Raw genomic sequence first — 57,671 nt, forward strand, 5'->3', positions numbered from 1 at the left:
CAATCGGCTTTAACAATTTAGGCAATGTGATGGCTCCAGTGCTAGGAGGGTTACTGCTCGATCAATATGGAAATCAAGGTCTTGCTGTGTTTATCCCACTTATGCTAACCACTATGTTGGGTTTACCTTTTCTGATCACTGCCCACAAAAGGCTTAAAAGTAGGCAATCCTCTAGCTAGGCATAATTTTATTTATAAAAAATTATAAACAAAAACAAGACTCATTTAAGCGATATCAAGCTTAATGAGTCTTATTTTATAGTTAAAACTTAGCGTGTGCCGTTTTGATATCCTGAAGGATTTCTATCCATCATATCCATGTTGTTCATATTCATGTTGTTATTCATACGGTTGTTCATTCGATTATTACGATAATTATTCACGCCCATATCATTATCACCATTGCCGAATGGGAAAATGCGATTCACGAGACGTTCAAATCCTGTCATTGTATCTTGAATCACATTACCACCACGCGAATTTGTTGAATAACCTTCAACTTCATTCATGAAGCTTTCATCACTTGAAATATACACGTTTTGTACGACCTTATTGGATCTTTTGATCAAACGAGTAATTTCATCACGCACATTTTGAGGCACTTGATCTTGGTTCATTCCCATCCCAGTCCCCGTACCCGTACCGTTATAGCTATTCATACGAGTATTTCCAGAATTCCCTCTTCCAGTCATATCATTCATCATGTTACGACCTGTATTACCTATGTCATTTACAACATTTCGTCCTGTGTTTGCCACTCCGCCTACAATATCACGGCCAGTATCAACTACACCTCTGCCAACATCACGACCTGCTCGGCCAATATCCCCCGCAATGCTGTTTCCTCCACGATTTCCATACATATTGTTCATATCTGTCGTACCGTTTAAGCCATAGCTATTCGTGTTACTACGATTGTAGCTATTCGTGCGGCTAGTGTTGTTATTTTCCATTAACCGAACAGCGACATATGCATCACGATCTGTTAACACGACATGTGCAGCTCTAACCCCTGGAAGCTTAGCAACTTGAGTGCTTAATGCACTGCTAAAGCGCATTGAGCCAATATGGTGATACCCAGCATTATAACGTCCAGCTTCATTTGTAGAATAAGGACGCATATGGTTTTGATCATTTCTTACATTTTGCGAACGAATGTTACTCTTTGCATTCATCCCGCACCCTGTCATCCCCACAACACTTGTTAACAAAGCAGCAGATAAAGATAAACGAAGAAATTTACTTACGTTCATTGTCTCATCAGCCTTTCCTATTGGTTTATGAAATCATTATTTCGTCCTTAGGATGTCTGATTTTCAATGAACACATACAGGAAAACATCACCGCATCCTCCAAATGCCCAATCAACACGGGTTGTGTTAAACATACGATATTTCATATGAAAATTAATCCGCCAAACTTCATTTCTACGGCTTTTTCTTGGGCTTAAAATTTACGAAGTTTAGCTAAATCGAGGGGAGGAATACAGAAAATGAAACGAATCCTCGTTACAGGAGGGGCTGGGTTTATTGGATCACATCTTGTTTCAAGCCTAGTTCAGTTAGGCTATGAGGTTCATGTTATTGATAATTTAAGTACAAGTGCATCTCTGATGGTCCATCCAAAGGCTATACTCCATGTTCATAATATTGCGCAATTAGATACGATTCAACGAATTAAAACGATACAACCTGAAATTATTTATCATTTAGCCGCACAAGCCGATGTACAAACCTCAATATTATCCCCAACTCATGATGCAGATACGAACATTCGTGGAACTTTGCATATTTTAGAGTATTGTCGGGAACATTGTAATACAACAAAAGTTATTTTTGCTTCAACCTCTGCTGTTTATGGACAATTACAAAAAGAGTACATTACAGAGACTGATCCTACAGATCCCATTTCTTTTTATGGCTTATCAAAACTAACCGCTGAAGCATACATTAAAATGTATCATGATTTTTATAATATCCCATATACAATTTTGCGCTTTGCCAACGTATATGGTCCTGGACAAACTGCAAAGGGAGAAGGTGGTGTCGTTGCCATCTTTATGGAGCGCTTAGCAAAATCACTCCCACTACTCATTCATGGTGATGGAGAGCAAACTCGCGATTTTATTTACGTGGGGGATGTAGTGCAAGCACTATTGGCTGCGCACAAAGGGGATACCGCCCAAACCCTACATGTCAGTACCGCCAAAAAAACTTCTATTAATACACTTGCTAAATTAGCCAACGATATTCACCAAAATTACAGTGACATTGTTCCTATATATCATCGTCCAGCAAGGGAAGGCGATATCAGGCATAGCTGCTTAAGTAATACTGCGATTTGTAAGCACCTTAAGTGGCAGGTACGATATCCAATTGAAAAGGGTCTTGAATTAACATACGAAGCAAAGAGGCTGGGACATAATCCTGCCTAAAGACAAAAAAACCGATGGACGTTTACAATAGTAAATGTTCATCGGTTTTCGTTATTTTTAACAAAGAAAGGACACCTTCTAATAAAATTGAGTTACCACACCAAATCCAATCAGCTATATAACGAGTTACTTGAGACCAAGATTATCCCAGAAATTGAAAAGGAAAGTGTAGAGCAACTTTCAGTCAAAGAATTAACTCAAATGACTGAGAAACTGGAAGAATTTGTGCAGGCGTTTACGAAGGAAATTGAACAAACTGACCAGGTAAGTGAGCGTAAAAAGCTACGTAGCAAACGAAAGCTTCCCAGACAAAGCGTGAAGAAAATTTGGAATGGATTTCACGTAAACGCAAATATGAAAAAGATTTTAAAACTTTTGGTGAACGCAATAGTTATTCAAAGACAGATCCAGACGCGACCTATATAGGTATGAAAGATGATTATATGAAAAACGCTCAGCTCAAAGCAGGGTAACAATATTCAGATCGGAACCGAAGGGCAATATACGCTTGCTTACAGCATTTTTCCTAATCCCACGGACACAAAAACACTCATTCCGTTTCTGGATCAGATGGAAAAGGAGTTTGTTACTTTACCGAAACATATCTTTGCAGATGCGGGTTATGGAAGTGAATAGAATTACGAAGATATTTTGTTGAAACGCGAACGTATTCCATTGATTTCGTATTACCAATTCCGAATGGAGCGAAAGAAAAAGTACAAAAAAGATCCTTTCCAAACTGCAAATTGGGAATATGATACCCAGGAAGATACATACACGTGCCCCAATGGTAAAAAGCTGCACTTTCGCAACGATTCAAATCGAACAGATAAGCGTGGCTTTGGGCGTCAATTCAAAGTGTATGAGTGTGAAGACTGTAGCCATTGCCCCCTACGTTCCCTGTGCACGAAGGCAAAGGAAGGAACGAATCGAACACTGAGTGTGAATGTGAGATAGGGTTTGCACTCATGGCAGTAAATTTAAGAAAAAATCTAGCAAAAGGGTAATCTCTCTTGTGAATTTTAAAAAATAACGTAAAAAAAGTGAAATCAAAATTGCGATTTCACTTTTTTTCTCTAGAAGCCTAGGTTATGTCCCAGCCTCTATTAAAATAAGTTAACTTTTTATATGCTAAAAATTATGTTTGACTAGGTAATGAAATTTTAACATCCCTGCTCCAAGAACCATTTACTTTGGCCCCAAGTTCATAACCTTCAATTGTTAGTCCAAGCAAATAATATCCATTGACTTTAAGTTTAAGAGTATCACCGCTACCATAAGAGTTATCTAATGTTTGTTTCCAATCGATGCCTGTGTTTACACCCGTTAGGTAAGAATCTGTTGCAGTCACGGTATTAATTGAACCGTTTCCCTTACTGTCATACCTAAATGTAGCTTTCCAAACAATGTTTTTCCAGGAAAATACATTACCTATAGCTGGAGACCACCATGATTCTGTACCAGAATCAAAAATAGAAAATAGCGAAATAGGGGAGTCTTTTGAAAGTGAATTGTTCAAGCTTTCCTCAGTTTCAGATGATTGTAGTTGAATAATAAAAGCTTCAAATTCCTTCACTGAATCAAATTTTAATTTTTCTTCAGTGTTTGATGAATTTTCGGGATGTGTAATTTCAATGTTGTACTTTTTACTTAGCTGTTCCAGTTCTGAAACTAGGGTAGAATTATCTGTAACTCCTGAAGCAAAGATAGGTGTAACAAGCGTAAGTGACATTGTTGCAGCCATAATTAAAGATAAAATTTTTCTTTTCATAATAATTGCCTCCCATGAAATTTATTAATTACAAAATATTGTAATTTTATGAATAGTTGATTAAAATAGAATTGAGGTGATGATGTTGAGAAAAAAGAAATTCATAATCGTTATGGGCAGTATACTATTGTCCCTTATGACTGCACTTGTCGGACAAAACCTAAACAAGTTCGGATTTCCATTCCCTTTTATGTTTTATAAAGGAGGACACATGGAAACTTTAGGCCAGTCCTATGAAATTATTATGTGGGATAATTTAAAACATGTACTTTTTCGAGTTGATTATTTTACATTAAATTTTCTTTTGTTTTATGTAGTTCTAATGTTGCTAATCAAAGGTATTGAGAAGATTAAGCGTTAATACGGAAATCACCACCATCCTAATAATATTCTTTAAAATAAATATATTACCATTTAATCCTATCATTTAATCTTGAGGTATTAAATAGATTTATATATAATTATTTACACTTTTGTAAACGGATAGCAAATCTAATCAGCTTATGTAAAATAAAAAACGGCGCGAAACTACTAGCACCTAGGGGGTTCGTGTCGTTTTAAAGTCCGTAAAGGTATATCTTTTCAAGCTGCCAAATAAAGATCCGAAACAACTCCTTAAAGGTGTTGATAAATTATTATAAACAGATTTTTTATACCTTTATAAACATTTTTGGGGGCTTTATGAGGACATATTCAAGAGAATACGGTTATGCTAGGGTGTCCACGAAAGACCAGAATGAGGATCATCAGATTTCAGCGCTCTTGAACAGGGGATTCCAGATGAGTATATGTTTATTGATAAGGCAAGCGGAAAGGATTTTCAACGTCCAGAGTATCAGCTTCTCAAGCGTGTGTTGAGAGAAAGTGACACTCTATTTGTGAAGTCTATTAATCGTTTTGGACGGAACAAGCAGGAGATTTTAAAAGAGTGGCAATGGCTGATCAATGCGAAAATACATATCGTGGTGATCGACATTGCCATACTTGATACGCGTAAGTACCAGGAACTCGAGGGTATTGGCAGCTTATTATGGATTTAGTCCTTCAGATATTGAGCTGGTTAACTGAAGAAGAACGCAAGGGAATTAAACAGGCGCAAGATGAAGGAATTGCTGAAGCTAAGAAAAAAGGGAAGCACCTGGGGCGGCCGCAGATATATTTGAATACGTTAACGGTTAGCCAACGAGCTTTACTCAATAAAGGGTATGCTGAGTGGAAGGACGGGCTGCTAACGGATATTTTAGGCTCAATTTTCTTTGCAATCCCCGTTATTGTTACTATCTGGATTTTAGACTTAAACGAACCACAACCAATTACCTTTCTTCCTAACATTATTTTTTTATTTTCGAGCTGTTATGGAATCGAAATACATTAGGGAAACAAGGCGCTATTTAGTTTCAAATACTGTGACTGTTATATCATTATTATTTACTATTTTTTTACTATTACTTCGCATTTTGTAGATCTATCTTTGAATTAACTTGTTTAGCCTAGCCTGATCGAATAGCCGGTACTTGGTTAGCTCCATGCTGGTAGAACTAAAATAGAGGCTTAGGTTATGTCCCAGCCTCCTTTTACTATAGCTTTATTTTATTTTAGGCTAGATTAACTCCACCACTTCATTACTCAATAGTTCCTGTTAGGAAGTAATCTCCATTAATGATGGCGCGTCCCTCCGCAGAGCGTACTGTTAAATAGTACTGCTCCACTCCTATGCTACTATCCGTATCTGTTATAACTTCTTTATGTTTTGCTTGACCAAAACAAGTTTCTAACGTCCAATATATAATAGGTCCTTCCACAGAACCACGTCTAATCATAATTTCCATTTCTCCTGTATCCCATTCATCAGGTCTAGTCCATTCAATAATATATTGCAGCTTAATTTTATCGCCTTGGCTGATTGGGCTTAAAGTTACAGAGGTTAATATTAGCTCATTTTCTCCAATCGAGATGTTGCCATGTTCATATTTCCCTGCCCCTGTACGGTGTTGATATTTCATTTAGAATTCCCCCAATTAAATTAAATTTGGTTAAAGCGTATTAAGCATATGAATAAATTGCTTACAATACCTATCTATACTAAATGCATGGCACACGTGTTGATGTCCATTTACCCTAATATGGTTTCTATATACATGATCGCCTATCAACTGACTTGCCTCTTGCACAGCTACTGAGATCTGACCTAACGGATATACTTTACCAGTTACATTGTGAATAACGGAGGAAGAAATCCCATCAGAACTTGAGGTCATAACAGGACAAAGACAACTCATTGCCTCTAACACAGACAACGGTGCCCCCTCAACCTTAGATGTCAGACATACTAATCCACCTGAGTCCCCAATCATAGAATAATAGTATTGCATTTCCATATTAGGAACATTGGAGAAAATATGAAGAGAAGGATGTAGATTAAGACTATAGACCATGTTCATTAGTGCATCTCTTTCTCCTGGCATCGCTAGATTTGCATCTTCATACATCCATAAAACTAAGTCTGGAAAATGATCTTTTTTTAGCATATAAGCAATCAATATAAACTCTCTCCAATTTTTATTGTCTTCCAATCTACCTACCCAAGCCAAAATGGGACTGCTAGGCTTCTCTAATACATGATGGGTAAATGACGTGCTGTCAAAGCAATTGTTAAAGGAAAACTTAGGAATGTTCGGATAAACTTCATTGAAAATTTCGGTGATATGTGGCGTATTGGGATTAAGTAGTGCAGCTGCATGCGTATTAATAGTTGAGCTCGCTTTCCTTAACTGTTCTCGTGCGATTTCCTTAGAACCATAACCTTGGATCTCAAGAATAAATTTGCCCTTATATCCTAATCTACGGAAGCGTTCAAAGCAGTAATGATCTGTTGTTGCTACAATAAAATCATATTTTCCTTTTTCAAGAATTTTTTTAATTTCATTATCATCGTTAGAAATATAGACAGGGATGTCTCCATAATTTTGAATTCCCGCGCCCCAACTGTAATACAAACAATCTGCCTTAATTCCAAACCTGCGTAACCCAAGGCAACGATTTCGATTTAATGTATCTACACCTCCACTTGGAACAAAAAAAACGAATAGTACGTTCACACCTGCACCCCCAGGTCTCAATAGTCTCTTTGCATCTGCTCCTGTGTATACACAGCTAACAATTGTCCTTGATCACGGCACCTTAAATTGATTACAGTTTCATAATAATTATTTGTATTTGTAATCACCATTAATTTGAAAAACAAATATCCTGTTCTAATTCCTTCTATATTAATGGGTACTCCTGATGGTAAACTGTACAATCCCTGATAAAACACCCCTTGAGGTCCTACAACTATAATTAGAACTTCATACGGTGACATTCCTATATTCATTAGCTCTACATCTATACTTTCGATATAGGGTGCATACAAGCAGCTAGGATCATCTACCGTTTCGATCTGAAAAATAGACATGTCGTACCTCCTTCATCAAATTCTGACATACAACATAATATGCATATAGGCGTGTAGTGTAAGGGCACATCCAACCATTATACCTGCCCATTTTTAAGAAGGATGAGACCAACTATCCATACCAAATCTTAAAAACTAGCATTTACTATAGTATGGAATGAGAAAGGAGTTGATTGTATGCAATGGTCTGAGCTTAAAGGTAACTATGATGCAATATTTAGCTTAGGTGAACTTTGTCTTACTTCCATTCAATTAGAGAAAAATGGTTTACGTCCTTATGCTGGACCTATAGATTGGATGGCTTCTTATGACTTAAAGGATGTCAATCGGTTAATCCAAAGCCGCTTTAAAGGATTTATGGATCTGGAGCATCTTAGTGTCGTAAATAAGGCGAGTGATAAATTATATTTAGTAAAAGAAAACTATTACAACATTTTTTCCAATCATGATTTTTATACGCATAAAAACTCATATACTGATTTAGCTGCTTATCCTGAAGTTAAAGTAAAATATGATCGAAGAATCCATCGTTTTCTTGAAAAGATGATGACCAGCCGTAAAATATTGTTTGTTCGTGTTGGCGGTTCTATGGAGGATGTTGCTGCTTTACAGGAAACGCTCTCTAATATAGTTGTACATGACTTTAGTATTTTGTTAATCAACCATACTCCTGTAAATCAACCAACAGAAGTGCCTTGTGAATTAAATAAAGTTTGTCATTTTCATTTCCCAGAATTCGACATTTGGCGGAGTAACGATCATTGGTGGTCTCAGTTATTCAGTGAAATTTATTTTTTGGATGAATAAAACTAAAATAGAGTGATGAAGGGACTGCCTCCAAAAGTTATCTTTTTCGAGAGCAGTCCCTTGCTTTATTGCTTTGCTATATTTAAAACTTCATGATCTGGTAACTGATAATGATCTGGTAATGAGGCAAAAATTTGATTCCATACAATGTAATCTACCTGTAATTCTGGTGTAGAAATTTGTGAGCTAAAAATTCGATTATACAAATCACAAATAACGAAAGGCCCCTCCATATTCTTATCTCCTCTACTATACATTTATGAGACTAGAATAAACGTTTAATAACCGATGAATCATATTCTCCATTGACCAATGCTCTTGTGCCCATATCTTCGCATTGTTGCCTAACGTATTCCTAAGCTCATCTTGTGCTAATAGTAGATGCAAGTGTTGGGATAGTGTAACAAAATCCTGTACTGGTGATACTAAGCCAGTTACGCCATGCTCCACCATCTCTGGCAGTCCACCTGCTGAGGATACGCAAACTGCCACCCCTGCCATCTGCGCTTCCATAACAGAAAAAGGTTGATTATCCTGTAAACAAGAATGTACAAATATATCACACTGCATTAGCATTGCAGGTACATCCTGCCGTTCACCCAAAAATAACACGTCATTTTGCAAACCTAAGTTAACAACCTGCTGCTCTAGCTCCCCTCTTTTATTTCCATCCCCCACAATCCAGCAGACCCAATCCTGACGTTGTGCTTTTAATAAACCTAATGCTGAAATTAATACATCAATTCCTTTCACAAACACAAGACGTGCAGGACAGATGATTACCTTTTTGCCAACCGGCTTTTGTACCTCACAAGGAAGTGAGGCTTCATTCCAAAATTTTTGTTGATCTAACCCATACTGAAATACTTGAACTCTTTCTTCTGGGACATGAAGCTCATGAACAAGCTTATTTTTTTGCCATTGATTAGCGGTAATGACCGGATAGGCAGATAACGAAGCATGATACTCAAGGCTAGGGAAATACTTCCACGCATCACTTTGCTGGTTGATCCCTAACTGAGGATTTAGATTAAAATGATTATGGAATTCTTGGGTAACTGAGCCGTGAAAATGAGATAGTAATGGTTTGTTTTTAGGCTTCACTCTTGCAAGTGCTCTAGCTGAAAAGATATCCTGCGTATGAATAACGTCATACTCATCAAGTCCAAAATAAGCAGCAGAAAGCTCCAACATATAGCGATCACGTTCATAAAAATCTATAAAAGGATCTACACTAATTTTTGAGCTTACATTTGCTCCTAACTTCGCTTCTAACATGGGCTTTAAATGCGCTTTGGATAACTCTTTTTTATTGTAGATAATAAATTTTGAGTAATCTGAACTATTTCCTAATATATCTACCTCATGCCCCATCGCCTCGAGATAGTGCTTAATATCATTCATGAATTTCCATACTCCACCAACGTGAGGAATCAACCAATAGGTCGCCATTAAAATCTTAATAATGATTCCCCTCCCATTCTTTGGTACTGGTTAATAGTTTGTTGAGTTAATCAACCTTACTAACGCTTCCCGGTTACTTTGCTGTAAAAAATTCAATTCGGTTAGAACCTCTGCATTATGCACTAGCGTTCCCATTTCATTATGCCAGCGGTACCCCGTAAGTGGTTCATTTAAAAATGGCATATGAAAACCAGCTAATAAGACCCGATACCAAAAATCTAAGTCTTGCGTATACTTTAAGCCTTCATTAAATAAACCAATATGATTAAAGACATCCCTAGTAAACATCACCGTACAACCATTCACTGGATTCGCATGTAAGAAAATAGAGTAAAATTGTGCCGAGGCAGTATAGTTTGGTGAAACGTTGTATTGTGTAATGTGGCCTTCAGAATTTAAATAATGAAAATTAGTATGGGAGATATGAGCATGTTGCTCCATCATAAACCGAACTTGATGCTCTATTTTATTCGGGTAAAATAAATCATCGGAACTTAGCCAAGCGATATATTGCCCTGAAGAAAATTGAATACCATGATTAAGGGCTGAGGCAGTACCTCCATTCGCTTTCCCAAGATAATGAATATACGGCAAATAGGGCTGGATTAAATGCTGATTTCTCGTGGATCCATCATCTACAACAATAATTTCAACGGGGCTATAGGATTGATTTAATACACTTTCAATCGCTATATTCACATAGGCGCAATTATAAAACGGAATAACCACACTTACTGTTGGATTCATTTTACCCCTCCTCGTGTTCTGAAATCGTCCATAATATCCTGTAAAGACTGTACTAAAGGGATATGTGGCTTCCAGCCTAAGTTACGAATAAAGGAAGGCTGTGGGAAATTTTGAACCGCTTTAGTTCCCTCTTTATTTCCCCACAATATAGGAATCTGATGATTGGTCATCCCAAGCATTAACTTGGCGATTTCCTCCAAGGTTCGTATTTTTCCTGAGCTGACCCCATATTCCTCTCCACTTTTTCCATGTAATAGCAGAAGTGCATATCCAGCCACCGCATCACGTACGTCTAAAAAATCACGTTCATCCTCACGGGAGGAAATTTGAAAGGGCGAGATCTCCATGCCTTGTTCATAAGACACAATATATTTTCCAAGTAAGGAGCAAAACCCTGTTGAGGGTCCAGGCCCAATTAAATTGCTTGGCTCTACCACAACTACATCTTGCCCAAACCATCGATGCCAACACAATACTGCCATCTTTTGCAAGCCTTTACTAAGTCCATACGGATGAGCAGATTGATGAATCCGACTTAAATCTCCCGAAAGAGACGAGCCAACAACGAGTACTCTACTTTCAGGAACCGATCTTAATGCATCAAGCAGATGGAACGTATATTGCACATTTGTTTGCATATAAATAAGCGGATTATCCCATGACTCTGGTACTGAATTTTTACCACCTAAATGTAATACATACCCAGGCTTTATCTCTTTGATTAAAGCACGTAGACCCTCAAGGTCTCCAAGATCACAACAAAGGTAATGAATATTGGATTGTATATTTGGGGGTAGGATTGTATTCATTGGCTTGCGAACTAGTGCAAATACCTGCATACCTAACTCACCCGCAAAATAGTTACACGCATGACCTCCGGTAAAACCGGAGGCCCCTGTAATTAATATCGTTTTGTTGCTAAGGAAGTTTTGCGCATCCATGCTTCCAACTCCTTTAGCATTTCGAAATAGGATGGTGTGTCATGGCTCCAATCTGTGCGTGTTGAGACGAGTGTGCGGTCAAGTATAGGTGTATCACTTGGTGTAATCGTAACATTGTTTCGTTGCCATATTTTTTGAAACAGGACTAACAAATCATGCTTACTGATAGGGATTGGATGACAAAGATGAATAAGTCCGGACAAGGAGGAGCTTAGCAATTGATCGATGACTTTCGCTAGCTCTAGCGTTGTAACGCCATTCCATAATACGTTGCGATAGCCAGACACCTCACCTGTAGCATTCATAAACCAATGCATTAATCCTATGCCATTATTTTTAAGCTCAGGCCCTATAATTGAGGTACGAATGGTGAGATGCCCTCGTTGCTTCACTTCTCCTAAAGCCTTAGTTTTAGCATAGACACTTATGCCATCAGGTTCATCCACCTCTGTATAGCTTCCTTTTGTTCCTTCAAATACACAATCAGAGCTAATATGGATAAGGCGTGCCCGAATCCGATCCGCAAGCTTCTCTACATAGTGTGGAAATAGACCATTAATATAATAAGCTTGATGAATATCCATAGCCGCAAACTGGTTCAGAATCCCAATTGCATTGATGATAACATCAGGTCGAACAGCATCAATTACTTTTTCCATCGCTACAGCATCAGCTACATCTAAAAACAATCCATGCGAATCATCTTCATTCCGGGTTGTATAATAACAAGTATGACGGCCTTGCTGCTGAAAATATTGCACCAGCATATGGCCTGCCATACCTCCCCCACCCAGAATTAAAAGTTTCATAATAAGAACCCCCCACGTCGGAGAATATCTTTGATTTCTTCCTTATTCATTAAGTTCTGATGGGAGCTAAAGCTAGTAAATGTTACTTTTTGATGGTTTTTATAATGCTCTTTAAGATTAGGAATATCAATTGTTGGTAAAATGACTAAATATTGATCATCATAAACAACGGTTGTAATACTTTCATAATCGCTCATCAGTATTTCATGGATTTTTTCCCCTGGACGAATGCCACGCTCCACGATATTTACGTTTTCTACAGCTGCATCCTCAATTAATACCTCTGCCAAATCTACGATTTTGCAGGTTGGCATCATCATGACAAAGATTTCTCCCCCTATACTTTCAATCGCTGCCTTAAATAATAAGGAGATTGCATCGTGTAAAGTAAGGAAGAAGCGTGTCATGTTGTAATCCGTAATGGAAACCTCCCCTTTTTTACGGATCTGATCGCGGAATAAGTGAACAACACTTCCATTGGTTCCAAGCACATTCCCCCCACGAACGGTCACAAAGGAAGTTTGACTGCCTAACAAATTAGCATATACAATGAGTTTTTCGCCAATCGCTTTTGTCATGCCATAAAAATTGGATGGATTTGCCGCTTTATCAGTGGAAATATAAATGACCTTTTTAACGTTATTTTCAATTGCTGCCTCAATGACGTGCTGCGTACCAATTACGTTTGTTTTTAACGCTTCATAGGGCTGATCCTCGCACACAGGCACATGCTTAAGTGCAGCTAAATGAAATACATAGTCCACGCCTTGGCAGGCTACTGTTAATGCCTCTTTATCACGAATGTCACCAATGCAGAAGCTTAATCTAGCATCCTCAAACTGACGACTCATCGCCACTTGTGTTGATTCATTACGTGAATAAATAATGACCTTCTTCGGGTTGAAAGGAAGTAATTGCGTTACTAATTCATGTCCCCACGAACCTGTTCCCCCGGTTACTAATATCACTTTATTTTCAAACATGCCGTTTCCCTCCAAGCAAAAATTTGACAACCGTCTCTGATACATTTGCAGTAAGATATCCTGTTGGCACTTCCCAATTTTTGTCCATTTTGCTCATCACTAAGCAAGCTCTTGCAATACTAGCTGCATCAATACCAGACACGATATTACTGCCACAATCTACCGTCTCCGGTCGTTCTGTTGTATTACGAATTGTCACTGTAGGCACATGCATAATGCAGCATTCTTCCTGAACAGTACCGCTATCGCTTAATGTCATTTCGGCATGACGTTCTAGCTTCACAAAGTCAAAAAAGCCAAATGGTTCATAAAATTCAACAAGTGGATGCATCTGAAGCTGATCATGGTCAGCAAGTTTGGAGCGAGTGCGAGGATGAATGCTGCAAATGAGTCTACGACCACTTTGCTCTGCTACAAGGTTAAGTCCTTTCATGATTTCTGCTAAGGAATGTGGATGATCTACATTTTCTGAGCGATGCACAGTAACGAGATAATAAGACCGATCCTCTAACCCAAGCTGCTCTAAAATAGCCCGGCTTGAAATTTGCTCCTCATAAAACTGCATGACCTCATAAATTGGATTTCCTGTTAGTACAATGCGTGAAGAATGAATTCCCTCCGCCTCTAAATGTTTTTTACTTTGCGATGTATATGGCATATTTATAGAAGAAATCGCATCAATAATTTTCCGGTTTTTTTCCTCAGGTACATTTAAGTCAAAGCAACGATTCCCTGCTTCCATATGAACAACCTCAATCCCCATCCGTTCAGCCAAAATGGCACAAAGCGCACTGTTGGTATCGCCCAACAGAAGAATACGATCAGGCTGCTCCTTCCACAAAATTTGTTCCATTTGGGTAAACATCGCTGCAATCTGCCCCCCAAATGAAGCTTGCTTATCTTGCAACACATAATCAGGTGATCTTACCCCAAGCTCCTTGAAAAAAATATCGCTTAAGCTCGCCGTAAAATTCTGACCTGTATGCACAAGCACATGCCCATCCGCGTATTGATCCAGCAAAGGAATAATACGGCTTAATCGGATGATTTCAGGGCGTGTGCCCAGTATTGTCATGATTTTCACGTTCTCACTCCCCATTTCTAACCGCGATGTCTCATCTATCTTTTTCGTTTTTTGGAGCGATGCTTCGGTTTAGCCTTCTTACTTCTTTTGATGTTTGGCTTTATTTTTTTAATCTTGCGACTGCTTCGTTTTATGCTTCGGTTTATGCCTTGTGTTCCTTTTTTCTTAATTTTCCTTCCTTTTTTCGAGATTTTTCTACGGGTTATTTTTGACTTTTTAGTTCGAACTGAGCTAGGTGAGGATCTTCGACGAGTTATAGATTTAGTTGCTTCTGTTACAGCGGAGGTAGATGGAGATATCGGTGTCCCTATATTGTCAATTTTTTCTTGATTTAAGTTAATCACTTCTCCACTTAAATTTGAGATCATCGTAACTAAAGCTTGTAATTGATGTTCATAATTTTGTGGGCCAAAAACAAGATTTACCTTTTGTTGGTTACTTTTTCCGATTTGCTTTGCCATATTAGGTGCTTCAACTAAGCCTGATATTTTAGCCTGTAGCTGCTTTTTATCTCCAACCCCAACCAAGTATTCACTAGAGCTGGTATTTTCCAAAATTTCACGTAATCCCCCTGCTGCATAGCTAACGACAGGTTTACCTACAATCATTGCTTCCATTGCTGTCATCCCAAAGCCTTCACTTAACAAGCTAGGTACGACGACAATATCCATGGCGCAATAGGCTGTTTCGATGGCATCCTCATAATCAATAAAAATAAATTTCCCGACACATTCTGCTTCTCTAATTTTTCGTTTTAGTTGACGATAAAATTTCCGATCTAGTTCGCCACCAATAACTATAAATTTTAGGTTTTTATACTTTCTGTTCAATTCTATTGCAGCTTCAATAAAATGCTCTGGACCTTTCTGTACAATTAAAAAGGAAGAAACATAACCAACGACGATCTGACCCTCTTTAATTCCCCATTCTTTGCGTTTGGTAATTCGAGCAGCGTCCCATCGTTCAGGATGATATTCGTATTGCTCCCAAGACGGGTATAACAAACTTACTTTGGATGGTGCTGTCCCCACTCGATATGGAGACAACACCGCTTCGGAAATACCCACAATATGATCGCTATATTTTTGTACTAAGCCTACTGTTAAATGACGAAATGCTTGCTCTGGTACTGTCTCCGTAATATGCCATATGACAGGGATACCAAGGTGCTTCGCCATCATAGCAGGCACAACATTAACACACGTATTCACAAATACATAATCACAGTTCTCCTCTTGCAAAAACGATAAAATTGCTTTTCCATCAAAACTATAAGCAAGCATATCCGCCTTCGCCTGTAAGCCTTCAAACGGCGCACACATTTCGTATAACAATGGGTTATAGAGCTGTTTTGTTCGTATTCCAGAGGCTCTCGCCATCTGTGCAAGCTTTCCCTCCAGCGGAACAACCAGCACACACTCAAAGTAGGCATTTAGTTTTCTAGCAAGAAACAATAGCAGTTTTTCCGCACCTGTCATATTTCTTGCGTTACATACATGGGAGAACAAGATCATCTTTTTCCTATCCGACATGAACATTCACCTGCACTCTCATTTAGCCAAATATAGTGCGAAGCATTTCATCTATGCGATGTGCATACGTATGCTCGTTATAAGTTCTTTCCAATGCACGAAGTGCAATTTCTCTTCGCTCATTTTCGTGTGTCAAATAAAAATTAACCTTATCCATCAGTTCTTCTGGAGAACTAAAGGTTTCAATCTCTTTCCCTGGTGTATAAAATTGTGCTAAATCGTCTCTTGCATCTACAAGCTGCAGTGTACCGCAAGCCGCGATCTCAAATGTTCTCGGGTTAGGCGATACGCCAACAATGCCGAGTCCATTTTGGTTAACAGACTCATCAAAAGGAGAACGGTGTAAATTAAGCACAATTTTACTTCCACTATAGGCTTCAGATGTCTCTTCTGGTCCCATCCATTTGCCGATTTCAATTTGATTTGGATATTGAGAAAACTCAGGCAGACGATCCCACCAAATTCCGTTAATGTGAGTTCCCTTTTCCATCAGACTACCAATGACAGGTTGTAAAAAGCTGATACGATTCCAATAGGCAGAACCAATAAAGCTAACGTTGCGACGGATCGCAGACTGTGAAATGGTAGGGTGGAAATGAGCATTGTAGGCGGCAAAGGGTAGGTAATGAACTTGACTGGCGCCTTGTGAGCGATAGAGCTCAACGCAATTGCGTTCTAATGTAAAGATGTGGTCAAAATGAACGGCCATGCCTAAGGTGACATCTGTATAATAAGGATCGTCTGTTAACCAAACTGCTGTACGAATTCCTAAGGCCCGAATTCCATCTACTTGATCAAGTGGAAGCCCCATGCCATCTAAAGCAATGACTACATCAGGACGTGTGGAACTTGCTAATTCTAAGAGCGGAGCACTAGGATCAACGACAGTCACCTCAGCTACCATAGAATGAAGTGTAGCTACGATCGCCTCATCAATTGGGGAATATGGAAATCCCTTGCCCGAATTGATGTAAAGCACTTTAACTGGACGTACAGGAAACACTTCTCTTGGTCTGCTTATAATTTCATTAGCACGCCCTCTTAAATATCCCTCTTCAAAACCATCCTGCAATCCTTTATCAAATCCAGTACGTCTGGGATCATTAATCCCATAACTTACATAAGGATTCATTATAGGATTCGCTTGTTGATTCAACATATTGTCACTCCTCATCCTGTTGTTATTTCTCATAGTGCAATACTCAGCAGAGAAGAAACTCTGCTCACATATGTGTGGTTCTGATATGTCGTCCATAAAGAACGCCATGCCATTTCTACTCGTTCATTCTCATGCTCCAAATAATAGGCGATTTTGCTTTGCAGCTCTTCTACACTTCCAAAAGTGCCAATATCGTATTCTGGTGTATAATACTTACTTAGATCACCACGTACATCTGTAAGTTGACATGTGCCACAAGCATTAATTTCGTAAGTCCTAGGATTAATTGAACCGCCTTGCCATTCCATTAAGTTATGATTGTCTTGCCCAAAGGCAGTGGGGCGATGAAGGTTAATGACAATTTTAGCTCCGTTATAGTAACGAACAGTTTCCTCCACTGGAATCCAGCCATGTGAAACAAATTTAGCTAATTCACTCCCCTCCTGAAGTCGATCCCAATGTCCTCCTGCAATGAACACCTTTTTATCCTGCAAAAAAGGAGCTAAGGACTGGAACAGCTCAACACGATTCCAAAACGCATTGCCAATAAAACAAACGTCATACTGATAACCCGAAGCAACTTCAACAGGTTTAAACATGTTAGGATTTACGCCAAGCGGCAAGTAGTGAACCCTTTTACAACCAAGCCGCTTATATTGCTCCACACATTGCTCTTCATGTGTGAATACAAGATCATAGTGTAAGCTTAGGCCTGAGGTGTACTCAGAGAAATAAGGATCATCCACAAACCAAACTGCGGTTAATATCCCCATCGCCCTAAGCTGGTCGATTTGAGCAGTATGATCCGCCGGGAAAACGTGTAAGGCGTTCATAACTAGCACTAAATCAGGTCGATGATTTATTGCGTCCATAAGCATAGATTCAGGTGAGGTTACAATACATTCACTTACGATCGTGTGTAGTGCTTGATGAATACCTCCATCAATGGCTTCAAAGCCTTGAGTAACATATAAGATGCGAGCTTTACGTTTCGTAAATGACGGCCTAGAAATACGTTGCAGTATTGCCTGACATCCTCCAATACGATATCCCTGCTGATATCCCCCCAGATAATCACGATCAGAATGAAGCTCCAGCTCCGTTACATTGTCCAAGGTCATTCATCCTTTTCTTCTGTGAATTTTCTAGGTCTATCCATTCCAAATGGATTTCTATATAAATATATGCTTGCGGTACACGTGCATCATGGACGACTACCCTATAGGTTCATAAATTGGCTAATGCCTGTGGTGGATGGAATGAGGGGCTCCGAAGGAATGTATTTGATTTTTGAGGCATCGTTCCGTTTTGCAGGAAGTTCCCATCGCTCTTAGTGGATGGAATGATCGCGCTCCGAAGGGAATGTATTTGACTTTTGAAGCATCGTTCCGTTTTGCAGGAAGTTCCCATCGCTTTTAAAAGTGGATTTCATCGAATGTATGTAATGGGAGAAATCCTCTTTTTAAATGCGACCGCTCCGCTTGTCCACTTTCCTCCAAAACTCTCACTGTAGTGTTTCAATGTTGGCCCAAATACATTAAATTCGGAGTGCTTCATTCGACATTTCGCATAAAAAAAGAAGGGGCTTGTAGGTGTATTTTCCCACAAGCATGATTGGCTATGAAGCGGTGTTCCGTTTTTGAAGGAAGTCTCCATCGCTCTTAAAAGCGGATTCCATTTAATGTATCTAATGGGGGGAATCCTCTTTTAAATGTGACCGCTCCGCTTGTCCACTTCCTTCTACACTCACTTGAGTGATTCTGGTAGCTGTAAATCCACTAAAAATTTGCGTGCTCTATCTGCACTGAATTTTTATATTGAAGGAAGTCCCATCGCTCCGCTTGTCCACTTCCTTCTAAACTTCACTTGGGTGATTCTGGTAGCTGTAAATCCACTAAAAATTTGCGTGCTCTATCTGCACTCAATTTTTATATTGGAGGGAGTTCCCATCACTCCGCTTGTCCACTTCCTTCTAAACTTCACTTGAGTGATTCTGGTGGCTAAAAATCCACTAAAAATTTACGTGCTCTATCTGCACTGAATTTTTGTAAAACAGCAGGGTACTAAGTATAATAAAAAAATCTCTTGTTTTTCAGACTGAAACATCTAAAAAACTTGAGATTTTTTTATTTCCGTGTGCTCTTTACACTAGTTTCTTATACTCGTTTTTTACACCTATCTGTTATACGCGTTCTTTATATGTGAGCTTATGCCCATCCTCAAAGCCCTGATTAAAGCCAGAGTTAAAGCCCTGCTGGTATGCTTCATTATAGGCTTGTTGGTAAGCGTCAGAAGGATCACCGTCAAACGGAGGTAATACTTCTTCCACCGGCACAATTGGCTTTCTACCAAGCTTACGTTTTCTTAAACGTTTTGTTTTAGGGTGTAAACGACGTTTTAATCCTGTTTTGCGTTTCAGTGTGGACTTACGTCGTTTAAGTGTAAGCTTCTTTTTCTTTAATTGAGTAGCCTTACTCTTTTTTTTGCTTCTTGTTGGACGGCTGGACCGAGCCTTTTTTGTTATCATCGATTATCCTCCTGTGCTCTCCTCGGGTTATATCGTTTGCTTGATAACATTTCTTCGTAATCCATGGCGTTGTAGGAGTTCCAAAATATACACGATGTAGGGAAACGCCACAGACTGACTGTGCCATCGTGCGTTGATATTCAGTTAGGGTTGCGATATTCTGAGCAAGATGTGCCCTTGTTTCCCTCGATTCTGTGGACACATCTGCCAAGCTCTCTAAAATACGAGCCATTGCGGTTTGACTGCGGGCGATAGCACGAATGAGGTCTTGTTTGGCGGCCTCCATAGCTACAAGGCTGTAACTCACTTGTCTAACCCCTCATAATCCATTCCACCAAACATATCACCAAAGCCGCCGCCATCCTCCCCATCGTCTTCCTCAGGAAGGATTGTTTTAAGATTGCTGCTAAACCCGCTTTGTAGCTTGGTTAAGCCTTCAATCACTTCAATTAATTGATCATGGACATCCAGTGGATGGGATAATTGCTTTTCATGATCGGCAAAGCTTTCTTCTACAACATGATTAAGTACCCAATTACGAAGCTTCTCTGCCTCAACCGCTTTAGCCTCTAGGATCATAGAGATATTCCACTGAATATTAGCTGTTGCTTCCAACATTTTTAAAAACGACTGTTCTCTACTCATCGTATCATCCCCGAACCTAACAAGTTACTCTTCATTGGAATCCCTTAATTCCTTGATGACATAACCTAAGTTTTCTGCCATCGCTTCCTCAAGATCGGCAATTGCATTCAAATAGGAAACGACACTTTTATTCACACGACTAGCGTTTTCCATGACCCCCTCTGTTCCATCAAAGGAAGGCATATCGTCAGGAATAGCATGGAGTAATTGCGACATACGGACAGCAACCTGTCTCTCGGCCTGAATGACTCTAGCCATTTGCGTGTGTGAATGAGACATATGCGTAATGATTTCGGTTACCTTTTGCTCCACCCTTCTCACTCCTTTTCCCTCTTAGTAGCATATGCACCTAAGGAGTGTCATGTTACCTCAAAGCTACTTATTACACAGGTATGCAAGACTGGTGTTTATGTGGTTAAGTGGTGACAATATAGTGAGTGCTTATAGGGTTGCGTAGGATGGGTTAAAGATCTTGCGATTGCAGCCGAAGTGGAGGTAAAATAGGTAATCCTTGTGGTAAATCGGGAATGTTCATTTCTATACATTGCTTCAATATTCCCCATTGCTGACAAGCATACGAGGATGTAAATTCTCTTAAACGAGAACTTTCAATTTGATAGTAATGACCATCAGCGGTGAAGATAAATCTGCCCTCTAAGTGTTGTTGATTTGGCTGGTGAATAGCTGGATCATATGGGGGTCCTGTTGGGATGTTTAAAAGTTCAATGACGGATAGACGTGTTGCATCTGCATGTTCTACTTGTATTGAATCAGGCACAGGGTGTTTGATCCCATTAGCTAACCAATATATACGGCCCGACCAGCTTTTAATAAAAACATGCGTTGGGAAAAAATCGATGGAGCGTAAGGGATGGGAATTGGATCTCATATTCAAATTCATATTGGCTAACAATTCAAAGCCCCGCCCCCACTTTTGGGTAAAAAAGTCCTCATTGCGTTGGTTCACCTGAATAAAGCCTTGTTGCCCTAAACCCTTCATTGTAACGCTACCATAATGATGCACAAAGGTATCCCCTGCAATCATCATTTGCTTTTCTTGAAAACGTAGTCGTAAAATCCAATCATCGTCTTCAAAGTTACCAATCTCATAACCCTCATCCAAATAACCTACATCCTCAAAGGTAGACCTAGGCATTAAAATACAAAATCCAACGAGCCGATCACATCGTTTCCATTTCGTAGCATCTCTCTTATTAAATGCAATAGAAAATTCACGCATACCTTGTATATCCTCGTATGGCACCCCAATTTGCTGCTCCCCGCTAATATAGTTTGTTACAGGACCTACGGCACCTATCTTCGGATCGGAATTTAAGCAATTTAAAAGCTGGTCTAACCACCCCTCGGTCACAAGAACATCATTGTTCATAAGCACAATATAGTTTCCCTTTGCCATCATAAGCCCAATATTAATCGCTCTAGCAAAGCCTAAATTTTGTTCATTTTTTACGACACGAATCGTGCCTCTGCGTCCAATCAATTGTTCCGCAGTTCCATCCTCCGATCCATTATCGATCACAATAATCTCATATGGTGGAGCGGTATAGGCTTCAATGCTTTCAATACATTCCAGAAGTAGCCCTTTTTGATTATAGCTTGGAATGATTATGCTTGTGCCCTCAAAGTAAGTACCAAATGATTGCTTTCCTTGATTAACGCCTTCTTGATATCCTTTTTGATATCCTAGCTGAAACATATTTTCAGAATGTGAAACAGGCTTGTTACGCTTTATCATCTGTTACACCCCTAACCTAAACTTCAATGCAATTTCACCACTTTCAAGCTTATTTGCCATATGCCCCATATCCAGTGCAACCTTGCCCATTTTAGAAGCGATTCCTGTACAAATGGCTACTGCAGCCACACCTGCTGATACAAATGCTAAGTCAAATTCAAAATGAGAAGCTTGTTCTACAATGCTAGCAACATCCTGTGTTCCGTTCACTGGTGTGATCATGCCTGCAATACGATAACCTTGTCTAGCCAATATATGCGATAATCCTTCAACTTGATTTCCAATTAGCAATAGAGAGCTACTACTCAAAATAGGGTGAAGAAAACCCTGTTCATTTAAGGCATAGTTGATCGTGGACGTCGTTAATTTAAGCTTACGATAGTCAATTTGAGCATGCTTTAGTACTGGGAATAATAAGCCTTGATAGGAAGGATGTCTAGATTCAGGAATACCGATATAATCTGCCCTTTTGATTGCCTCAATCAGCATAGCTGATGCTTCAGCGTCTGGGAGCTGTACGCCTGCATAAGGTAGAAATGCACCTCTACGTTTTGCTTCATCGGTACTAATTACCGTATTATGTGCTAATGTGAGTAGCTCCCCATCTCCTAAACGGACTAATGAAAAAGGTAGGTGCTGCTCAAGCGCCGATTTAATTTGATGATATACATGTGTAGGTGAATTCAACGGAACTAAGGAGGGGCGTACTGTTTGAAAAGCAATAGTCAGTAATTGATCTACGGTATAGTCTGGTAAAATGTAACCATGTGGAATTAAATTCCCTACTTTTGCTTCTCCGCCTTCAAAATATCCCTCTTCGTAAGCTTTGGTATAAATTTCATCTAATTCAGCATTCATCAGCTCTAATTGTAGTGGTGACCCCTCGTTCAATTGGTTTATCTTCGGTTCGTTTATAGCATTATGTTGGGTTGAGTCTGATAAAGTGGGTATTATAGGCAATGTGTGTGATTGCTTTTTATTCATGCTCAATTTAGAAGTAACGGGGGCAGAGCGCCCCCGCTTATTTTTTTTGAAAACCCGTCTGGATTTATGGGTGAGGCGGGTTTTCCTTTGCTGAAATTTTTTTTTGATCCGCCTAACCATCCTACTCCCTCCTACAAATTGTGATATTCACCGCTATGAATACGTTCAAGCCAAGTTGAAGCAGATAAATACCAGTTCACTGTGTCCTCCAACCCAGCTTCAAACGAAATGCTAGGTTTCCAGCCTAATTCCTGCTGTGTTTTTGTTGGATCAATCGCATAGCGACGATCATGACCTAAACGATCTGATACAAATTGTAGTAAGTGATAGGGCTTATTCATTAGTTCCAAAATAAACGAGGCCAAATTCAAATTACTCCATTCGTTATGCCCACCTACATTGTAAACTTCTCCAGGTACACCATGCTGTAACGCTAAAGCTACAGCCGCACAATGATCTCGCACATGAAGCCAATCTCGCACATTACGCCCATCCCCATAAATCGGAATAGGTTCATTAGCTAAAGCCTTTGTAATAATGGTAGGAATCAGCTTTTCAGGAAATTGCCGTGAACCATAGTTGTTGGAGCAGCGTGTAATGACAACTGGAAATTGATATGTTTCATAATAAGAGCGTGCTAGTAAATCAGAGCCTGCCTTGCTTGCCGCATAAGGACTATTAGGTGCAAGCGGTGACGACTCGGTAAAATAACCTGTACTGCCTAACGTACCATACACTTCATCTGTCGAGACATGGACAAATTTGGAGACGCCATGCTTCTTCGCTGCTTCTAGCAAAATTAATGTGCCAAGTACATTTGTTTTGGCAAATGCCTGCGGATCATCAATGCTACGATCTACATGGGATTCTGCCGCAAAATGCACAACAGCATCAATTTCTGTTGCGAAGGCCTCCTCCACATCGGAGGAAGAGGTAATATCCCCCTTTACCCATTGATAGCGAGCATCATTTGCAATCGCCTGTAAATTGTCGGGGTTCCCTGCATAGGTCATTGCATCTAAATTAACGATGTGTATATTTGAATGATGTTCTAGCATATATTCGATAAAATGGCTGCCTATAAAGCCAAGGCCGCCTGTCACGAGTAGCCGCTTCATGGCAGCACCCCTCTCATTTGTATCCCCGCCTCATACAGTGATTCCAATGTTCCGGCATCTCCCCACCATAGATTTAATATATTGTATTCTAAGCGTCCTTTTTCGGCATAAAGGTTGTTGACATCTGTAATCTCTAATTCTCCCCGAGCAGATCGTTGAATCATATTAATATAGGAAAACACCATATCGTCATACATGTATATGCCTGTTACAGAATAGTTTGATTTAGGTTTTTTAGGTTTTTCTTCTATATAACTAATCAACTCAGGGTTGTGTTCATCAAATACAGGCACACCATATCGACGTGGGTCCTCCACCTCTTTGAGTAAAATGCGTGCACTACCAGCCGGCTGTTCATCAAACTGCTCAACGTAAGGGGTTAAATCATCCAAAAATAAGTTATCCCCTAGTAAAACAACAAATTTTTCACCAGGAAAAATAAATCCACGCGCTAGCTCTAACGCTTCCGCAATACCTCCGGCAGTTTCTTGGACCCGAAAAGTTAATTGCACACCATAATTTTCTCCACTTCCAAAAAAGTCCGTATATAAGCCAGCAGACTGCTTACCAATAACGATGAGAATCTCTGTTATTCCCGCTTGGCGTAACCTTTCTATTCCATAGCTCACCATCGGGTGGCTGCCTACCGGAAGCAAATGCTTATTAATTAAGCGAGTTAAAGGATACAATCTGGTTCCTGTGCCGCCGGCCAAAATTACCCCTTTCATAAACTCCCCTCCCATTTCTCCTCATGCTACATGAAATTCCAAGGATTCACGCCCCATTTGTCCATAAATAACCCACGATTACGTTCGATAAGATCCTGCCACCCTGAAGGATGGTCTCGACGGAAGCTTTGACTTCCTGCGTGATATACTAGAGTATCATGGCAAATGAGTAATCTGTATCCTTCCAAGCAAGCTCGATAACAATAATCATCATCCTCATAATGACCAGGGGAGAAACGCTCATCTAAATTCCCAATTCGCTGTAGCACTTCCCTTTTAAAAAGCAGGCACATGCCAACAAGTCGCCTAGTCTCCTCCCATCTCTGCGGATTGGAATGATTATTGTGCTCGGCAGCATCCATAAATTCAGCTATGCTGTTGTAACTATCACTTATTTGTTGTTTACCACTAACATAATTTGATGTAGGACCCACCATTCCGATTTGAGGATGACTTTCTAACGCAGTTAGCATGTTAGTAAGCCACCTTGGTGTCACTAAAACATCATTATTGAGTAAAAGTAAATTTTGCCCTGAAGCGATCGATAAACCTTTATTACAGGCAATTGGAAAACCTTGATTTGAGGGGATTGAAATGACAGTAATCCCTTCTGAAATACAATACGCTACGGTCTGATCCTGTGAACCATTATCTACAACAATAATTTCAATTGCTTCAGGTGTATGCTGCCGAATCGATGCAATACAGGAAGTAAGCAGATTAAGACCATTATATGTTGGAATAATTATGCTGGTTTGTGCGAATTGACTCATCCTTGATTCCTCACCTTCGCTAGCTCATGACGGGGTAAAGTGGTTGTTTTTAGCCGAGTGCCCCCAAGCCTCATTACTTCATCCAATGCTTCTACATGGTCACCTATAATCAGTCTCGCTACCTTGTTGCCATGTCCTATATTGCCCTCACGCAAACGGTTTCCCTTGACTACATCTACACTTGCCACATTAGCGACGCTCAAATTTTTCATCATCGCCAAGGCTTGGGCTTTAGGTGGAACCATAAGTGAGGTTACTCCTACTTCACTCAGTGCTTTCCTTGAGATCGCATGAGGGACAGCGGTAAGGGAGCTTGCTCCTAAGTCCCCTCTGCCTAACGTTATATTTAGAAATGATTTCATACGTGTCACCTGATCTTGGAAAACAAACTTTGGCAAAAAAGGGCTAAGATCATTAAGTGCAACGTCAATGCCATTGTTAACAGCAAGTAAAAATAGTGCTAACTGCTCTGCTTTTAGCGTTAAATCCCCATCCACAAAAAGCAATATATCTCCTGTTGCAAGTTTAGCTCCGATCGAACGACCTACATCATGTCCAAGCCGCTCCTTGTAGTGAACAATGATAATGCGCTCATCTTGTTCTATCTTATTGTAGCTATCATCATGACAGCCATTAAGAATCACAATAATCTCATCAAGTGGTAACCTTTTTAATTGAGCAATGACCAACGGCAAAGTGTACTCCTCATTACTTGCACATAAAATAGCGGAAGAAGTTTTTTGTATAGGTAATGGAAGAAACTCTCTTTTTAGCTTCGCTGCTAGCTCATACCCATCTCCAAAGGCTTGCGCCAAAGAGACAACTTGCTTGACTTGATTTTGAATTTGCTTGGATAGTTGTGGTTCATGTGTACTAAACCATTGCATTGCAGTCAATTGCATATGAGAACATGAAACCTCAGTACCTGCTGCCATTGCCTGTGAAGCAGTCATAAAACCTGCCTTTTTTGCTTGGTGAATCGATAACTCCCCATTTGTAGCTTTTCGTCTATGACGTCTTAGGTTTTTATTTTTAGGATAAGGCCGAGAGGACGATCTTATTTTTGTTGAACTTTTTCTTCTTTTATATGCTGTTTGCTTCATATCATCACCTGATCTCGCTTACGTCCAAGGTCTTCATAACCACCACGGCTCCCCCGTTGCTTATGAATCCAATGTAGTGCCTCCAAATGGTCACCCACAATTAATGAAGATAACGGATCAACCGTCTCTGTATTTCTTGGCTTAAATCTAGTCGGGTTTTTCCTTCCTACAGCAACGGTATGCACAGCCTTTACATGTAACCCTTTATCGATAGCAATCGTCATGGCTAGAGGTGGAATTTCTAATGCTTTACTCCCTATAACTTGAAGTGCTCTTCGACTTATCGCATGAGGGATTGCTGTCATCGATGCACCTTCCAAATCAGCACGTCCTAGGCTAGCATTTAATACATGTTTTGCTAATATAACAGGATGAACAGGCTCCCGTTCTGTAGGTCCTCGGTATCCATTTAGAGCAACGTCTACGCCTGACAATATCGCTTGCACAAAATGCTTTAAATGTAGCGCAGGAATAACCATGTCTCCATCAATAAACAGTAACACTTCACCTTTTGCCATTTCAGCTCCCACTCTTCTTCCCACATCATGACCAAGTGGCGCTTCAAAGGAAATTAATCTAGCCCCCCATGAGGCGGCAATCCTTGGTGTCCCATCGGTAGAGCCATTATCAATGACAATGACCTCACTACAGCGATGTACCTTGCTTGCTTGCTGTAACACTTTAGCTAATGTCCTTTTTTCATTCATAACAGGAATAATAATCGAGACGACTGGCTGAGGATGATTGATGATCGTGCCTTGGCCTTTAGCTTTTGAAGACACTAATCGTGACCGTCTTTGCTTCCGTCCCTGTATATTTGATTTTCTGACGATTTGCTACACCTCCGATCTATCATGTGTCAGCGTATATACCACAGTGTATGTCATATCCCTAGTGTTGCAACGGCAAACGTACAATAATCCAACTACGATATTTCCTATTTTCTGCGCAGAAGGGGGGAGTTTTTAAATGAAAACATAAAAAAAAGACTTGCCCATTAATCATTTCACTGATTTAATGTAACAAGTCTTTTTAGTTAATGGCTGTACAAGATGACCCTGGACGAGCTCTCTGATACGCTTTTACTCCGCACTTCCTAGAAACCCTTTTTCAAAAATATTAAGCAAGTGCTCTAGTGTAGTTGGATCACTATAGGAGGATGCTTTGGTATCAATTTCGATGACATGTTTATTTTGAACAGCAGGGATTTTACTCCATATTGTTGACTTCATAATTTCATTATCCGTTGCAACATCTCTACTAACTACAACAAAATCACCTACATATTGAGGTAGTACTTCAAGTGACAACGTATTATATCCCTGTTTCATAGTTTCTTCTTTCGCTTTTTCTGGCATATTCAGTTTCATTGCCTGAAACAAAATCTCAGTTCCACGCGCCCAATGATCACCCATCACATAAACATCTTTACCACTTAATTCAATGACAGATACGGTCATTTTTTCTCCGTATTTAGCCTTTATCTTATTGCCAACTTCGGCTGCTTTCTTAGAAAAATCCTCTACCCATTGCTTAGCTTCGGCTTCTTTATTTAACAGCTTACCAATTTCAACCTGCTGATCTAGGTAGTTTAGCTTTCCCCATGTATAAACAACGGTTGGGGCAATTTTTTGTAGCTGATCTATATTTTTGCTCTCTGCTCCTACAATGATAAGATCAGGATTTTGTGCTGCTACACCCTCTGGATCATCTGCGGTTACAATCGCAACATCCTTCAATTTATCGCTAAAAAGCGGACTCCCTGCTGTCCATTGATCTACACCAACGACCGTTCCATTTAAGGACAACACATTAGGCCCATTAGATAAAGCAACGATTCTAGTAGGCTGCGCAGGAACTTTAACAGGACCATTTTCAGATTGATAGGTTACAGTGTCTTTAGACTTTTCCTCAGAAACGGAGGATTTGGTTTCACCTGCTGATTGATTATTTTTTGTAGCATTATTCCCACATGCGCTAATGATGACAACCATCATGAGCAACAGTAGCATACTTAAATTCAATTTCTTTTTCATCGTAAGGTAAGCTCTCCCTATATTTAGTTTTCTTGGTAATGATAATCATTATCATAAAATGCGATAGCTTGATTATAAAAGATAGAGGAAGGTGGTGTCAATGTTTTGAGGAATTACTACTATAGTAGAGGTTCAACACAGAAATCGATTCTTGACAATCGATGAGTAAGAGGCTACGTAGCAGGGAGTGGCTTCAACCGCTGTTAAGACCTCAATTTCTTTATAACATGCTTTGAATGGATAAAATTGTGATCTTAAAGGCGGCCGCGTTCGCTTCTCCACCATCTCCCTGCTCCTTCGCTTCGTTAGCTTATTGTCAAGTACCGATTCTTAAGTTGAGCCCCTTTTATTGAAGTATATTTATGGGTGGAATTTGATTTTAAGAGACAACCTTCAGAATCTCTCTGTCTCTTCGCTAGTTCGGGTTGGCTGTCAAGTACTGATTTCAAGATTGAGCCACTAGTATGTAGTTTATGTAGAAATAAGAACAAGTTAGAAAGGAAGAGAACGTTATTCGCCCATTACATATCAATAAAAAATTTAAATATTTAATCATAATCAGCATTGTCTTCATTTTAATTCCCATGGCTATATATACAAAAAACAAACTCGAAATCCAAAACCTTCCCTCTACAGACCTAAGTTCTATTTATATACAAGGCCTGCAACTTAACGAAAACATTGATAATATAGATACGTCAACATTCAAACCATCCTTGAGCTTTGATAATATAACCAAAGGAAATTTAACTTACTTATATTACGAAAACTTCTCTTTAGTGACAAATCAGGAGGGTAACATTGTGCAATTGAAAACCTCAGTCCCTGAAGCAAATGCGCTAGTCAACCGGCACAAGATTAGCACGCTTGCGGATATCGAGGTAGCATTAGGACAAAATTATATCACTCGAACCTACGATTGGGAGCAAGGCTTAACTTCTAAAATTTATTATGATAAAAATCGTAAAATATTGGCTAGATTTATTTATCCTAAAACTAAAAATGTAGATCGGCCTTATCTCTCAATTAGCTTAGAGACATACTAAAAAGAAGTGTAGGAGCACTAAAGCCCCTCACTTCTTCTTCTTTTTTCATCTTAGTTTATTTTTGCTGTTTTAATCTACAGCATTTGAACATGCTATCCCTAAATTTCTTAATTCCTTAATTCCTTAATTCCTAAACTCGCCTTGTGTCAGACCCATAGCCACTGGCTTAGGCTGCTCACAGTTTGTTTTCAATGTGACATACTGCTTAGTATCTGAGCTAGTCTGGAACGCATGCATCATTTCTAATACATGATTAGCTAGTTCGCCGTTCGCTCTAGGCTTTCCGCCATGCTCTATGCAATTCGCCATATCGGCTACGCCAATGCCTCTACTGTTTTCGCCATAGCTGTACACGAGCGGGAACTCTTTAAAGTCTTCTGCTCCAGCAGGTCGATACATAATAGGTCCGCCAAACGTATTGGGATCAGGGACAATTAACGTACCTGTTTCACCATAAATCTCTATACGTGGCAATGTACTACTCCATACATCAAAGCTTGTAATAATGGAAGCGATCGCACCACTTTGGAACTCAATATTTCCTGTAACATGTGTAGCAACCTCAACGGGAATGATCTGCCCAAACTTTTTGTCACTTGTAATTTTTCTTTCCTTAAAGGCAGCCCCCGTCATCCCACACACTGTAGCCGCAGGACCAAGCAAGGTCACTAAGGCAGTTAAGTAATACGGCCCCATATCTAACATCGGCCCACCACCATGCTGATAGTAAAACTCTGGATCTGGATGCCAGCTCTCATGTCCATGGCAGACCATAAAAGCGGTTGCAGCAACAGGTTTCCCAATATAACCATCATCAATTAACTTGCGACACGTCTGGATTCCTGCTCCTAAGAAGGTGTCTGGTGCGCTGCCTAACAGCAACTGCTTCTCAGCAGCCAATGCAACTAATTCATCCCCTTGCTCAGTCGATAAGGAAAGTGGCTTTTCTACATAAATATGTTTGCCATTTAAAAGTGCTTGCTTGCATAAATGAAAATGCTCTTGCGGTGTAGTTAAGTTCACGACGATTCCGATATCTGGAGAAGATAATAAGTCGTCCGTCGTCATCACATGCGGAACATTATATTTATTTGCCGCCTCAATCGCACGATCCTCAATCAGATCAGCAACGGCATATACTTCCACATTTCTAAACATATGGGTTAAATTTTGCAAATAGATATCACTAATACTTCCGCAGCCAATAATACCAACCTTAATCATGACTCACCCTCCAGTTATAGTATATTAAATTTATTTTGCTGCCCACAGGAAACCACGACGCATGAGCTCTTTTGCCTCTGGCACATCAAAGATATTAGCTTGGTGACCAAGAGAGTTATAAAACACTTTACCTTTACCCCATCGTTTTGTATAAACAACAGGCATATGAATAACACCATTCGCAGAATGGGGGCCTTCGCTGATTCCAAACGTAGTAGTGGCAAGGACATCCACTGCGGGATCAACATGTAAATAATATTGTTCAGAGGTGATCATGAAATCATTCATACCTTCTGTAATTGGACTTGAGCTCGTTTTTAAAATGTTGACTTCATATTCCACACCATCATTAAAAGGATGTGCCACCCATTGTGAACCAGTCATAAATTGCCATTCTACACTTTGACGAAACGAATCACACATGCCTCCATGACAGCCAGCTAAGCCAACGCCAGATTGTACAGCCTCTAACACAGGCTCAAGCTGCTCCTTCTTAATTTCGCCCATCGTCCATAATGGAACAATTAAATTTAAGCCCATTAACTTTTCCTTATCACAAAAGGCATCTAGTGTGTCAGAAATCTCTACTTCAAACCGTTCTTTTCTTAATACATCAGCGAAAATCTCCGATACTTCCTTAGGCTGGTGACCGTCCCATCCACCTTGCACGATCAATGCTTTTAGCGACATTTTTTTACACTCCTAATCTTATTTTATAATGATCCAGCTTTTCATTTGTATGAATTCTAATGTTTCAACTTAATTTAAATTGTAGTAGAGTGCCTATTTTAAATCTCGTCATTCCACTTGTTTATATGGACATTTTTTGCTATTGTACTGTTAATTACTTTGATTACGTTAAATTAATTCCACCAAGGGAGATTAAATTATAAATGCGTGCTTACCATGAAAATCGCTTATATTCCTCCAAACACCCTTTTTATGTTTCTCAACATCAAAATTTTAACTTTCTTGCTCATTGGCATACTGACGTTGAGCTTATTTATGTATGTGAAGGCTCCATCCGTATCGGGATCAATTCAGAATCTCGGTTACTTCATGCCGGGGACCTCGCAATATGTAGCAGTGGAGATATTCATTATTACGATAGCAACAACACTACCTCTACCATCATTCTTATTATTTTTCACCCTTCACTGATCGGATGTACCGGGAGTTGGCCAACACAAAGTAGATTTTTATCGCCTTTTATTGATGTTAATCTTACTATCAACGACTCACTTGTAGTCTTGCCCCAGCATCAGCAGGAGATTACGGAGCTTATCTTAAAGATTAAGCAGGAAATAGATAAAAGAGAGTCTCACTATGAAAATGTAACAACAGGGATGATTCATACGTTATGTGGACTTTTATTACGACATATCCCTTCCAGACAAATTGACCTAAGTGGGGATAATCGACGTATTTTAAACATGAAAATTATGCAGGAGGTATTAGATTATTTAGAAGCAAACTATATGAATGGGGTAAAGCTAGAGGAGGCCGCAAAGCAAGCAAAAATGAGCTTATTTCACTTTTCACGCTTTTTTAAAAATATTACGGGGATGAGTTATACGTCCTATCTCAACCGTTTGCGAATAGATAAAGCAGAAGAAATGATTATTTCTACACAGCAAACAATGCTAGAAATTGCATTAGAATGCGGGTTTACGAATGTTAGAACCTTTAATAGAGTTTTTAAACAACTGAAAAAATGCAAACCTACTGACTTACGCTTTCCAAAATAAAAAGGGATGCAAATAGCATCCCTCGTGAGTTATTTTATGGGAACCCAGCTTAATCTTAATTTACTCTAAGTCGTAAATTGAGCCAACCTTTAGTCCGTATAGCTCATTGTAAACCTTCTCTGCATACGCATCGGTCATCCCTGCAATGTAATCAACAATCATATGCTCCCATGTCCACAGTGGTGTCGGTTTACGTTGATCCTCTTCAAATCGTTGTAACCAATCACTTGGAATAATAGCCAAAGAGGTATCGGAATCAATAAATGCATCCCATAAACGGGTAATAATCCAAGCACTTCTTTTCTGGAGACGTTGCACCCTTAAGTCAGACACCATCGTTACCCAAGCAAAGCTTTTAAGTACACTTACAGTTCGGAGCATATCCTCATCCTCATCTACTTCGGTAAGAATACGATCTGATGTAGGCTCTGTGACAAAGGTAACCTTTTTCCAATCCCCTTCGCTAATACAACCTAAATGTGTCACAAACAAACTAACCCAATACGCCTTCACCTCACGTCTTGTCCGTGAAATATCTTGACCACAAATAGCGTACTTATCCTTCCACACTTGTAGAAATTCAGTTAAAACTTCATCTACTTTTTTGCGAATCGCTTCCCTACTCCAATTGCGCCATACCTGATCCTCTAGCGTTTCAATCTTTTGTACGATCAGATTTATGTTGGACGCCTCATGCATAAAGGTTTCATTGACTTGAATTTTACCTGCCTTAATTCCATCCTCAAGGTCATGAGAGGAATAAGCGATATCATCACACAGATCCATCAGCTGTGCTTCAAGCGTCTTTTTGCCATAAGGGATAGACCAACTGTCCCGAATGTGGGAAATGTACGCCCATTCATGCTGGTATAATCCCTTTTTATTTTCAGTCCCAGGAAAAGGATATTTATTTGTTCCAAGTAAAACGGCATCTGATAAATTAAGCCCGTCAATATTTTCACGCTTCTCTAGGAACATCATCAAGCGGAAATTGTGGGCATTACCTTCAAAGTGCTCATATTTGCGTTCTACTTCATTTCTAATCTGCTGTACATCTGCGGCAGTATAATGCGGAAGAGCTCGTAAAGCCGCCTGCACCTTTTCATCGATCAGTTTAGATAAAATACCTTGCAGCACCTCTTCACCTTTATGACCAAATGGGGGGTGACCAAAATCATGAGAAATCGCTGCACATTCCACCACTTCGGGATCAATGATTAAGCCTGGATGATCTGCCTCATCAGAATGAAGCTCAGGATATTTGCGTAGTAGACTTCTTGCAGCTTCTCGTGCAATTTGCGCCACCTCTAAAGAATGTGTCAGACGCGTGCGGTAATAATCTCCAGTGCCAGCACCAAAAATTTGTGATTTTCCTTGTAGTCTCCGAAAGGTAGGGGAATGAATTAAACGTGAATAATCTCGTTCAAACGTTGCTCTCGCTGTCTCATGACCAATATTATCGGGAAATTGCCGATGTTGTCTCATTTGTTTAATATCCATTATCGTTACCTCTCTATCTCCTACATTGATCTATAAGTTCCTTTTCTTTATTATAATCACTTGTATTCATCAAGGATAGCCACCTCGAAGCTGTATGCTGCCATCGGAAGCTTTTCCGTACTCGTTCCCGTCCAGCCTTCCCCATTTCTTTTATTTTATCCTGATCCGCAAGCAGCTCAGTAATAACCGGAACAAATGAAGCAGGGATTGTATTGAGCGGTAACAATCTCCCCGACTTCCCATCCTCTACAATTTCAGGGATTCCCCCTGACTGTGTCGCTATAACAGGGACCGCCGTTGCCATTGCCTCGACATTTACTAAGCCAAATGCCTCTTCTTCGCTTGAAGGAACAACAACGACATCTGCTACATTGTACCAATCTGCAATTTTGGGATATGAAATAAACGGCAAAAACATAATACGCTCCTTGTGTTTATGTGCCATCTTCTTTAAACGTTTAACATACCTGCTTTCTCGGTCATTACCATAAAGCGCACTTCCGATTATAAGCAACATCGCATCTGGCTGACGAGCTAGAATTTCCTCAAATGCATAAATGATATGATGAACCCCTTTGGATGGAATTAATCTGCCTACAAATAAAATAATCTTTTTGTCTTGTATCCCTAAATCGAGCATTCTAGCTTGACGTAATGCCTCTCCTTGAGGTGTCCATCTAGGTATAAAATCCTCCATACTCACGCCAAGTGGATTAACATGTATAGGCACTTGTAAGCCAGGAAAACGCCGCAGCAGTTCTTCCTTTAAAAATTGGCTGTTCACAATAATACCGTCCACCTGATTAAGCATCCTCAGCGTACAATGCTCTGGGCAATACGTACTAGAAATAAACGTAGTTGAATGTAATGTTAAAAATACGGTAGTAAAGGGAAGTCTGAGCTTTAAATGATACGCGATAAGCGGTCTATTATGCACATCAACCACCTCTGGGCGCCAAATGCGTAAATGACGTAGAATTGCCCCTTCATAAGCTTTTCCACCTGGCAAGCGATAACATGGTACACCACCAAGTAATATTTGTGTTTCCCCGTGCCCTTCTCCCCTGCCTAAAATATGAATTTGTAATTGATCTGCAACTAAAGGAACCATCTTTTCAATTACACGTTCAACTGAGCTACTTCGCCCTGATGGAATGACAAACGATCCTGGGGTAATTACTGCCACCTTACGCCCTTGTCCCTGCCCATTCCCTTGCCCCTGTACCATATCCACAATCCCCTTTTACCTATTTCGTTAAAATGAGCCTAATTAAAAGCTTCAAATTCGTATTAGGAGGCTACGTGTCAGAGGGTGGTTTCGACCCCTGTTAAACTCTAATTTTCTTATATTATATTTTTTATTGGATGAAAATCAGACTTTAAAGGCGGACGCTTCCGCTTCTACACCATCCCCCTGCCCCTCCGCTTATTCGAGCATATAAACTTTAAAAACTGAGCCTATTTAAATATACGAAACTTCTTTCATAAAGGTGAATGCCTTATCCTCTAATACTTATATTATTAGGCAATGATTTATGAAAAAAGAATGTGAAACTCAGCGAAGCCTAGCTGAAATTAGTGGTTACCTTCTAATAGGAATACTAAGCGAGGGCAGAGGGATTGTGGAGCAACAACGTGGTCGCATTTAAAACAGGATTCCAACCTTAACTTAATTGATGAAAGAAATCCGGTTTTAACAGCGAGCGCAGCAACCCTCTGTCTGAGCGTCCTGTTGCTTTTAATCATTAATTTTATTCAAAGCTTTGCCTATTGAAGCTTCTATTTTTTCATAGGTCATTGCCCCCTTCCCGCTAAAACAGGCTGTTGACTTACGAACAGTCGTCCACGCTTTTATGCCTTCATCACATAAATTGAAGTAAGACATATAAGCCACAACACGAAGGAGGGAGGAGTGATGGGGCAACAGCATGTAGGTATTCTCCTAAATTCCAGCATGTGCCGAGGCATTCCAACTCGAAAAACAGGTCAAGAATCTTTATCCAACTATGAGGAAATGGCAAAAGAATATGAATTGACTCCTTGTTTTTTTAAGCTAGGAGATATTGATATAAAGAGAAATAATGTCGTTGCTTACGTGGGGAACGGTAGAGAGTATGTAAAACAGATGATTGAAATCCCAAAGGTCATCCATAATCGAGCATTATATAATAACCATACTGCACACCTAAAATTGAAAAAACTTAGTGCAAACGGAATTAAAATATTTAATATGAACAATCGTTACGGCAAAGATATTATTCATCGTTTAGTCTGGAGTGCCCCTCATCTCCGTGATTATGTTCCTAATGCCGCTTCTGCTACACCTTATTCCATAAAAATTATGATGGCACGTTTTTCTGACCTTATTTTAAAGCCTGTGCGTGGTTCTGTTGGTCAAGGGGTTATGCGTTTGCGACGTGATCCTAAAGGCTGGTTATTTATGTATACCTCTCATCGCCGTCTTAGAACGATCAAGCTGCAGGGAGGCCAATTACCTAAATGGGTTCAACGTCATCTAAGTGTGACACCCTATTTAATTCAAGAGCGTATCCCACTCATTGAATATGAGCATCGCTGTATCGACTTACGTGTCACTGTACAACGTGGCTTAACAGGGGATTGGGGCATAACGGGCTTATTTGCCAAAGCGGCACCACAAGGTAGCTTTATATCAAATGTAGCTAAAGGTGGAGAGGCCTTTCCAGCTGAGTATGTTTTAAGTCAGTTGATGCCACCCGAACAAATGTTGATTTCCCTTACTCATGTCAAAACATTAGCACTAGGCATCGCCACACATCTTTCATCTAAGCTACCGCTTTTAGGTGATTTAGGACTTGATATCGGTTTAACGAAGGATGGACGTCCATTTTTTATTGAATGTAATGGTAGAGATCAGCGTTACGGCTTCCGTAAGGCGGGTTTATCAGACACTTGGAAGGAAACCTATCGTCAGCCGATGGCTTTTGCAAAGTATTTGCTTGATCAAAATACTGTATAAATCAATATGAAGGGGGACTTCAAGAAACTAGAGCATGTGTGCTAGTGGACTTGATTGTCCCTTTTATTTTTGGGTAAGAAACAATCCCGTATAAACAGGTAACAGTTTTGATATTGATTTAAGCCTTAAACTATGTCAATATAAGCAAAAGTAATGTAAATTTTGTTAGTAGGAAGTATGTTTACGCAGGAGGTTTACACTTGAGTTCGAAATGGATGAATTGGATGACAGAATTATCTTCAAGGAAATGGATTGCCTCGCTCACAGGCAAGTTCTCCCATTCTAAATTAAGCCGCCTCATTATTCCAAAATTTGCGAAGGCTTATGGTATTCCAATTGAAGAAGCAGAGAAGGAATTAAAAGAATACGCAACCTTAAATGAATTTTTCACCCGTAAATTAAAGCCAGGGCAACGCCCAATTTCTACTGAAGCAGACGTGATGGTTAGTCCAGTGGACTCGCTTATTACCGCAATGGGAAAAATTGATGCCGGTACGATACTTAATGTAAAGGGACAAGACTACTCGCTGGATGAGCTACTTCATCATTCTCCCCGTGCGGAGACCTACCGTCATGGGTACTTTTTTGTATTATATTTAAGCCCTACAGACTATCATCGTATTCATACACCTGTAGCAGGCAAAAAGCTTGAGTTTGAACACGTTAAAGGAAAGGTGTATCCTGTTAACGATCACGGGATGAGAAATATGCGTCAGGTGCTTAGTCGCAATGAACGGCTAATTACGTATATTGAACATGCTGGTGGCGAGGTTGCAGTCGTTAAGGTAGGTGCTATGAATGTCAGCAGTATTAAATACTCAGTTCCAGATGCGATGGAGTGGAAGCTCGGTGACGATTTCGCCTATTTTGAATTTGGCTCGACCGTTGTGCTTCTGACTGAAAATGATACCTTTGAGGTATCTCCCAATGTGGAAATTGGTACTAAGGTTAAAATGGGGCAAGCGTTAGGACATTTTAAGCAGCATTCATAATGCGTTTGATCAAAATGAGATTAGCACACAAATAGGAACCTAATATGAATTAAAAATAACCCAAACTATATATGGAACTTTGATTCCAATTTTGTACATAGCTTGGGTTATTATTTTTATTTTATTTTTTTACTTTATTTTAGTGACTAACTGTAATGTTACCTACAGAAGTTGTCAGTGTGATGGGAGGTCCTCCACCGTTAAGCTTAACTCCCTCTTTATCTATTCCTGTTAACTCCCCTAGTTCGGTAGTCGCCTCTACTTCAGAAGGTAAGGTAGATGGAACCTTTGCAATAAGATTTCCTAGCTCCACCTTCGCACTTAAGCTGCTAAAATTAGATCGTTTATCAATACTCATATCGAGCTGCCCTGTATTCACAATTATAGAGGAATCACCTGCGATTTGGATTTCCTGAACCTGAATTTCACCAACATCAGCTTGTAGCTGTAAGGAACCTTGTAGTTTGCTCATTGTAATATTGCCGACATTGCTATGGATTTGATACGCTGTAATTTGCTCAGGTACATAAATAGTATAGTCAACAAGCAATTTTGATGTATTATACTGATTTTGCGCCCAGTCCCATAGATTTTCATCTTGGTTTCCATGAGGATGGATCAATAAAGTTAATGTCTCTTGATCAGGTACAAGTGATATCTCTGCTTGCTGGAAAATTTGCTTTATTTTCTCCTTTTCTGCTTCACTTCGACTTACCCATAGCTTTGTCTCCACCTTGATTTCCCCACTTTTGGATGAAGGCTCGATCGTAATATTCCCTATTGGATGGTTAATGTTCAATGTTGTTGCGTTACTTACAGGCTGAGTTCTATTTATTTCAGTTAATACACCTTGATTTCTCATATCCTTACTCCAATCTGCTCCAGTTTCTTGGATTAAATCCCCAATCTGATGGACGGCATTTTGTGCACCACTCGCTACCTCTTTCAAATTATCCTCTAGCTGGTCAGTGCAACCTGATAACAATAGTGTAGAAGCTAGCAATGCAACACCTAGCATTTTTAAAGAATTCATTTTACTCCCCCTATATGTGTAAGCCTTATGTATAAATTCAGTATACTCCATTAAACATAGCTCAGCTTCAACCTCAGGTCTATAAAAAAACTAGACCGTAGTCTAGTTAAAAATTTTCTATCAATTAAGGCTTAACCTTAAAATCAGTGCTTGACAATAGGCAAACGCAGCGGATGAGCAGAGAGATGGTGGAAAAGCGGTAGCGTCCGCCTTTAAAGTTCCACTTTTATCATTTCTAGACTAGTTATAAAAAAGTGGAACTTTAACAGCGGTTGAAACCACTCTCTGCTACGTAGCCTCCCACCCCAAAGATTGTCAAGCACTGATTAATATGTTGAGCCGCAATTAAGTCATTTATCTAATTTCAGATGGGCTTTTTCCTGTGTACTGTTTAAATTGACGACTAAAAAAGAAAATATCCCGATACCCTAACGCATCTGCAACCTCGGTGACATTCATTCCTGCGTGTAACAACAAATGCTGCGCACGATCAATTCTAGATTTTATAATGTACGATTGGACAGACATACCGATGATTTCTTTAAATTTAATTGAAAAATATCTTGGGGACAACCCCGCTCTTGCTGCTAAATCCTCGACCTTGTGCGGCAATCCTGGATGCTGAACTACATAATTAGAAATTTCATGAATGACCTCTGCAAGCTGGTTACTCACCTTTTTTTCAACCTGTGGTTGGCGTTCTTCTCTCAGCAAGGAAATGAGCAGCTGCTTCAAAATCAGGCGAGCCTCTTCCTCTGCAGCATACGCTTGGATGAGAAACAAGCGAACATAACGTGACAGCATATACTCGAAGTCTAGCGTATCCTCCAATACTCGATAAGGGCTAGGCACCTCAGTCACTGGTTCAGTGACGTCAAAATGGATGTAGGTTAATACTAACGGTTTTTGAGGATTATGTGTTGCGGTCGTATGATCGCCTTTACGAAATAAAAAACAGCTTCCTTTGCCAACAGAAAAAGATTGGCCATTTAGCACAACAGTGCCCTCACCACTCCATACATAAAAAAGATCATAGTTATCTAATGCCTTTTCTCGCTTGCGCCATCTCCATGTCGGCTCACAAACAATTTTGGCAAATGCAGGTTTAAGTACAAATGAAGACGGTGATAGGTGGAGCATATTTTTATCCCTCCGTAAGTAGAGTCCAGACTTGTTATCCATATTATACTCATTTGTACGTTTTACCAAAAGTAACTTTTCAATATTTATTCTATAAAGTATTCATTTCTGTTGATGTAGAGAGTGACGACTATAGTTCAAGATGATATAATGTTAGGCAATATAATGGTTGTCGCCTAGTACAACTCACATCGAGAGGATGAGTTTTGAATGAACCCACTTGCGGAGCAGATGAATCATAATCTGAAATCCAGCAATATCCATGTATATGATATGTTGTCTACAATCGGAAAAGAAATTTACTTTCCTAAAGAGGGTATTCTTAATCAGTCTGCTGAAGCAGGTGCTAAAGCAACAAAATTTAATGCTACCATAGGGATTGCTACAGAAAACGGTACAGCAATGTATCTTAATGCAATTCAGGAAACATTATCTGCTTATCACCCGAATGATTTATATCCTTATGCCCCCCCTGCGGGTAAGCCTGCTCTTCGCAAGTTATGGCGCGAGAAAATGCTAACTGAAAACCCATCTCTCGAAGGTAAAGCCTTCAGCCACCCTATCGTTACAAATGCATTAACACATGGCTTAAGTATTGTTGCCGATTTATTTCTCGATGAAGGTGATGTCGTTATTTTTCCAGATAAAAACTGGGAAAACTACGAATTAACATATGGTGTACGTGGTCATGGTACAATTGTCAATTATCCGTTATTTACAGATGAAATGAAATTTAACAGCGCAGGGTTACGTGAAGCCTTGCTTGCTCAACAAGAAAAAGGAAAAGCCATCGTTCTTTTGAATTTTCCTAATAACCCTACAGGCTACACCCCTGGCGATCGTGAAGCCAATGAGATTGTAGCTGCCCTACTCGAAGCCGCTGAAGCTGGAATTAATGTTGTCGCGGTTACGGACGATGCTTATTTTGGACTGTTTTTTGAGGATACTATTTCAGAATCATTATTTGGTAAATTAGCAGGATTACACCCACGCATTTTACCGATTAAAGTAGATGGGGCAACAAAAGAAGAATATGTATGGGGCTTTCGTGTAGGCTTCATCACCTATGCTTGTAATGATAAAGCAGTTGTAGAGGCATTAGAAAATAAAACAACTGGAATTATTCGTGCCACAGTTTCAAGTTGTTCCCACCCTTCACAAACCTTTGTATTACATGCGTTGCAATCACCAGATTTCGCAGCTCAAAGGGAAGAGAAATTCATTACGATGAAACGTCGTGCCAATAAAGTCAAAGCGATTTTAGATAATGAGGATTATATTAAAGTATGGGACTACTATCCCTTTAACTCCGGTTATTTCATGTGCTTAAAATTAAAGCATGTGAAGTCTGAGGATTTACGTCAGCATTTATTGGAGCAATACGGAATTGGAACGATCGCTTTAGGAGAATACGACTTGCGTATCGCTTTTTCTTGTATTGAGGAAGAGGATCTCGAAGAGTTATATAGCTTGATTTATCAAGGTGTGCTTGATCTGTTGAAGAAATAAAATGATCTAAATGATTGAATATCATATAGTCATAAAGCAAACGAGAAGCCTTCAAAAAAACAAGGCTATAGAAAAACCTGAACGATTACGAAATTCTAAATTCAGAGCTTCGTAGTCATTCAGGTTTTATTTTTAATCTATATTTGCAATTCCCCATTGTCCTTCTTTGTTTTTAGTAAATGTAAACATAATATTTGTATTACTAATGGTATTATCTGAAGACTTTTCTGCATATCGAATTAATACATTAATTCTTACACGATCATCAATAATAAGCTTTTGAATGAATTCAACATCATAAAACATATATTTGTTTTTTTCTTCGCTAAAAAAGAGTGAGTCAAGTGTATTAGGTTGATATATATATTTATTAAAATTCTCTTTATCATGATCAACAACAGCTTTAAGCGTGCTATTTAACATATTAATAATCTCATCATTAAAAAAGCTTTCTTTATACTGCTCTAAATTAACAGCAACTTGTGGTTTAAAGTTATTTTTGGTAATCTCTCTGCTTTCCTTTGTTGAGTTATCTAATAATACTTGTGATTCAGGTTCCTTACTTTTGGGTGAAGTTGGTTGTTCTTTATTTTTATCTAATATATTTACTTGATTTTTTTGAGTATTCGGCTCTGAGGTATTTAGAGCCTTTTCTGTACTACAGCCCGATACAAACAAAGATCCGAATATACAGACAATTAATAATCTACAAGCTGATGCATTCATAAAGTATAATCCTCCTACTGATAGCTAAAAACTAAAAGACAGGTTTAAGTTTATGTTATCTCCTCAATGTGAAAAGCTTTTAAACCTATCCGAATGTGTTCTAAGCTTGTTCAAAATATAAGTTAAACTCACATCAGCTACAATAAAACCAACGGAATTAAGTATAAGATCATCAATGTCACAAAATCCTGTTCTTGTTATCCCTTGAATCAATTCAACAGCTACAATGAGGAGGATAAAGCCAGCATATTTTTTAAGCTTGCTAATCCCTTTAGGTAAAAGCAATATAGCGAACAATGCCATTGGCATAAACAAAACAAAATTTCCAAGTAGATTTTGAAGCACAGTACCTACATTTATATTGTGGCTTATCAAATCGTTAATGTAGTTAATTATTGTCTTGAATGGAACTAGATTAGTATTATCCTTCATATAGTCAGACCAAGAATTATATTCCCAAGTAGGCCCACCTTTAAACAAAAAGAAATAGAGCAACACAATATAATATGTAAAATAGCTTAGTAACCCAAGCCTCACTACTCCAATCTGTTCTTTTGTCTCCGTAGCCAACAATTTATGAAACTGCTTCCCTACAAAAATACTAACAATATAACCCAAACCTAACAACAGCAAATATTTCATAACTTCTGTATTATAATCCGCCACGATTACGATATAACCTGTGAAGACTAGAATCGCTAACGCTATAATGTAAAATATGAGTGCCCCTAGCTTTTTGAATAAATTTTTAGTATTCATTGCCTAGATATCCTCCTTAACGATTTTCCTATTATACGTTGTCTTCTAGTTTTTTCTACGCTTTAAATATTTAACTAAAAGTACACTTAAATAAATTAAATAAACAAAAACACCTAGTCCAACAAAAGTAATAATTATATTTTCCCAAAGTATAGTCATAATAAAGCCTCCTGATTCTAGTTAGTAATAATACTTGTACTTCACCATCTCTTTATTATAAACGAAATCTCCCTCCATTTCTTTCCACACTCCATAATCCTAATCTGGTCCTATTTATATGCTTTGCAAGCAAAACATCATACACTGAAAATGACCTTATGTAGTCCCCCTATACTTTCCCAAATTTAAAAGGCTCAATCTTGAAATCAGTGCTTGACAACCACCCCAAACTAGCGGAGAGACAGAGCGATTCTGAAGATTGTCTTTAAAATCAAATTCCCCCATTTATATACTCCAGTCAAAGGAATATGATTTTAACACAATCGTAAGAACGCTCTGGATCGTAGCTTCTAGCCTAATGTCATTGTCAAGTATTGATTTTTAAATAGAGCCATTTAAAAATTAAACATTGCTACATAAGGTTATCTGCCCAATCATCTAAAGGCGTTCTGACATAAACTACGATTGTAATATAACAATTCTTCACACAGAGAGGGGAATAAGTACATGGGAGCAATTGAAGAAACAAGAGGTTATGGTGCTGCTGGTCTTTTTACTAGCACAGGGGTTATTCTTGTATTGTTTATCCTCTTAGTTATCGTTAGCCGCGCATTTGTATAATTCATTACTGATCCAGTAAGGGTTATACCAAAAAAGGTGACTGGAGTTGTCTATAAGACAACTCTAGTCACCTACTTCAACGTTTACCACATTATTGATCTACCGTTACTCCTCTTCCTCTCTCCACTTTCGAATCCAAGTAGCACGAAGCGCAATAATGAATATTAATCCTAAACCAAGTGCAGCCAGCTTGATTGTCAGCTCCCCTACTGGAACAAATAACATTGGCAACCACATGATAAGACTGATCACACCTAGGAAGGAGGTAATCACACTGATTAATGTATTTTTCCGCACCCCTTCTGGGATTGGATAATATTGTACCGCAGGCGAATCCTCATGTACTTGGCGTAAGGAGGTTAGCTGTGCCCCAATTAAGAAAATAAACAATAGATACACAGCAAGCCCAAGCCAGCTTCCCCCACTCCAGCCAACTAGAAAAGCACCTAATATACCTAAGCGAATGACGATCGCTAACAATTCACTACGAATCAACGTTTTTTGCAATAAATATTTGTACGACAATTCCTTTTTCCAAGGCAGATGTTGCCCTATACTGGAGAGCCAGACACGATGTACGATCTTTTGTCCTTCAGCTTGGACATCTACAAACCAGCTCAACACAAGCATCACCCTTGAAGCGGATGCCTTCTCAATCGCAATCAGATTTTCCCATGCTAACCGATGCTTCATCGGGATACGCAATACAACTAAATAGGTGGCGATAACCAGGAGTGAGAAAATAATACTTTTCCAAATTGGTTGCCAGAGCCATACGCCTAAAATGAGGATCAGCACACTAAAACGCATCAGTTTAAGTAATCTTCTCGTGCTTTGGGAGATCGTATTGATTTCCTGCCAGTAGCCGTAGCCACTCACACATTTTAAAATAGTAAGTAAAAGTAGCAATAGCCAGATTGGTAACATGTCAATTTTACTAATAATTACCATCGGCCACAAAACGAGGACAATTAAAAATAATCCCAAAAGCTTATACACAATGCCACGAATAAAGGTAGGTCTCAAATACTGATCCATTATACTTTCTTGAGGCATCAACAATACAACATCTGCTTCACGTAAATAAGTACGAAAGCTAACATGTGCAATAAATAAAGCCAATGTAAAAAACACAATAAAGCGAACTGGAAAGTCTACAGGAAAATGAGTTAAAAAGGTGGTGTACCATGCTGAAAATGTAATTAAGCTAATTAGCAGTAGCACAGCGACACCGCTTTGCATCACATAAGGAAAAAAGGGAAGCACTTTGCCCCAAAAGGCGTGCTTACGTTTTTGATAAAGTGCTTTAAGCTCCATATCTATTCCCCATCCTTAACGAGGGCATAAAACATGTTTTCTAATGTAGCTCCACGCATTCCTGTGTGCTCCCCGATATTTTCAAGCGTTCCTTGAGCTATCACAGCCCCGCGATGCAACACGATAAACCGATCACAATACCCTTCAATCGTAGATAAAATATGTGAGCTTAGCAAAATAGAGGCGCCTTCATCCCGAATTCGCTTCATAAATTCTAATAATGAACGAATACCTAGCGGATCCAGTCCCAAAAATGGCTCATCAATAATATACAAAGGAGGGCGTGCAACAAAAGCACACATAATCATCACCTTTTGCTTCATCCCTTTGGACAAATGCATTGACAAGCTATCTGCCTTTTCCTCCATGCGAAACAGCTTTAATAGCTCCTCTGCTCTTTGCTTATAGGCTTGTTGATCGATTCCATACGCACGTGCTGCAAATTCTAAATGCTCTCGAACAGTTAATTCCTCATACAAAAGCGGAGATTCAGGTACAAAGGCTAGCGAGGACTGATATTGATCTGGTGCTTCATTTTTAGTGCTGCCTTGGATTAAAATATTCCCTTGATGAGGAGTCATCAGACCTAACACATGTTTCATCGTGGTGCTTTTTCCAGCTCCATTTAAACCAATTAAGCCCACCATTTCCCCTGGCTTCACATCAAAGCTCACATCATGTAATACAGGCTTGCCGATGCTATATCCACCTGTTAATTGTTTTATTTCAAGTACAGGAGTCTCACTCAATGCTGCTTCCTCCTTTATTTTTTATCCTTTAACCATCTTGGAGCTCCTTTATTTTTCCGCTCTAATTCAAGCTCCTTTTTGCTTTTACGTTTGTTTGTCGGCTGACTTTGCATATTACTTCCTTTTTTCTTAGGCTCAGTTTTCGCCTTAGGCTTAGGCTTAGGAGTTGATACGTAACCTATGTTGGTTGATGATTTTACATCACCCTTTGGATGTCTTTTTGGGCGCTCCCCAGCATCCAGCAGTTTACCATCAAACAATTGACGTGCAGCAATTTCAATGTCTAGCTCTTTAGAAAACTTATTCATAATAAATTGCTCCTGTGGTGTGACGAGGGAAATAACTGTCCCTTTCCTCCCCATTCGTCCTGTCCGACCAGAACGATGAACATAATGATCGCTATCAATCGGAGGATCAAAATTAATGACAAGCTCTAGCTCCTCTATATCCAGCCCTCTTGATGCAATATCGCTGGCAACTAATACTTCAATTTTCCCTTCACGGAAACGACGTAAGGTTAAGCTTCTTACCGTTTTGTCTGCATCACCATACAAGCCACCCGCTTCCAGATTGACATAGCTTAGCTTCGCTTCTACTTCAGCAATACGGTCAACATGATTCACAAATACGATAACACGTTTTGTGTTAAATTGACGCACAAGTCTACGTACATAGTCCACCTTGTCGCGTCCATCACACGTGATATACAAATGCGTTAAAGTTGTCGCTGTTTTTGCCTCAGGTTCAATACCAATCTGAACTAAGTTTTGCATTTGACGTTGGGCAAGATTCAAAATTTCGTCATTGATCGTTGCAGATAAAAATAATAGCTGACGTTCCTTTAGCGTACCACGCAAAATATGCTCTAGCTCGGCTCTGCCCCCAAGCTGGAACATTTGATCCACCTCGTCTACAACGATCATTTTTACGGTATGCAGCTTAAGCTTACGTAAAGCTACGATTTCCCGTATTCGTCCAGGCGTTCCCACAACAATATGTGGGTGCAGACGAAGCTTCTCTAATTGTCTTTTAATCGCTGCCCCCCCAATTAAGGGTTGTGACGAAATGCCAAGTGGCTCGCCATAATTTTCAGCCTCACGCTGAATTTGCATCGCTAACTCTTGCGTAGGTGCCAAAATAATAGCCTGCAAGCCTTTTTCCTCTGGGTTGATACGTTGAAGCAACGGTAATAAATAGGCAAGCGTTTTTCCTGTCCCTGTCTGGGATTGAGCAAGTATATCTTTACCTTCCAGTGCAGCAGGAATACTCTCTGCTTGTACCTGAGAAGGTGTTGTTATCCCGTAATCTGCAAGCTTGTCTACTAATACATTGCTTATACCTAAGCCTGCAAAAGTGGTTAATGTCATTGTATTCATCCTCTGTGGTCAAAATTTAGTTCATATTATATTTTGGCAAATAGTTCAAGCAAAATAATTTTACCAAATTTTTAGCTTAAGTATAGTATATGACACTTCATAGACGGAAACCAAATAAAAAAGAAAACAGATTATGGCTAAAGAGCTTAGATGCCGGATCTGTTTTCATCTTAAGAGGCTACACACGTATAAAGTTATATGTGGTATCCACCAAAATATTTTACTATTTTTTGTTTAACATGCGATAGCTTACTGCATCTGCGATCCGTGGAAACAGGTGATACAGCTTGGTTCCGATACTTGCTAGCCTAGGCATATTTGTCTCGGGTTTCCCAGTTCTAGCAGCCTTTACAATCGCTTTAGCGACCACCTCAGGCTTTAACATCATCCATTTCACATTATTCACGTAATGTCCCGTTGGGTCTGCAAGCTCAAAAAATGGAGTATCAATCGGTCCTGGGTTAATGCTACTCACACTAATTCCATAAGATCGTACCTCTTGTCTAAGTGCATTGGTAAACCCTAAAACCGCATGTTTTGTTGCAGTGTAGGAGGTTGACTTTGCAGTCGCAATTTTACCAGCAATGGAGGCTACATTTACAATTCGACCACTGCGTGATGCTTTCATATGTGGCAAAACAGCCTTAGTGCAACGAACAAGACCTAAATAATTGACGTCCATCATGTCTTCATATTCATCCATGGAAGTCTGCTCGCAATACTCAAACACACCATAACCTGCATTATTTATTAAAACATCAACTCGTCCAAATTGTTCGTATATTTGAGAAAAAACAGAAGCTACCTGTTCATCGTTTGTTACATCTAGTTGAAAAATTTTATGTAGACCTTGTAATTGAGACCCAACCGCCTCAAGCTTGTTTAAAGATCGGGCTGTTAAGATGACAGTCGCGCCTTCTTCTGACAGCAATTTAGCAGTATCGGCCCCAATCCCACTCGATGCCCCTGTAATTACAACCACTTTAGATTGTAGTGACATGTATAAATCAACCTCCTAGTTGCGCTCCTTGGCAAACTCGTAAGATTAATTTTACCATATAGCTTATTAGGAGACCATGACTTGAATATCTAATTCCCCGATACCATCCATTAAAAGTGGCACACACAAAGCTTTACGTGGACTAAGGCCTTCCGCAGAAGAGCTCTTAATGACTTGTGGAGGTGTAATATCTACAACGATCCCTTGGTTAGATAATAACGTACTTGCATTACCACTAATCATATTTCCTAACTCTGAAATTGCACTTTGCCCCATCTCGTCCATTTCGGTTAACACAAAGCCCCCCATCATGGCAGACACGATACGTAAGGCAACAGCCTCCTCTAGACCAAATGTAACCATACCGCTAAAATGACCTGTCATGCCAATCTGTATCCAGATGTGATCTTGTATCGGAACGATCTCCTTCAAGCCAGGACTTCCGGTTGAGGGAGAAACCTGAACAACTTGTTCAATTACAGAGCATGCTGACTGGAGAAATGGATTAATAACTTCTACTTTCATTATCTTGCCCCCTTCGCACTAGGAAGTAACTTATTCATTACAAAAGTCCCATGTTTTGGCTAACCATTATTATACTTTATTCCTATACACAAGTCATTAAAAATGTAAGATTACAAATTTGTATGAGGGCGAATCATTGCGTTTTTAAGGTGGAATCACCTATAATGAATGAAATCACAGCTTGCTCGGGCAAATTTATATATAGGAGAAGAAAGGAGGGGTTTAGATGAATATGAGTCAATTAGAAACGCTAATTACCATTTCAAAAACGAAGAGTTTTCGGAAGGCTGGCGAACTGCTAAACTTAACGCAACCTGCTGTGTCAGCGCAAATAAAAAGTCTAGAGGATGAGTTCAAGACTGTACTTGTGGATCGTAACCAACCCGTCACACTTACAGATCGTGGTCAAGTTTTTCTCGAACATGCAGAACGTATGCTTGATATTATTGATCAATTACGACTGAAATTGTCTGATATGGAGCAGACACCACAAGGCCACATTGTATTAGGCACAACGACATCGATTGCCATCCAAATTTTGCCCCGCATCTTATCTTATTTTCAGGATCAGTTTCCATTAATTAAAACTACGATTCAATCGATGCCTTCATCATTAATTTATCAAAATGTAGAGCAAGGACTTGTCGATATCGGAATTGGGTATTTAATTGAAAACAATCCGCAGGTACTCTCCTCTGTTTTATATTACGATACGTTTGATCTAGCAGTATCTCCGCTACACCCTTTAGCTAAAGAAACAGAGCCAACGTTAGACAGTCTTAGAGATGTTCCGATGATTATGTTATCTCCTGATACTGTAGGCAGACGTTTCGCGGATGAATTGTTTGTACGCCACAACATCGAACCTCATATCGTCATGGAATTGTCCAGTAGCGAAGAGGTAAAAAGAATGGTTGAGATCAACCTTGGGGTGGCTATCATTTCAAGGCAATCCATTCTACGTGAGCTACGGCAAAATACTTTGAAGATTGTACCTATTCCTGAGCTTGCTGTTACTCATCCTGTTGGTGTGATCTATAAGGCTAGTCGTTATGTTAATTCAGCGATGCAGCAATTTCTTGCAGATTTAAAGGGCATGCCAGAGGATCACTTTACACGAGAATAAAATGTTAGAAGGGAGACATCACCTTGAAATTTGATCTTCATACACACCACTTCCGCTGTGGTCATGCAGACGGGAACATTCGTGATTATATTGAGGCTGGAATTGCGACAGGATTATCGGTCATTGGCATTAGTGACCATACCCCTTACTTTGGAAGTCAAGAAGAACAACCTTTTCCACATATTACGATGGCGAAAAGCGAGTTTACACATTATGTGCAGGAGGTGCTTGCACTTAAGGAAGAGTATGCTGGAAAAATCGAGGTTTTACTTGGTATCGAAAGCGACTTTTTTCCAAAACATGCTCAAATATATCACAATACACTAAGCCAGTACCCTTTTGATTATGTCATTGGTTCTGTACATTTTGTCAGGGACGTGAGTATCTTTAACAAAACAAGATGGAATAACCTCTCTACCCAGCAAAAGATTGATCATAAAAAGGATTATTACGCCTTGATTAAGCAATCTGCGGAGAGTGGCATGTTTCAAATATTAGGCCATATTGATGCGATGAAGGGTAACTATCCTGCTTTCTCTGAAATACCTGCCAACGAAGCCATCGATGATGCGCTTAAGAGTATTGCTAAGCATGATGTCGCAATTGAAATCAATACGTCAGGCAAAACAAAGCTGAGTGGTGGCTGGTATCCTTCCGATGCAATATTAGAACGCGCGTTGCATTTCGGAGTAAATGTTACATTTGGATCAGACGCACATAAACCTAGCCGTGTAGGCGATGAATGGCAGCAGGTGGCGGATCGCCTGAAGGAAATCGGCTTTAGCCATTTTGTATATTATAAACAAAAGCAAAAAATTGAGGTTCCACTCTAATCCATTTTTAAGTTATAGGGCAAAAAAAGAGAACCCTTTCACGTCCGTTCCGTAGGGTTCTAAAAAATAATCTATTCAAAAGGGGGTCATGTGATAAGTTTACCCTGTCACTGTTAGAGACAGATCACAGCAATATTTCATTTGTGTAACAAATGTTAACGTTGCGGTTATAAGCTTATCGCATGGGTTCTCCATAGATGGTATTTAATATTTAACTCCGTTTTACCTTCCATCGTCTTAACCATACCACACTTCTTTAATACACTTTCTGAGGCAACATTCCCAACCTGACACCTTGCTTCAATCATACTTAAGTTTAGTGTGGAAAAGCCGAAGGACAACACTAGCCTTGCAGCTTCTGTTGCATAACCTTTATTCCAAAATTGTGGCGCGATAAAATAGCCCAACTTGGCTTGCTTCGTCATCTTGTCCAAAAACTGTAATGAACAAAGTCCAATGACAGCATCCCCTACCACCTGCACACTGTGATCCACATTAAATTGCTTTGAAGATAATGGAAGAGTAACGGCAAAATGAACATCTCTAAGTCGTTCATAGCTTTCTTCGAAATAGTGAAATAGCTTTGACGGTGTACGCAACACACCTTCTCTAAAATTAATAAATTTTCGAACTCTATCATCTAACATATAATGAGATAATAATGAGGTGTCATCCTCTTCTAATTTGCGTAATATGACTTGCTCACCAATAATGTGCGGAAATTCGGATCTAAGTTGCTTTAGAACCTTTTCCAATGGCTACTCCCCCTGTCCATTTACCAAATAACCAGCAAAACGCATAAGATACAAAGGTGATCAGGAACATCCATTTACAAAAAGCAAGCGTGTGTAATAAATTAGGTTTGTTTAAAAAATAGGTTAATGTTTCCTCTAATACATATAGAGGACGATGAAATACATCCCAGCTATTCCATCTTAGGAATCTTCCCAAGTATACTCCGAAGCTACTTAAGCCTAGCACAATAACTGCAAAACACCAGCCCACTACTTTACCATATAAACGTTCTACGATAAGGTGTACCGACACTAAAGAAATGATTCCTAATATTAATCCTAGCAGAGCTACATAAAACAAAATAAATAAATGATTCCAAAAAGGAATCTCCATCCAAAAACGACTTGTGTCAGTAGGATACCTTACAAAAGGGTGCAACATATCCGTAATTAAATAGGCAGCATTAGGATAAAACAACAACCAAATTATTCCAAAAGAGATCATACTTATCATACGTGTTGCTTTTAATTTAATCAAGCTTAATGCATCAAGAACAATACTCAAAATAGCAGGAATCCATGCTAAAAACGTGTTCCATATTAAAAATAAATAAGGTGGTTTACTTACACCAGGTAATCTTGTCTCACTTACGATCTTTAGTCCAATCACCGTCGCGATAAATAAAAAGAGATATAAATACAATTTAGCAGGATAGCCAAGTTCCCTCCATTTTTTCATGTTGTGGTTGTCCTCCAAGAAATAAATTCGTTATAGTATACAACGTATTGCTGTACATATAGTTACTATATTTCTGTAATTCATAATTTAGTTATTTGTATTTATAGCTGTATATGAACATTCGTAATGCTGTTTTACAATTAACTTATCTTTTATCTATAATATTCTAATGAGCGATCGTATCATTAAGGTTGAATCTTGAAATCATTACTTTAACCGCAAGCTCACAGTAGCGAAGAGACAGAGAGATTGTGGAGAAGCGTAACGTTCGTATTTAAACCCGGATTCTAACTCTAAGTTTGGCTCAATCTTTGAAATTAGTGCTTGACCGATAGAAAAACATAAATATACTTCAATAGAGGAATATGATTTTAACAACAAACGCAAGAACTCTCTGGAGCGTAGCTACCAGCCCAAAATTGTTGTCAAGTACTAATTCTTAATAGAGCCATAACTTTCATGTAAAAGAATCTGGTTTTAATAACGATCAGAAGAACTCTCTGTATCGTAGCCTCCAGCTTCTTCTCGCGGTTAAGTACTAGATTTCTAATATAAGCTTTATTAAACGGAGAGTGAATAGATATGACACCATTTACAAGTAGAGTAATTACAGTAATCCAAGGTATTCCTGCGGGTAAGGTTACGACCTATGGGGAAATTGCTAAGGCGGCGGGAAGTCCGAGAGCCGCTAGACAAGTTGTACGAATTTTACATAGTATGAGTCAAAAATATAAATTACCTTGGCACCGCGTTGTTAATAAGCAAGGGGAAATAGCTATTAAAAATGATGAGTATACCTTTATGCAGGGCAAACTATTAGAAGAAGAAGGTGTCACTGTGATCGCTGGTAAGCGAATTCCACTTGACACCTTCTTATACATCCCATCAGCAATGAATAATGAACAATGCTAAAACTGCTTTAATAGCTCAGCAATTCGCTCATTAATCTGCTTAACATCTGGTCCTGATACCTGCTGATGATCAGTAAGCTGATATTTTTGTTTAAGCTGTAAAACCTGAGTTACCCGTTCATCAAGCATTTGGGGTGTAATCTCACCTTGCTGGACTGCTTCTGTAAGTGCTTTTGCAACACTTTGGATATTTTCCATTCCATGTCCGACTAACACTACGTTACCACCAGCTTGGATAAATTTAACGGCAGCCTCGCCCATATCGTAATGCTTCGTAATCGCTCCCATCGTCATATCGTCAGAAATAACGACACCTGTAAATCCTAGCTCTTCACGAAGCAGATCATGAATTATGATGGATGAAAATGAAGCAGGGGCACTTTTGTCTATTTCAGGCATTAGAATATGAGCAATCATCACGGCATCTGCCCCCTTAGCAATGGCTTGCTTAAAAGGCACCAACTCAAGCTCTCTTAATCGCTTTAAATTATGATTCACAATCGGTAACCCAATATGAGAATCCACTGAAGTATCTCCATGCCCTGGAAAATGCTTCACGACAGGAATAATATTTCTTTCCTGCAACCCTTTCATCACTGCAATCCCCATCTGACTAACAATATTGATCTCATTTCCATAAGCCCGATCACCAATGACGGGATTTTTTGGGTTACTATTTACATCAAGGACAGGTGCATAGTCCATATTAAGTCCAAACGACTGTAGTTGATCACCAATCACTTTACCAATCTGGGTAGCAAGCTGTTCGTTTTTAGTATCCCCTACTTTTTTAGCAGAAGGGATTTTTTTAAACGTTGGGGGCATCCGCGATACTTTACCTCCCTCTTCATCCACACTCATAAAGAGAGGAACACCTGATTTCTGTTGTGTGTTGAGTTGCCTTAGATCATTAAATAGCTGAACAGCTTCGTTCTCTTTTTTAATATTAGCACTATAGAAAATAAAACCACCCACGTTATAAGTACGTATTAGCTCCTTCGCAGCTTCATCAACCTCTGTCCCATCCATTCCAGCTATAATAAGCTGACCAACCTTTTCAGAAATAGAAAGCTCCTTTAGCTTGTCCTGGATGGGGTCTTTTTGTGGTTGGGTAGACTCAGCAGGTGAAGAAGGCGTGGGTTTATTATGATTCATATTATGATCCTTTACTGTATTTCTAGTTGTATCTTGTTCTGTAAAAACACACCCCGTGAGGAACAATACCATTAGAAAAGTCAGTAATCGTAATCTCATCTCATAATCAGCTTCCTAAAGATTTATTTTGTTCATTTACTTCATTCTCTTCGGTTTTCTCATTTTTAACATATAGATTCTGATGACAGCTTGGACATTGAATCAAATACGGTGATTTTTTGTGAATCGTTTCACCACAATTTGCACAAACAACCTTGTTGCGTATCTTCATTTGAGTCAGGAAGCTAATTAAGCCTCTTACAAAAATAATAATAGGTCCCAGCAGTAACGTTCCAATAAACCACATCGGAATTGTACCGCCACGCCCTTTAAAATACAGTGCAAAACCAATTGCATACACAAGAAATAGTAACGCTAAAATAATAGCGAGACGGTTTTTTTTACCTAGATTCATATTTGGTAGCCTTCCTTCTCAGTTGATGTCTTTACAAGTATAACGCATAATGCTCTTTCATAATCGTACAATTTATAAAAAAAAGAGTATCCCTTTCGGATACTCAATACCAAGCATTTGTTGTATAAACTGTGCACACTATCGATCTGTAAGCTTACTATCAATTTTCCCTTGTAATTCTACCATTCTCATAATAACTGCAGCAGCTTCCGCTCTAGTCACCTTGTCCTTGCCATTAAACCTTCCATTGGTTGGCTTTAAAAGTCCTAATTTCATCACCAATGCAACTTCACCACGATGATTAATCTGTGACACGTCTCGCAGTTTAGCTATAGCAGCATCCTTCTCCATAAATTTAGCGATTTTATTATATTTCAAAATGGAAGATAACTGTACAGCTAGCTTTTCTCTTGTAAGAGCTTCGTTTAAATGAAGAACCTCTTTATCAGAAATCCACTGACGTTCCAATGCAAAGCTTGCTAGAGCATAATATTCATGCTCTGGTGAGATGCCTGCTATCTCTTGGCTTTGATTATTTATAATACTACCATAGCTTTGATAATAAGGATTAACTGCTTTTGCAATGATTGACAACCATTGACCTTGAGTCAAAACCTCGTTTGGTTTCACCTTACCATCCTTAATATCTAACAGATTATACGCTAACAGTATCTTAAGCTGTTTTTCAGCCCAATGGCCTTTAATATCATCAACTTGTGTCAGATCTTCATGATTTACCGACAACTCTTCATAAACCTTTGTCCATTGTCCTGTTATTGCATCTAAAACCGTATTATTTTTTTGCTTATCTTTAAATTCTGTCGTATATACTAATCGAATATCTGGCTCCGAATAAGTTCCATTTACAATCTGACTCCCAAAATTTTTATATTGGAGCTGTTGCTGCACAAGTGAAGAGTATATCTCTTGGGCTTTCTCCTTAGATATTTTAATTTGTGGATTCTTTGGCATTTTAGAAAGATTATAATGATTAGAATTATAGGAGACCACATTCCCCTGATCATCCAAAACCAACGATGCCGCATTTCCTTCAACAACGATATCATTATAAAAACGTTCAAAGGAATATGTAAATTCCTTTTCATTTTTAGTTGAATGAATACTATTGCGATTAACAAGCTTTAAATTTGTGCTTGCATCATTATATAGCAACTGAATCCATTCGATTGCCTTATTTTTTAATGCTTCCTCTGAAAGTTGGACTGTCACATCTTTTTTATTCATATCCGGGGCTGCTACTCCCAAACCGATTGTAGGAAACTCCTGATAATAATAATTAATAATTTCACCCGTTAAAACGTCTACTTCTGCTGTCGTTCGATCTGGCAATGCACCTAAAGAAGTTTGATCAGGACTTTGCCACGTTAAGCTCCATACTTTACGATCCTTATTCCAATAATCGTTTCTAACTGATTGCGTCATTAAGGTGCGATCATCGGGTACTTTGAGTATTTTTTTCACAATATTGGCTGCTTCTTCTCCAGTTAGCTCTACTGAAGATTTTCGTGGTTGAAAAATAGTTTTCCCTTTATCTATCGAAGCATAGGTAATACCTTGATCAGAAACGACATTCCCTTCATTATCTAAACTTCGGCCACTATTCGCATCGATTGAATTTAATGCCGTATTCCGGTCTAAGCCCCATGCCAAAACCCAATTATTAACTTTATTACTGCCAAACACAGGAACATATTTTAATTGGACATTTAACTTCCCATTCTGCTTCTTTTTGGCTTCTTCCAGGGTGATTTTAGGTGTCGCAGAAGGATAATAAAAATGATCTGATGGTCTAGAAAAGTCTAGTAAATCACCATTTGAGCTTATACTAAGTCGGATATATTGTACATCTGATGGAACCCCATTTTTATATACATCAAATGTAAAGCCATATTTCATAGGTCCAAACAATGAATCATCAAAGTTACTGCCAGTATGATTAAGATGAAGATCATCTAGTTCAATTGAGGAAACTGCCTTTACAATTAATTGCTTCGCTTTATTTAGCGCCTCTTCTCTATTCAGCTTAGGCGGGTAAAATTCATCATTTTGATAAATATTGTGGATATACCCTTGAATCAAATCCCCTGTAATTGCATCCACAGAGCTACTAAATCCATAGGTCACATTTTTTTCACTATAGCTCCAATTCATCGTCCATACCATTTGATTTCTAGGTGCAGGATATGAATTGTTTACACCTAATTCTATAGAGCTTAGCTGTGATTTGGTATTTTTAAGGACTGGAAATAACGATTTAACTTTTTCAATCGCTTCTTCCTGCGTTATTTTTACTAATGAAGGATCAGAGGTATTTATTAATTTGCTATCAAGTGGCGTAGTATCCCCTGACACCTGTTTTAATAATTGTTTCGTAGTATCTATATTAGTATTAGACGTGGAATCTGCTAAAACTAAGCCTTGC

At 39.2% G+C, this 57,671-nt stretch carries 62 protein-coding genes and 1 pseudogene (2 of these 63 cut by a window edge); 18 read left to right on the forward strand and 45 right to left on the reverse strand.

All coding sequences use genetic code 11. The annotated features are described in order from the left end of the window. Positions 1–179, forward strand: the final stretch of a protein-coding gene (locus ABE099_RS14030; RefSeq protein ID WP_430031747.1) for an MDR family MFS transporter. It extends 1,060 nt beyond the left edge of the window; only the last 179 of its 1,239 coding nucleotides appear in the window; its start codon lies off the left edge, out of view; the stop codon is at positions 177–179. An 89-nt stretch (positions 180–268) separates the two neighbouring features. Here ABE099_RS14030 and ABE099_RS14035 read toward each other — a convergent pair whose 3' ends face one another. Continuing rightward, complete coding sequence (locus tag ABE099_RS14035; RefSeq protein WP_430031749.1) at positions 269–1,252, reverse strand: YhcN/YlaJ family sporulation lipoprotein; 984 nt, start codon at positions 1,250–1,252, stop codon at positions 269–271. 239 nt (positions 1,253–1,491) lie between these two features. On the opposite strand from ABE099_RS14035, the gene ABE099_RS14040 reads away from it, so the two are divergent. Both ABE099_RS14040 and ABE099_RS14045 read left to right on the forward strand, forming a co-directional pair. Continuing rightward, complete coding sequence (locus ABE099_RS14040; RefSeq protein ID WP_430031751.1) at positions 1,492–2,433, forward strand: NAD-dependent epimerase/dehydratase family protein; 942 nt, start codon at positions 1,492–1,494, stop codon at positions 2,431–2,433. 33 nt (positions 2,434–2,466) lie between these two features. Continuing rightward, a pseudogene (locus ABE099_RS14045) lies at positions 2,467–3,381 on the forward strand (transposase); the annotation flags it as partial. 190 nt (positions 3,382–3,571) lie between these two features. Here the strand turns inward: ABE099_RS14045 and ABE099_RS14050 are convergent. Beyond that, positions 3,572–4,204 (reverse strand): hypothetical protein, encoded by a 633-nt coding sequence (locus ABE099_RS14050; RefSeq protein WP_430031753.1) that lies wholly within the window; start codon positions 4,202–4,204, stop codon positions 3,572–3,574. A 211-nt stretch (positions 4,205–4,415) separates the two neighbouring features. Here ABE099_RS14050 and ABE099_RS14055 point away from each other — a divergent pair, with 211 nt between their 5' ends. From ABE099_RS14055 to ABE099_RS14070, 4 genes are all read left to right on the forward strand, one after another. Next, positions 4,416–4,565, forward strand: coding sequence for a hypothetical protein (locus ABE099_RS14055; protein ID WP_430031755.1), 150 nt, complete (start codon positions 4,416–4,418; stop codon positions 4,563–4,565). A 427-nt stretch (positions 4,566–4,992) separates the two neighbouring features. Continuing rightward, a complete protein-coding gene (locus tag ABE099_RS14060; protein WP_430031756.1) occupies positions 4,993–5,244 on the forward strand; it encodes a recombinase family protein in 252 nt (83 codons plus the stop codon). After that, complete coding sequence (locus ABE099_RS14065) at positions 5,235–5,579, forward strand: hypothetical protein (protein WP_430031758.1); 345 nt, start codon at positions 5,235–5,237, stop codon at positions 5,577–5,579. Before ABE099_RS14060 ends, ABE099_RS14065 begins: the two co-directional genes overlap by 10 nt. Then, positions 5,560–5,667, forward strand: coding sequence for a hypothetical protein (locus tag ABE099_RS14070; protein WP_430031760.1), 108 nt, complete (start codon positions 5,560–5,562; stop codon positions 5,665–5,667). The genes ABE099_RS14065 and ABE099_RS14070 overlap by 20 nt, the downstream gene beginning before the upstream one ends. 159 nt (positions 5,668–5,826) lie before the next feature. Here ABE099_RS14070 and ABE099_RS14075 read toward each other — a convergent pair whose 3' ends face one another. From ABE099_RS14075 to ABE099_RS14085, 3 genes are read right to left on the reverse strand one after another with little or no spacing between them, the layout of a single operon-like run. Further along, the gene (locus ABE099_RS14075) at positions 5,827–6,207 is read right to left on the reverse strand and encodes a hypothetical protein (protein WP_430031762.1); all 381 of its coding nucleotides are present in this window, start codon (positions 6,205–6,207) and stop codon (positions 5,827–5,829) included. 30 nt (positions 6,208–6,237) lie between these two features. Further along, on the reverse strand, positions 6,238–7,302 hold the full coding sequence (locus tag ABE099_RS14080; protein WP_430031763.1) for a glycosyltransferase family 4 protein: 1,065 nt from the start codon (positions 7,300–7,302) through the stop codon (positions 6,238–6,240). Positions 7,303–7,319: 17 nt separating this feature from the next. Then, positions 7,320–7,658, reverse strand: a complete 339-nt coding sequence (locus ABE099_RS14085; RefSeq protein ID WP_430031764.1) for a hypothetical protein — start codon at positions 7,656–7,658, stop codon at positions 7,320–7,322. Between the two features lie 177 nt (positions 7,659–7,835). Between ABE099_RS14085 and ABE099_RS14090 the strand changes: the two genes are divergently transcribed. Then, positions 7,836–8,465 carry a DUF1796 family putative cysteine peptidase gene (locus ABE099_RS14090; RefSeq protein WP_430031765.1) on the forward strand — a complete coding sequence of 210 codons (630 nt, stop codon included), beginning with the start codon at positions 7,836–7,838 and terminating at the stop codon, positions 8,463–8,465. 65 nt (positions 8,466–8,530) lie between these two features. Here the strand turns inward: ABE099_RS14090 and ABE099_RS14095 are convergent, their stop codons facing one another. Genes ABE099_RS14095 through ABE099_RS14140 form a run of 10 tightly spaced genes read right to left on the reverse strand, consistent with a single transcriptional unit; the run spans position 8,531 to position 18,299 of the window. Further along, positions 8,531–8,698, reverse strand: a complete 168-nt coding sequence (locus ABE099_RS14095; protein ID WP_430031766.1) for a hypothetical protein — start codon at positions 8,696–8,698, stop codon at positions 8,531–8,533. Between the two features lie 16 nt (positions 8,699–8,714). Further along, the gene (locus tag ABE099_RS14100; protein ID WP_430031767.1) at positions 8,715–9,917 is read right to left on the reverse strand and encodes a glycosyltransferase family 4 protein; all 1,203 of its coding nucleotides are present in this window, start codon (positions 9,915–9,917) and stop codon (positions 8,715–8,717) included. A 42-nt stretch (positions 9,918–9,959) separates the two neighbouring features. Continuing rightward, positions 9,960–10,676 (reverse strand): glycosyltransferase, encoded by a 717-nt coding sequence (locus ABE099_RS14105; RefSeq protein WP_430031769.1) that lies wholly within the window; start codon positions 10,674–10,676, stop codon positions 9,960–9,962. Next, positions 10,673–11,617, reverse strand: coding sequence for an NAD-dependent epimerase/dehydratase family protein (locus ABE099_RS14110; protein ID WP_430031770.1), 945 nt, complete (start codon positions 11,615–11,617; stop codon positions 10,673–10,675). Before ABE099_RS14110 ends, ABE099_RS14105 begins: the two co-directional genes overlap by 4 nt. Beyond that, positions 11,578–12,426: a dTDP-4-dehydrorhamnose reductase family protein gene (locus tag ABE099_RS14115; protein WP_430031772.1), complete on the reverse strand. Its 849-nt coding sequence runs from the start codon at positions 12,424–12,426 to the stop codon at positions 11,578–11,580. The genes ABE099_RS14110 and ABE099_RS14115 overlap by 40 nt, the downstream gene beginning before the upstream one ends. Then, on the reverse strand, positions 12,423–13,409 hold the full coding sequence (locus ABE099_RS14120; protein ID WP_430031774.1) for a polysaccharide biosynthesis protein: 987 nt from the start codon (positions 13,407–13,409) through the stop codon (positions 12,423–12,425). The genes ABE099_RS14115 and ABE099_RS14120 overlap by 4 nt, the downstream gene beginning before the upstream one ends. Then, positions 13,402–14,493, reverse strand: a complete 1,092-nt coding sequence (wecB, locus tag ABE099_RS14125) for a non-hydrolyzing UDP-N-acetylglucosamine 2-epimerase (protein WP_430031775.1) — start codon at positions 14,491–14,493, stop codon at positions 13,402–13,404. Before wecB ends, ABE099_RS14120 begins: the two co-directional genes overlap by 8 nt. A gap of 35 nt (positions 14,494–14,528) precedes the next feature. Continuing rightward, complete coding sequence (locus ABE099_RS14130) at positions 14,529–16,025, reverse strand: glycosyltransferase family 4 protein (protein ID WP_430031777.1); 1,497 nt, start codon at positions 16,023–16,025, stop codon at positions 14,529–14,531. A gap of 22 nt (positions 16,026–16,047) precedes the next feature. After that, positions 16,048–17,157 (reverse strand): CgeB family protein, encoded by a 1,110-nt coding sequence (locus ABE099_RS14135; protein ID WP_430031841.1) that lies wholly within the window; start codon positions 17,155–17,157, stop codon positions 16,048–16,050. Positions 17,158–17,213: 56 nt separating this feature from the next. Next, positions 17,214–18,299 carry a CgeB family protein gene (locus ABE099_RS14140; RefSeq protein ID WP_430031779.1) on the reverse strand — a complete coding sequence of 362 codons (1,086 nt, stop codon included), beginning with the start codon at positions 18,297–18,299 and terminating at the stop codon, positions 17,214–17,216. A gap of 175 nt (positions 18,300–18,474) precedes the next feature. Between ABE099_RS14140 and ABE099_RS14145 the strand changes: the two genes are divergently transcribed. Next, positions 18,475–18,603, forward strand: a complete 129-nt coding sequence (locus ABE099_RS14145) for a hypothetical protein (RefSeq protein WP_430031781.1) — start codon at positions 18,475–18,477, stop codon at positions 18,601–18,603. Between the two features lie 763 nt (positions 18,604–19,366). Here the strand turns inward: ABE099_RS14145 and ABE099_RS14150 are convergent. From ABE099_RS14150 to ABE099_RS14205, 12 genes are all read right to left on the reverse strand, one after another. Further along, positions 19,367–19,711: a hypothetical protein gene (locus ABE099_RS14150; RefSeq protein WP_430031783.1), complete on the reverse strand. Its 345-nt coding sequence runs from the start codon at positions 19,709–19,711 to the stop codon at positions 19,367–19,369. Continuing rightward, the gene (locus ABE099_RS14155) at positions 19,656–19,997 is read right to left on the reverse strand and encodes a hypothetical protein (RefSeq protein WP_430031784.1); all 342 of its coding nucleotides are present in this window, start codon (positions 19,995–19,997) and stop codon (positions 19,656–19,658) included. Before ABE099_RS14155 ends, ABE099_RS14150 begins: the two co-directional genes overlap by 56 nt. A 17-nt stretch (positions 19,998–20,014) precedes the next feature. Next, complete coding sequence (locus tag ABE099_RS14160; protein WP_430031786.1) at positions 20,015–20,356, reverse strand: restriction endonuclease subunit S; 342 nt, start codon at positions 20,354–20,356, stop codon at positions 20,015–20,017. A 24-nt stretch (positions 20,357–20,380) separates the two neighbouring features. After that, entirely contained in the window at positions 20,381–20,668 is a 288-nt protein-coding gene (locus ABE099_RS14165) for a nucleoside-diphosphate sugar epimerase (protein ID WP_210091333.1), read from the reverse strand. A 151-nt stretch (positions 20,669–20,819) separates the two neighbouring features. After that, positions 20,820–22,112 (reverse strand): glycosyltransferase family 2 protein, encoded by a 1,293-nt coding sequence (locus tag ABE099_RS14170; protein WP_430031787.1) that lies wholly within the window; start codon positions 22,110–22,112, stop codon positions 20,820–20,822. Between the two features lie 3 nt (positions 22,113–22,115). Beyond that, positions 22,116–22,970, reverse strand: coding sequence for a GT-D fold domain-containing glycosyltransferase (locus ABE099_RS14175; protein ID WP_430031788.1), 855 nt, complete (start codon positions 22,968–22,970; stop codon positions 22,116–22,118). 257 nt (positions 22,971–23,227) lie between these two features. Further along, positions 23,228–24,214: a dTDP-glucose 4,6-dehydratase gene (rfbB, locus tag ABE099_RS14180; RefSeq protein WP_430031789.1), complete on the reverse strand. Its 987-nt coding sequence runs from the start codon at positions 24,212–24,214 to the stop codon at positions 23,228–23,230. Next, a complete protein-coding gene (locus ABE099_RS14185) occupies positions 24,211–24,942 on the reverse strand; it encodes a sugar phosphate nucleotidyltransferase (protein WP_430031790.1) in 732 nt (243 codons plus the stop codon). Before ABE099_RS14185 ends, rfbB begins: the two co-directional genes overlap by 4 nt. Before the next feature lie 26 nt (positions 24,943–24,968). Beyond that, positions 24,969–25,715 carry a glycosyltransferase family 2 protein gene (locus tag ABE099_RS14190; protein ID WP_430031791.1) on the reverse strand — a complete coding sequence of 249 codons (747 nt, stop codon included), beginning with the start codon at positions 25,713–25,715 and terminating at the stop codon, positions 24,969–24,971. After that, positions 25,712–26,818 carry a glycosyltransferase family 2 protein gene (locus ABE099_RS14195; RefSeq protein WP_430031792.1) on the reverse strand — a complete coding sequence of 369 codons (1,107 nt, stop codon included), beginning with the start codon at positions 26,816–26,818 and terminating at the stop codon, positions 25,712–25,714. The genes ABE099_RS14190 and ABE099_RS14195 overlap by 4 nt, the downstream gene beginning before the upstream one ends. Beyond that, entirely contained in the window at positions 26,815–27,600 is a 786-nt protein-coding gene (locus ABE099_RS14200; RefSeq protein ID WP_430031793.1) for a glycosyltransferase family 2 protein, read from the reverse strand. The genes ABE099_RS14195 and ABE099_RS14200 overlap by 4 nt, the downstream gene beginning before the upstream one ends. A 300-nt stretch (positions 27,601–27,900) precedes the next feature. Then, a complete protein-coding gene (locus tag ABE099_RS14205; RefSeq protein ID WP_430031794.1) occupies positions 27,901–28,854 on the reverse strand; it encodes an ABC transporter substrate-binding protein in 954 nt (317 codons plus the stop codon). 803 nt (positions 28,855–29,657) lie between these two features. On the opposite strand from ABE099_RS14205, the gene ABE099_RS14210 reads away from it, so the two are divergent. Continuing rightward, positions 29,658–29,900: a hypothetical protein gene (locus ABE099_RS14210; protein ID WP_430031795.1), complete on the forward strand. Its 243-nt coding sequence runs from the start codon at positions 29,658–29,660 to the stop codon at positions 29,898–29,900. A gap of 123 nt (positions 29,901–30,023) precedes the next feature. Here ABE099_RS14210 and ABE099_RS14215 read toward each other — a convergent pair whose 3' ends face one another. Together ABE099_RS14215 and ABE099_RS14220 are read right to left on the reverse strand one after the other, a co-directional pair. Continuing rightward, the gene (locus ABE099_RS14215; protein WP_430031796.1) at positions 30,024–31,124 is read right to left on the reverse strand and encodes a Gfo/Idh/MocA family protein; all 1,101 of its coding nucleotides are present in this window, start codon (positions 31,122–31,124) and stop codon (positions 30,024–30,026) included. 30 nt (positions 31,125–31,154) lie between these two features. Then, positions 31,155–31,814: a ThuA domain-containing protein gene (locus tag ABE099_RS14220; RefSeq protein ID WP_430031797.1), complete on the reverse strand. Its 660-nt coding sequence runs from the start codon at positions 31,812–31,814 to the stop codon at positions 31,155–31,157. Between the two features lie 203 nt (positions 31,815–32,017). On the opposite strand from ABE099_RS14220, the gene ABE099_RS14225 reads away from it, so the two are divergent. Further along, positions 32,018–32,872 carry an AraC family transcriptional regulator gene (locus tag ABE099_RS14225; protein ID WP_430031798.1) on the forward strand — a complete coding sequence of 285 codons (855 nt, stop codon included), beginning with the start codon at positions 32,018–32,020 and terminating at the stop codon, positions 32,870–32,872. A 60-nt stretch (positions 32,873–32,932) separates the two neighbouring features. On the opposite strand, the gene ABE099_RS14230 is transcribed toward ABE099_RS14225, so the two are convergent. Both ABE099_RS14230 and ABE099_RS14235 read right to left on the reverse strand, forming a co-directional pair. After that, a complete protein-coding gene (locus ABE099_RS14230; RefSeq protein WP_430031799.1) occupies positions 32,933–34,372 on the reverse strand; it encodes a deoxyguanosinetriphosphate triphosphohydrolase family protein in 1,440 nt (479 codons plus the stop codon). 13 nt (positions 34,373–34,385) lie between these two features. Then, positions 34,386–35,600, reverse strand: coding sequence for a glycosyltransferase family 4 protein (locus ABE099_RS14235; RefSeq protein ID WP_430031800.1), 1,215 nt, complete (start codon positions 35,598–35,600; stop codon positions 34,386–34,388). A 687-nt stretch (positions 35,601–36,287) separates the two neighbouring features. Here ABE099_RS14235 and ABE099_RS14240 point away from each other — a divergent pair. Together ABE099_RS14240 and asd are read left to right on the forward strand one after the other, a co-directional pair. After that, on the forward strand, positions 36,288–37,370 hold the full coding sequence (locus tag ABE099_RS14240) for a YheC/YheD family protein (protein WP_430031801.1): 1,083 nt from the start codon (positions 36,288–36,290) through the stop codon (positions 37,368–37,370). 200 nt (positions 37,371–37,570) lie between these two features. Beyond that, positions 37,571–38,362, forward strand: coding sequence for an archaetidylserine decarboxylase (gene asd, locus ABE099_RS14245; RefSeq protein ID WP_430031802.1), 792 nt, complete (start codon positions 37,571–37,573; stop codon positions 38,360–38,362). A gap of 139 nt (positions 38,363–38,501) precedes the next feature. Here the strand turns inward: asd and ABE099_RS14250 are convergent, their stop codons facing one another. After that, complete coding sequence (locus ABE099_RS14250; protein ID WP_430031803.1) at positions 38,502–39,395, reverse strand: DUF4097 family beta strand repeat-containing protein; 894 nt, start codon at positions 39,393–39,395, stop codon at positions 38,502–38,504. A 354-nt stretch (positions 39,396–39,749) separates the two neighbouring features. Continuing rightward, positions 39,750–40,535, reverse strand: coding sequence for a helix-turn-helix domain-containing protein (locus ABE099_RS14255; protein ID WP_210089289.1), 786 nt, complete (start codon positions 40,533–40,535; stop codon positions 39,750–39,752). A 210-nt stretch (positions 40,536–40,745) separates the two neighbouring features. Between ABE099_RS14255 and ABE099_RS14260 the strand changes: the two genes are divergently transcribed. Then, positions 40,746–42,044, forward strand: coding sequence for an aminotransferase class I/II-fold pyridoxal phosphate-dependent enzyme (locus tag ABE099_RS14260; RefSeq protein WP_430031804.1), 1,299 nt, complete (start codon positions 40,746–40,748; stop codon positions 42,042–42,044). 132 nt (positions 42,045–42,176) lie between these two features. Here the strand turns inward: ABE099_RS14260 and ABE099_RS14265 are convergent, their stop codons facing one another. Next, complete coding sequence (locus ABE099_RS14265; protein WP_430031805.1) at positions 42,177–42,770, reverse strand: hypothetical protein; 594 nt, start codon at positions 42,768–42,770, stop codon at positions 42,177–42,179. 63 nt (positions 42,771–42,833) lie between these two features. Further along, on the reverse strand, positions 42,834–43,529 hold the full coding sequence (locus ABE099_RS14270) for a VanZ family protein (RefSeq protein ID WP_430031806.1): 696 nt from the start codon (positions 43,527–43,529) through the stop codon (positions 42,834–42,836). Between the two features lie 666 nt (positions 43,530–44,195). Between ABE099_RS14270 and ABE099_RS14275 the strand changes: the two genes are divergently transcribed. Then, positions 44,196–44,309, forward strand: coding sequence for a YjcZ family sporulation protein (locus ABE099_RS14275; RefSeq protein ID WP_430031807.1), 114 nt, complete (start codon positions 44,196–44,198; stop codon positions 44,307–44,309). A gap of 105 nt (positions 44,310–44,414) precedes the next feature. Here ABE099_RS14275 and ABE099_RS14280 read toward each other — a convergent pair whose 3' ends face one another. The 5 genes from ABE099_RS14280 to ABE099_RS14300 form a co-directional block, all read right to left on the reverse strand. Beyond that, positions 44,415–45,626, reverse strand: a complete 1,212-nt coding sequence (locus tag ABE099_RS14280) for an ABC transporter permease (RefSeq protein WP_430031808.1) — start codon at positions 45,624–45,626, stop codon at positions 44,415–44,417. Positions 45,627–45,628: 2 nt separating this feature from the next. Continuing rightward, a complete protein-coding gene (locus tag ABE099_RS14285) occupies positions 45,629–46,375 on the reverse strand; it encodes an ABC transporter ATP-binding protein (protein WP_430031809.1) in 747 nt (248 codons plus the stop codon). A 14-nt stretch (positions 46,376–46,389) separates the two neighbouring features. Then, complete coding sequence (locus tag ABE099_RS14290; RefSeq protein ID WP_430031810.1) at positions 46,390–47,742, reverse strand: DEAD/DEAH box helicase; 1,353 nt, start codon at positions 47,740–47,742, stop codon at positions 46,390–46,392. A gap of 232 nt (positions 47,743–47,974) precedes the next feature. Beyond that, a complete protein-coding gene (locus tag ABE099_RS14295; RefSeq protein ID WP_430031811.1) occupies positions 47,975–48,751 on the reverse strand; it encodes an SDR family NAD(P)-dependent oxidoreductase in 777 nt (258 codons plus the stop codon). A 66-nt stretch (positions 48,752–48,817) separates the two neighbouring features. Next, the gene (locus tag ABE099_RS14300; protein WP_430031812.1) at positions 48,818–49,276 is read right to left on the reverse strand and encodes a chemotaxis protein CheX; all 459 of its coding nucleotides are present in this window, start codon (positions 49,274–49,276) and stop codon (positions 48,818–48,820) included. Between the two features lie 226 nt (positions 49,277–49,502). On the opposite strand from ABE099_RS14300, the gene ABE099_RS14305 reads away from it, so the two are divergent. Continuing rightward, on the forward strand, positions 49,503–50,402 hold the full coding sequence (locus tag ABE099_RS14305; RefSeq protein WP_430031813.1) for a LysR family transcriptional regulator: 900 nt from the start codon (positions 49,503–49,505) through the stop codon (positions 50,400–50,402). A gap of 23 nt (positions 50,403–50,425) precedes the next feature. After that, on the forward strand, positions 50,426–51,235 hold the full coding sequence (locus tag ABE099_RS14310; RefSeq protein WP_430031814.1) for a histidinol-phosphatase: 810 nt from the start codon (positions 50,426–50,428) through the stop codon (positions 51,233–51,235). A 167-nt stretch (positions 51,236–51,402) separates the two neighbouring features. On the opposite strand, the gene ABE099_RS14315 is transcribed toward ABE099_RS14310, so the two are convergent. Together ABE099_RS14315 and ABE099_RS14320 are read right to left on the reverse strand one after the other, a co-directional pair. Then, positions 51,403–51,990, reverse strand: a complete 588-nt coding sequence (locus ABE099_RS14315; protein ID WP_430031815.1) for a GNAT family N-acetyltransferase — start codon at positions 51,988–51,990, stop codon at positions 51,403–51,405. Beyond that, positions 51,965–52,708 carry a DUF1361 domain-containing protein gene (locus ABE099_RS14320; protein WP_430031816.1) on the reverse strand — a complete coding sequence of 248 codons (744 nt, stop codon included), beginning with the start codon at positions 52,706–52,708 and terminating at the stop codon, positions 51,965–51,967. Before ABE099_RS14320 ends, ABE099_RS14315 begins: the two co-directional genes overlap by 26 nt. 582 nt (positions 52,709–53,290) lie before the next feature. On the opposite strand from ABE099_RS14320, the gene ABE099_RS14325 reads away from it, so the two are divergent. Then, entirely contained in the window at positions 53,291–53,620 is a 330-nt protein-coding gene (locus tag ABE099_RS14325) for an MGMT family protein (protein ID WP_430031817.1), read from the forward strand. Here the strand turns inward: ABE099_RS14325 and nagZ are convergent. From nagZ to ABE099_RS14340, 3 genes are all read right to left on the reverse strand, one after another. Further along, a complete protein-coding gene (gene nagZ / locus ABE099_RS14330; RefSeq protein ID WP_430031818.1) occupies positions 53,617–54,873 on the reverse strand; it encodes a beta-N-acetylhexosaminidase in 1,257 nt (418 codons plus the stop codon). The genes ABE099_RS14325 and nagZ overlap by 4 nt on opposite strands. A 7-nt stretch (positions 54,874–54,880) precedes the next feature. After that, on the reverse strand, positions 54,881–55,228 hold the full coding sequence (locus ABE099_RS14335; RefSeq protein ID WP_430031819.1) for a hypothetical protein: 348 nt from the start codon (positions 55,226–55,228) through the stop codon (positions 54,881–54,883). Between the two features lie 138 nt (positions 55,229–55,366). Next, on the reverse strand, positions 55,367–57,671 hold the 3' portion of the coding sequence (locus ABE099_RS14340; RefSeq protein WP_430031820.1) for a YcdB/YcdC domain-containing protein. 77 nt of this gene lie beyond the right edge of the window; 2,305 of the gene's 2,382 nt are visible here — the last part of the coding sequence; its start codon lies beyond the right edge, outside the window — the gene reads right to left on this strand; its stop codon occupies positions 55,367–55,369.

The sequence above is a fragment of the Paenibacillus turicensis genome (genome assembly GCF_050461185.1).
GTDB classification, from domain to species: Bacteria; Bacillota; Bacilli; order Paenibacillales; family Paenibacillaceae; genus Fontibacillus; species Fontibacillus turicensis_A.

Coding starts and splice junctions, on each gene's coding strand:
- ABE099_RS14090 (WP_430031765.1), top strand. CDS start 7,836: ATGCAATGGTCTGAGCTTAAAGGTAACTATGATGCAATATTTAGCTTA.
- ABE099_RS14265 (WP_430031805.1), bottom strand. CDS start 42,770: ATGAATGCATCAGCTTGTAGATTATTAATTGTCTGTATATTCGGATCT.
- ABE099_RS14250 (WP_430031803.1), bottom strand. CDS start 39,395: ATGAATTCTTTAAAAATGCTAGGTGTTGCATTGCTAGCTTCTACACTA.
- ABE099_RS14105 (WP_430031769.1), bottom strand. CDS start 10,676: ATGAATCCAACAGTAAGTGTGGTTATTCCGTTTTATAATTGCGCCTAT.
- ABE099_RS14280 (WP_430031808.1), bottom strand. CDS start 45,626: ATGGAGCTTAAAGCACTTTATCAAAAACGTAAGCACGCCTTTTGGGGC.
- ABE099_RS14040 (WP_430031751.1), top strand. CDS start 1,492: ATGAAACGAATCCTCGTTACAGGAGGGGCTGGGTTTATTGGATCACAT.
- ABE099_RS14135 (WP_430031841.1), bottom strand. CDS start 17,157: ATGAATCCTTATGTAAGTTATGGGATTAATGATCCCAGACGTACTGGA.
- ABE099_RS14290 (WP_430031810.1), bottom strand. CDS start 47,742: ATGACATTAACCACTTTTGCAGGCTTAGGTATAAGCAATGTATTAGTA.
- ABE099_RS14060 (WP_430031756.1), top strand. CDS start 4,993: ATGTTTATTGATAAGGCAAGCGGAAAGGATTTTCAACGTCCAGAGTAT.
- ABE099_RS14070 (WP_430031760.1), top strand. CDS start 5,560: ATGGAATCGAAATACATTAGGGAAACAAGGCGCTATTTAGTTTCAAAT.
- ABE099_RS14170 (WP_430031787.1), bottom strand. CDS start 22,112: ATGATAAAGCGTAACAAGCCTGTTTCACATTCTGAAAATATGTTTCAG.
- ABE099_RS14085 (WP_430031764.1), bottom strand. CDS start 7,658: ATGTCTATTTTTCAGATCGAAACGGTAGATGATCCTAGCTGCTTGTAT.
- ABE099_RS14100 (WP_430031767.1), bottom strand. CDS start 9,917: ATGGCGACCTATTGGTTGATTCCTCACGTTGGTGGAGTATGGAAATTC.
- ABE099_RS14240 (WP_430031801.1), top strand. CDS start 36,288: ATGGGGCAACAGCATGTAGGTATTCTCCTAAATTCCAGCATGTGCCGA.
- ABE099_RS14295 (WP_430031811.1), bottom strand. CDS start 48,751: ATGTCACTACAATCTAAAGTGGTTGTAATTACAGGGGCATCGAGTGGG.
- ABE099_RS14160 (WP_430031786.1), bottom strand. CDS start 20,356: ATGAGTAGAGAACAGTCGTTTTTAAAAATGTTGGAAGCAACAGCTAAT.
- ABE099_RS14260 (WP_430031804.1), top strand. CDS start 40,746: ATGAACCCACTTGCGGAGCAGATGAATCATAATCTGAAATCCAGCAAT.
- rfbB (WP_430031789.1), bottom strand. CDS start 24,214: ATGAAGCGGCTACTCGTGACAGGCGGCCTTGGCTTTATAGGCAGCCAT.
- ABE099_RS14335 (WP_430031819.1), bottom strand. CDS start 55,228: ATGAATCTAGGTAAAAAAAACCGTCTCGCTATTATTTTAGCGTTACTA.
- ABE099_RS14220 (WP_430031797.1), bottom strand. CDS start 31,814: ATGTCGCTAAAAGCATTGATCGTGCAAGGTGGATGGGACGGTCACCAG.
- ABE099_RS14050 (WP_430031753.1), bottom strand. CDS start 4,204: ATGAAAAGAAAAATTTTATCTTTAATTATGGCTGCAACAATGTCACTT.
- ABE099_RS14215 (WP_430031796.1), bottom strand. CDS start 31,124: ATGATTAAGGTTGGTATTATTGGCTGCGGAAGTATTAGTGATATCTAT.
- ABE099_RS14300 (WP_430031812.1), bottom strand. CDS start 49,276: ATGAAAGTAGAAGTTATTAATCCATTTCTCCAGTCAGCATGCTCTGTA.
- ABE099_RS14185 (WP_430031790.1), bottom strand. CDS start 24,942: ATGAAAGGGGTAATTTTGGCCGGCGGCACAGGAACCAGATTGTATCCT.
- ABE099_RS14195 (WP_430031792.1), bottom strand. CDS start 26,818: ATGAAGCAAACAGCATATAAAAGAAGAAAAAGTTCAACAAAAATAAGA.
- ABE099_RS14115 (WP_430031772.1), bottom strand. CDS start 12,426: ATGAAACTTTTAATTCTGGGTGGGGGAGGTATGGCAGGCCATATGCTG.
- ABE099_RS14120 (WP_430031774.1), bottom strand. CDS start 13,409: ATGTTTGAAAATAAAGTGATATTAGTAACCGGGGGAACAGGTTCGTGG.
- ABE099_RS14255 (WP_210089289.1), bottom strand. CDS start 40,535: ATGCTCCACCTATCACCGTCTTCATTTGTACTTAAACCTGCATTTGCC.
- ABE099_RS14205 (WP_430031794.1), bottom strand. CDS start 28,854: ATGAAAAAGAAATTGAATTTAAGTATGCTACTGTTGCTCATGATGGTT.
- ABE099_RS14130 (WP_430031777.1), bottom strand. CDS start 16,025: ATGTCGGATAGGAAAAAGATGATCTTGTTCTCCCATGTATGTAACGCA.
- ABE099_RS14225 (WP_430031798.1), top strand. CDS start 32,018: ATGCGTGCTTACCATGAAAATCGCTTATATTCCTCCAAACACCCTTTT.
- ABE099_RS14230 (WP_430031799.1), bottom strand. CDS start 34,372: ATGGATATTAAACAAATGAGACAACATCGGCAATTTCCCGATAATATT.
- ABE099_RS14325 (WP_430031817.1), top strand. CDS start 53,291: ATGACACCATTTACAAGTAGAGTAATTACAGTAATCCAAGGTATTCCT.
- ABE099_RS14275 (WP_430031807.1), top strand. CDS start 44,196: ATGGGAGCAATTGAAGAAACAAGAGGTTATGGTGCTGCTGGTCTTTTT.
- ABE099_RS14150 (WP_430031783.1), bottom strand. CDS start 19,711: ATGATAACAAAAAAGGCTCGGTCCAGCCGTCCAACAAGAAGCAAAAAA.
- ABE099_RS14235 (WP_430031800.1), bottom strand. CDS start 35,600: ATGGTACAGGGGCAAGGGAATGGGCAGGGACAAGGGCGTAAGGTGGCA.
- ABE099_RS14190 (WP_430031791.1), bottom strand. CDS start 25,715: ATGAGTCAATTCGCACAAACCAGCATAATTATTCCAACATATAATGGT.
- ABE099_RS14320 (WP_430031816.1), bottom strand. CDS start 52,708: ATGAAAAAATGGAGGGAACTTGGCTATCCTGCTAAATTGTATTTATAT.
- ABE099_RS14095 (WP_430031766.1), bottom strand. CDS start 8,698: ATGGAGGGGCCTTTCGTTATTTGTGATTTGTATAATCGAATTTTTAGC.
- ABE099_RS14110 (WP_430031770.1), bottom strand. CDS start 11,617: ATGGATGCGCAAAACTTCCTTAGCAACAAAACGATATTAATTACAGGG.
- ABE099_RS14075 (WP_430031762.1), bottom strand. CDS start 6,207: ATGAAATATCAACACCGTACAGGGGCAGGGAAATATGAACATGGCAAC.
- nagZ (WP_430031818.1), bottom strand. CDS start 54,873: ATGAGATTACGATTACTGACTTTTCTAATGGTATTGTTCCTCACGGGG.
- ABE099_RS14035 (WP_430031749.1), bottom strand. CDS start 1,252: ATGAACGTAAGTAAATTTCTTCGTTTATCTTTATCTGCTGCTTTGTTA.
- ABE099_RS14305 (WP_430031813.1), top strand. CDS start 49,503: ATGAATATGAGTCAATTAGAAACGCTAATTACCATTTCAAAAACGAAG.
- ABE099_RS14055 (WP_430031755.1), top strand. CDS start 4,416: ATGGAAACTTTAGGCCAGTCCTATGAAATTATTATGTGGGATAATTTA.
- ABE099_RS14175 (WP_430031788.1), bottom strand. CDS start 22,970: ATGAATGCTGAATTAGATGAAATTTATACCAAAGCTTACGAAGAGGGA.
- ABE099_RS14065 (WP_430031758.1), top strand. CDS start 5,235: ATGGATTTAGTCCTTCAGATATTGAGCTGGTTAACTGAAGAAGAACGC.
- ABE099_RS14155 (WP_430031784.1), bottom strand. CDS start 19,997: ATGGAGGCCGCCAAACAAGACCTCATTCGTGCTATCGCCCGCAGTCAA.
- ABE099_RS14270 (WP_430031806.1), bottom strand. CDS start 43,529: ATGAATACTAAAAATTTATTCAAAAAGCTAGGGGCACTCATATTTTAC.